Annotated in this window: 57 protein-coding genes and 4 pseudogenes; 31 read left to right on the plus strand and 30 right to left on the minus strand. The window is 69.8% G+C overall.

Annotated features, from left to right (window positions below; genetic code table 11):
* The first annotated feature begins 151 nt into the window (after positions 1-151).
* On the plus strand, positions 152-682 hold the full coding sequence (locus CV755_RS13500) for a DUF488 domain-containing protein (protein ID WP_109280476.1): 531 nt from the start codon (positions 152-154) through the stop codon (positions 680-682).
* A gap of 16 nt (positions 683-698) precedes the next feature.
* Here the strand turns inward: CV755_RS13500 and CV755_RS13505 are convergent, their stop codons facing one another.
* On the minus strand, positions 699-2,456 hold the full coding sequence (locus CV755_RS13505) for a serine/threonine-protein kinase (RefSeq protein ID WP_109280477.1): 1,758 nt from the start codon (positions 2,454-2,456) through the stop codon (positions 699-701).
* Between the two features lie 183 nt (positions 2,457-2,639).
* Entirely contained in the window at positions 2,640-2,882 is a 243-nt protein-coding gene (locus CV755_RS13510) for a hypothetical protein (RefSeq protein ID WP_109280478.1), read from the minus strand.
* 309 nt (positions 2,883-3,191) lie between these two features.
* Between CV755_RS13510 and CV755_RS13515 the strand changes: the two are divergent.
* Positions 3,192-4,222: pseudogene (locus CV755_RS13515) on the plus strand (FAD-dependent oxidoreductase).
* Positions 4,223-4,372: 150 nt separating this feature from the next.
* Complete coding sequence (locus CV755_RS13520; protein WP_109280479.1) at positions 4,373-4,654, plus strand: YciI-like protein; 282 nt, start codon at positions 4,373-4,375, stop codon at positions 4,652-4,654.
* Between the two features lie 148 nt (positions 4,655-4,802).
* Here the strand turns inward: CV755_RS13520 and CV755_RS13525 are convergent, their stop codons facing one another.
* Positions 4,803-5,345 carry a DUF4232 domain-containing protein gene (locus tag CV755_RS13525; protein WP_109280480.1) on the minus strand — a complete coding sequence of 181 codons (543 nt, stop codon included), beginning with the start codon at positions 5,343-5,345 and terminating at the stop codon, positions 4,803-4,805.
* Positions 5,346-5,611: 266 nt separating this feature from the next.
* On the opposite strand from CV755_RS13525, the gene CV755_RS37180 reads away from it, so the two are divergent.
* Complete coding sequence (locus tag CV755_RS37180) at positions 5,612-5,905, plus strand: helix-turn-helix domain-containing protein (protein WP_422070546.1); 294 nt, start codon at positions 5,612-5,614, stop codon at positions 5,903-5,905.
* Between the two features lie 11 nt (positions 5,906-5,916).
* Here the strand turns inward: CV755_RS37180 and CV755_RS13535 are convergent, their stop codons facing one another.
* Positions 5,917-6,426: a hypothetical protein gene (locus tag CV755_RS13535; RefSeq protein WP_109280481.1), complete on the minus strand. Its 510-nt coding sequence runs from the start codon at positions 6,424-6,426 to the stop codon at positions 5,917-5,919.
* 299 nt (positions 6,427-6,725) lie between these two features.
* Here CV755_RS13535 and CV755_RS13540 point away from each other — a divergent pair, with 299 nt between their 5' ends.
* From CV755_RS13540 to CV755_RS13550, 3 genes and pseudogenes are all read left to right on the plus strand, one after another.
* On the plus strand, positions 6,726-7,454 hold the full coding sequence (locus tag CV755_RS13540; protein WP_153068667.1) for a glycosyltransferase family 2 protein: 729 nt from the start codon (positions 6,726-6,728) through the stop codon (positions 7,452-7,454).
* A gap of 34 nt (positions 7,455-7,488) precedes the next feature.
* A pseudogene (locus tag CV755_RS13545) lies at positions 7,489-7,751 on the plus strand (Tn3 family transposase); the annotation flags it as partial.
* 61 nt (positions 7,752-7,812) lie between these two features.
* The gene (locus tag CV755_RS13550; protein ID WP_109280527.1) at positions 7,813-8,400 is read left to right on the plus strand and encodes an SMI1/KNR4 family protein; all 588 of its coding nucleotides are present in this window, start codon (positions 7,813-7,815) and stop codon (positions 8,398-8,400) included.
* Between the two features lie 53 nt (positions 8,401-8,453).
* Here the strand turns inward: CV755_RS13550 and CV755_RS36110 are convergent, their stop codons facing one another.
* The 5 genes from CV755_RS36110 to CV755_RS13570 form a co-directional block, all read right to left on the minus strand.
* On the minus strand, positions 8,454-8,759 hold the full coding sequence (locus tag CV755_RS36110) for a hypothetical protein (protein WP_241561191.1): 306 nt from the start codon (positions 8,757-8,759) through the stop codon (positions 8,454-8,456).
* A gap of 209 nt (positions 8,760-8,968) precedes the next feature.
* Entirely contained in the window at positions 8,969-9,130 is a 162-nt protein-coding gene (locus CV755_RS35580) for a hypothetical protein (protein WP_206608428.1), read from the minus strand.
* A 118-nt stretch (positions 9,131-9,248) separates the two neighbouring features.
* Positions 9,249-9,386, minus strand: coding sequence for a site-specific integrase (locus CV755_RS34665; RefSeq protein ID WP_161968687.1), 138 nt, complete (start codon positions 9,384-9,386; stop codon positions 9,249-9,251).
* A 454-nt stretch (positions 9,387-9,840) separates the two neighbouring features.
* Complete coding sequence (locus CV755_RS13565) at positions 9,841-10,440, minus strand: cysteine hydrolase family protein (protein WP_109280484.1); 600 nt, start codon at positions 10,438-10,440, stop codon at positions 9,841-9,843.
* Positions 10,441-10,530: 90 nt separating this feature from the next.
* Positions 10,531-11,775 (minus strand): MFS transporter, encoded by a 1,245-nt coding sequence (locus CV755_RS13570; protein ID WP_109280485.1) that lies wholly within the window; start codon positions 11,773-11,775, stop codon positions 10,531-10,533.
* Positions 11,776-11,915: 140 nt separating this feature from the next.
* Here CV755_RS13570 and CV755_RS13575 point away from each other — a divergent pair, with 140 nt between their 5' ends.
* Entirely contained in the window at positions 11,916-12,851 is a 936-nt protein-coding gene (locus tag CV755_RS13575) for a LysR family transcriptional regulator (protein WP_109280486.1), read from the plus strand.
* Positions 12,852-13,103: 252 nt separating this feature from the next.
* Positions 13,104-13,508, plus strand: coding sequence for a cytidine deaminase family protein (locus tag CV755_RS13585; RefSeq protein WP_109280487.1), 405 nt, complete (start codon positions 13,104-13,106; stop codon positions 13,506-13,508).
* Positions 13,509-13,517: 9 nt separating this feature from the next.
* On the opposite strand, the gene CV755_RS13590 is transcribed toward CV755_RS13585, so the two are convergent.
* From CV755_RS13590 to CV755_RS13625, 7 genes and pseudogenes are all read right to left on the minus strand, one after another.
* Positions 13,518-14,291, minus strand: a complete 774-nt coding sequence (locus tag CV755_RS13590) for an enoyl-CoA hydratase/isomerase family protein (protein ID WP_109280488.1) — start codon at positions 14,289-14,291, stop codon at positions 13,518-13,520.
* A 13-nt stretch (positions 14,292-14,304) separates the two neighbouring features.
* Positions 14,305-14,748 (minus strand): PaaI family thioesterase, encoded by a 444-nt coding sequence (locus CV755_RS13595; RefSeq protein ID WP_109280489.1) that lies wholly within the window; start codon positions 14,746-14,748, stop codon positions 14,305-14,307.
* Between the two features lie 31 nt (positions 14,749-14,779).
* The gene (locus tag CV755_RS13600) at positions 14,780-16,030 is read right to left on the minus strand and encodes a beta-ketoacyl-[acyl-carrier-protein] synthase family protein (RefSeq protein ID WP_153068668.1); all 1,251 of its coding nucleotides are present in this window, start codon (positions 16,028-16,030) and stop codon (positions 14,780-14,782) included.
* Positions 16,031-16,060: 30 nt separating this feature from the next.
* Entirely contained in the window at positions 16,061-16,333 is a 273-nt protein-coding gene (locus tag CV755_RS13605) for a phosphopantetheine-binding protein (RefSeq protein ID WP_109280491.1), read from the minus strand.
* Between the two features lie 20 nt (positions 16,334-16,353).
* Positions 16,354-18,033: pseudogene (locus CV755_RS36120) on the minus strand (AMP-binding protein).
* The gene (locus CV755_RS13620) at positions 18,030-19,556 is read right to left on the minus strand and encodes a B12-binding domain-containing radical SAM protein (protein ID WP_109280494.1); all 1,527 of its coding nucleotides are present in this window, start codon (positions 19,554-19,556) and stop codon (positions 18,030-18,032) included. The pseudogene CV755_RS36120 and the gene CV755_RS13620 overlap by 4 nt, the downstream one beginning before the upstream one ends.
* Positions 19,553-20,815, minus strand: a complete 1,263-nt coding sequence (locus tag CV755_RS13625; protein WP_241561192.1) for a B12-binding domain-containing radical SAM protein — start codon at positions 20,813-20,815, stop codon at positions 19,553-19,555. Before CV755_RS13625 ends, CV755_RS13620 begins: the two co-directional genes overlap by 4 nt.
* A gap of 490 nt (positions 20,816-21,305) precedes the next feature.
* Here CV755_RS13625 and CV755_RS13630 point away from each other — a divergent pair, with 490 nt between their 5' ends.
* Positions 21,306-21,863, plus strand: coding sequence for an ALF repeat-containing protein (locus tag CV755_RS13630; RefSeq protein ID WP_161968689.1), 558 nt, complete (start codon positions 21,306-21,308; stop codon positions 21,861-21,863).
* Positions 21,864-21,925: 62 nt separating this feature from the next.
* On the opposite strand, the gene CV755_RS13635 is transcribed toward CV755_RS13630, so the two are convergent.
* Positions 21,926-22,585, minus strand: a complete 660-nt coding sequence (locus CV755_RS13635; protein ID WP_241561193.1) for a GNAT family N-acetyltransferase — start codon at positions 22,583-22,585, stop codon at positions 21,926-21,928.
* Between the two features lie 15 nt (positions 22,586-22,600).
* Between CV755_RS13635 and CV755_RS36695 the strand changes: the two genes are divergently transcribed.
* Together CV755_RS36695 and CV755_RS13640 are read left to right on the plus strand one after the other, a co-directional pair.
* Positions 22,601-22,732: a hypothetical protein gene (locus CV755_RS36695; RefSeq protein ID WP_277751810.1), complete on the plus strand. Its 132-nt coding sequence runs from the start codon at positions 22,601-22,603 to the stop codon at positions 22,730-22,732.
* 208 nt (positions 22,733-22,940) lie between these two features.
* Positions 22,941-23,723 carry a DUF899 family protein gene (locus CV755_RS13640; protein ID WP_109280498.1) on the plus strand — a complete coding sequence of 261 codons (783 nt, stop codon included), beginning with the start codon at positions 22,941-22,943 and terminating at the stop codon, positions 23,721-23,723.
* 48 nt (positions 23,724-23,771) lie between these two features.
* Here CV755_RS13640 and CV755_RS13645 read toward each other — a convergent pair whose 3' ends face one another.
* The 3 genes from CV755_RS13645 to CV755_RS13655 all read right to left on the minus strand — a co-directional run bounded on the left by CV755_RS13645 (position 23,772) and on the right by CV755_RS13655 (position 24,958).
* A complete protein-coding gene (locus CV755_RS13645) occupies positions 23,772-23,960 on the minus strand; it encodes a hypothetical protein (protein WP_109280499.1) in 189 nt (62 codons plus the stop codon).
* A gap of 36 nt (positions 23,961-23,996) precedes the next feature.
* The gene (locus tag CV755_RS13650; protein WP_109280500.1) at positions 23,997-24,449 is read right to left on the minus strand and encodes a DUF6098 family protein; all 453 of its coding nucleotides are present in this window, start codon (positions 24,447-24,449) and stop codon (positions 23,997-23,999) included.
* Between the two features lie 92 nt (positions 24,450-24,541).
* Positions 24,542-24,958, minus strand: coding sequence for a CBS domain-containing protein (locus CV755_RS13655; RefSeq protein WP_109280501.1), 417 nt, complete (start codon positions 24,956-24,958; stop codon positions 24,542-24,544).
* Positions 24,959-25,242: 284 nt separating this feature from the next.
* Between CV755_RS13655 and CV755_RS13660 the strand changes: the two genes are divergently transcribed.
* From CV755_RS13660 to CV755_RS13685, 6 genes are all read left to right on the plus strand, one after another.
* Entirely contained in the window at positions 25,243-26,340 is a 1,098-nt protein-coding gene (locus CV755_RS13660) for a carboxylate-amine ligase (protein WP_109280502.1), read from the plus strand.
* A 137-nt stretch (positions 26,341-26,477) separates the two neighbouring features.
* Positions 26,478-27,515: a DNA topoisomerase IB gene (locus CV755_RS13665; protein ID WP_109280503.1), complete on the plus strand. Its 1,038-nt coding sequence runs from the start codon at positions 26,478-26,480 to the stop codon at positions 27,513-27,515.
* 104 nt (positions 27,516-27,619) lie between these two features.
* Entirely contained in the window at positions 27,620-28,015 is a 396-nt protein-coding gene (locus CV755_RS13670) for a phage holin family protein (protein WP_109280504.1), read from the plus strand.
* 127 nt (positions 28,016-28,142) lie between these two features.
* Positions 28,143-30,605: a molybdopterin oxidoreductase family protein gene (locus CV755_RS13675; protein ID WP_109280505.1), complete on the plus strand. Its 2,463-nt coding sequence runs from the start codon at positions 28,143-28,145 to the stop codon at positions 30,603-30,605.
* Complete coding sequence (locus CV755_RS13680; RefSeq protein WP_109280506.1) at positions 30,602-31,093, plus strand: hypothetical protein; 492 nt, start codon at positions 30,602-30,604, stop codon at positions 31,091-31,093. The genes CV755_RS13675 and CV755_RS13680 overlap by 4 nt, the downstream gene beginning before the upstream one ends.
* 48 nt (positions 31,094-31,141) lie before the next feature.
* Positions 31,142-31,567, plus strand: coding sequence for a hypothetical protein (locus CV755_RS13685; protein ID WP_109280507.1), 426 nt, complete (start codon positions 31,142-31,144; stop codon positions 31,565-31,567).
* A 172-nt stretch (positions 31,568-31,739) separates the two neighbouring features.
* Here CV755_RS13685 and CV755_RS13690 read toward each other — a convergent pair whose 3' ends face one another.
* The gene (locus tag CV755_RS13690) at positions 31,740-32,657 is read right to left on the minus strand and encodes a LysR family transcriptional regulator (protein ID WP_109280508.1); all 918 of its coding nucleotides are present in this window, start codon (positions 32,655-32,657) and stop codon (positions 31,740-31,742) included.
* Positions 32,658-32,765: 108 nt separating this feature from the next.
* On the opposite strand from CV755_RS13690, the gene tdh reads away from it, so the two are divergent.
* From tdh to CV755_RS13710, 4 genes are all read left to right on the plus strand, one after another.
* On the plus strand, positions 32,766-33,806 hold the full coding sequence (tdh, locus tag CV755_RS13695; RefSeq protein WP_109280509.1) for an L-threonine 3-dehydrogenase: 1,041 nt from the start codon (positions 32,766-32,768) through the stop codon (positions 33,804-33,806).
* Positions 33,807-33,856: 50 nt separating this feature from the next.
* Positions 33,857-35,047 (plus strand): glycine C-acetyltransferase, encoded by a 1,191-nt coding sequence (locus CV755_RS13700; protein ID WP_109280510.1) that lies wholly within the window; start codon positions 33,857-33,859, stop codon positions 35,045-35,047.
* Positions 35,048-35,216: 169 nt separating this feature from the next.
* Complete coding sequence (locus CV755_RS13705; protein ID WP_241561194.1) at positions 35,217-35,927, plus strand: histidine phosphatase family protein; 711 nt, start codon at positions 35,217-35,219, stop codon at positions 35,925-35,927.
* A 335-nt stretch (positions 35,928-36,262) separates the two neighbouring features.
* Entirely contained in the window at positions 36,263-36,820 is a 558-nt protein-coding gene (locus CV755_RS13710; protein ID WP_109280528.1) for a DinB family protein, read from the plus strand.
* Between the two features lie 102 nt (positions 36,821-36,922).
* Here CV755_RS13710 and CV755_RS13715 read toward each other — a convergent pair whose 3' ends face one another.
* Positions 36,923-37,732 carry a LysR family transcriptional regulator gene (locus tag CV755_RS13715; RefSeq protein ID WP_109280512.1) on the minus strand — a complete coding sequence of 270 codons (810 nt, stop codon included), beginning with the start codon at positions 37,730-37,732 and terminating at the stop codon, positions 36,923-36,925.
* A gap of 68 nt (positions 37,733-37,800) precedes the next feature.
* Between CV755_RS13715 and CV755_RS13720 the strand changes: the two genes are divergently transcribed.
* Positions 37,801-38,697 carry an NAD(P)H-binding protein gene (locus CV755_RS13720; protein ID WP_109280513.1) on the plus strand — a complete coding sequence of 299 codons (897 nt, stop codon included), beginning with the start codon at positions 37,801-37,803 and terminating at the stop codon, positions 38,695-38,697.
* 208 nt (positions 38,698-38,905) lie between these two features.
* The gene (locus tag CV755_RS37185; protein ID WP_422070547.1) at positions 38,906-39,112 is read left to right on the plus strand and encodes a Rossmann-fold NAD(P)-binding domain-containing protein; all 207 of its coding nucleotides are present in this window, start codon (positions 38,906-38,908) and stop codon (positions 39,110-39,112) included.
* Here the strand turns inward: CV755_RS37185 and CV755_RS36935 are convergent.
* On the minus strand, positions 39,081-39,623 hold the full coding sequence (locus CV755_RS36935) for a recombinase family protein (protein WP_338323655.1): 543 nt from the start codon (positions 39,621-39,623) through the stop codon (positions 39,081-39,083). The two genes, CV755_RS37185 and CV755_RS36935, sit on opposite strands and share 32 nt — an antisense overlap.
* A 264-nt stretch (positions 39,624-39,887) precedes the next feature.
* On the opposite strand from CV755_RS36935, the pseudogene CV755_RS13740 reads away from it, so the two are divergent.
* Together CV755_RS13740 and CV755_RS13745 are read left to right on the plus strand one after the other, a co-directional pair.
* A pseudogene (locus CV755_RS13740) lies at positions 39,888-40,268 on the plus strand (TetR/AcrR family transcriptional regulator); the annotation flags it as partial.
* 565 nt (positions 40,269-40,833) lie between these two features.
* The gene (locus tag CV755_RS13745; RefSeq protein WP_109280514.1) at positions 40,834-41,394 is read left to right on the plus strand and encodes a nitroreductase family protein; all 561 of its coding nucleotides are present in this window, start codon (positions 40,834-40,836) and stop codon (positions 41,392-41,394) included.
* Between the two features lie 36 nt (positions 41,395-41,430).
* On the opposite strand, the gene CV755_RS13750 is transcribed toward CV755_RS13745, so the two are convergent.
* Positions 41,431-41,790 (minus strand): DUF1330 domain-containing protein, encoded by a 360-nt coding sequence (locus tag CV755_RS13750; RefSeq protein ID WP_109280515.1) that lies wholly within the window; start codon positions 41,788-41,790, stop codon positions 41,431-41,433.
* Positions 41,791-42,030: 240 nt separating this feature from the next.
* On the opposite strand from CV755_RS13750, the gene CV755_RS13755 reads away from it, so the two are divergent.
* The 5 genes from CV755_RS13755 (at position 42,031) to narI (ending at position 50,751) form a co-directional block, all read left to right on the plus strand.
* Complete coding sequence (locus CV755_RS13755; RefSeq protein ID WP_241561195.1) at positions 42,031-43,875, plus strand: chloride channel protein; 1,845 nt, start codon at positions 42,031-42,033, stop codon at positions 43,873-43,875.
* A gap of 216 nt (positions 43,876-44,091) precedes the next feature.
* On the plus strand, positions 44,092-47,781 hold the full coding sequence (locus tag CV755_RS13760; protein ID WP_109280516.1) for a nitrate reductase subunit alpha: 3,690 nt from the start codon (positions 44,092-44,094) through the stop codon (positions 47,779-47,781).
* Positions 47,782-47,783: 2 nt separating this feature from the next.
* Positions 47,784-49,391 carry a nitrate reductase subunit beta gene (gene narH, locus CV755_RS13765; protein ID WP_161968690.1) on the plus strand — a complete coding sequence of 536 codons (1,608 nt, stop codon included), beginning with the start codon at positions 47,784-47,786 and terminating at the stop codon, positions 49,389-49,391.
* The gene (narJ, locus tag CV755_RS13770) at positions 49,388-49,999 is read left to right on the plus strand and encodes a nitrate reductase molybdenum cofactor assembly chaperone (RefSeq protein ID WP_109280517.1); all 612 of its coding nucleotides are present in this window, start codon (positions 49,388-49,390) and stop codon (positions 49,997-49,999) included. Before narH ends, narJ begins: the two co-directional genes overlap by 4 nt.
* A complete protein-coding gene (gene narI / locus CV755_RS13775; protein ID WP_109280518.1) occupies positions 49,996-50,751 on the plus strand; it encodes a respiratory nitrate reductase subunit gamma in 756 nt (251 codons plus the stop codon). Before narJ ends, narI begins: the two co-directional genes overlap by 4 nt.
* Here narI and CV755_RS13780 read toward each other — a convergent pair.
* From CV755_RS13780 to CV755_RS13805, 6 genes are all read right to left on the minus strand, one after another.
* The gene (locus CV755_RS13780; RefSeq protein WP_109280519.1) at positions 50,687-51,205 is read right to left on the minus strand and encodes a MarR family winged helix-turn-helix transcriptional regulator; all 519 of its coding nucleotides are present in this window, start codon (positions 51,203-51,205) and stop codon (positions 50,687-50,689) included. The two genes, narI and CV755_RS13780, sit on opposite strands and share 65 nt — an antisense overlap.
* 223 nt (positions 51,206-51,428) lie before the next feature.
* The gene (locus CV755_RS13785) at positions 51,429-53,234 is read right to left on the minus strand and encodes a thiamine pyrophosphate-requiring protein (protein ID WP_109280520.1); all 1,806 of its coding nucleotides are present in this window, start codon (positions 53,232-53,234) and stop codon (positions 51,429-51,431) included.
* Positions 53,235-53,810: 576 nt separating this feature from the next.
* Positions 53,811-54,248, minus strand: a complete 438-nt coding sequence (locus tag CV755_RS13790) for a hypothetical protein (RefSeq protein WP_109280521.1) — start codon at positions 54,246-54,248, stop codon at positions 53,811-53,813.
* 12 nt (positions 54,249-54,260) lie between these two features.
* Positions 54,261-54,935 carry a helix-turn-helix transcriptional regulator gene (locus CV755_RS13795; protein WP_109280522.1) on the minus strand — a complete coding sequence of 225 codons (675 nt, stop codon included), beginning with the start codon at positions 54,933-54,935 and terminating at the stop codon, positions 54,261-54,263.
* Between the two features lie 110 nt (positions 54,936-55,045).
* Complete coding sequence (locus CV755_RS13800) at positions 55,046-55,225, minus strand: hypothetical protein (RefSeq protein WP_109280523.1); 180 nt, start codon at positions 55,223-55,225, stop codon at positions 55,046-55,048.
* 21 nt (positions 55,226-55,246) lie between these two features.
* A complete protein-coding gene (locus CV755_RS13805; protein ID WP_109280524.1) occupies positions 55,247-55,648 on the minus strand; it encodes a cupin domain-containing protein in 402 nt (133 codons plus the stop codon).
* Positions 55,649-55,906 lie beyond the last annotated feature (258 nt).

Raw genomic sequence — 55,906 nt, forward strand, 5'->3', positions numbered from 1 at the left:
CTCCTCGGGACCGGCCGCAACCCCGGGCTCATGGCGGTGTCGATCACGGACGCGTCGCCGGGGGTCCCGTGACGCACGTCCGCCGCCCACCGCGACCGGATACCGGCGGCCCATCCCCGCGCACCGGGTACAAGCGGACGAGGCGGCGTCGATGACTCCGGTGACACTGCTGACCTTCGGGCATGGAACCGCCGACCGTGCCCAGTTGACCGCGCTGCTGCGTGCGGCCGGCCTGCGGGCGGTCGTCGATGTGCGAACCGCACCCGGCAGCCGGCACAACCCCGATGTGGGCAGGGAAGCGCTCCGCGAATGGCTGCCGGACGCGGGGATCGACTACCGGTGGGAGAAGCGGCTGGGGGGCTTTCGCAAGGTGGCGCCGGACTCGCCCGACGTCTACTGGGAGAACGAATCCTTCCGGGGATATGCGGGCTATACGCGCCACCCCGACTTCCTGGCCGCCATGGAAGACTTGATGCGACAGGCGTGCACCGTGCGCACGGCCGTGATGTGCGGCGAGAGCGTGTGGTGGCGCTGCCATCGACGGATCATCGCCGACTTCGCCGTGCTGACGCGGCACGCTCGCGTTCTCCACCTGGCGCACGACGGCCGGCTCACCGAACACCGCCCCACGGCGGGCGCCCGCCTGCGGGCGGACGGACTCCTGGTCTACGACCGGCGCTGAGGCCCTGTGCGCCTTGCTACTGACAGCGCGGCGGCAGCCCGCTCTGGCGGGTGAGGTTGTCGGCGGACATCCAGCCCGAAGTGTGCGTGCCGGCCACGCGGGCGTAAACCCAGGTGTGGCCATAGGCGTTGACCACATAGCAGTGGTACCAGAGCTTGGTGCCGGTCCTGGCCAGGGTGACGGCGGAGCAGGCCTGGTACGGCCCCGCCATCAGATGGTCATTGCCGGACATATAGCCGTAGCTGCCCGGCTTCGGATCCTGGTGGTTCCAGCCACCACAACTCGTCGATACCGGGCTGGACTTGGCCGAAGGCTGCTTGGCGGGCGCGGACGCCGGGGGTGTGGCCTTCCCGGACGGCTTGGTGCCGGAGCTCATGGACGGCGAGGCGGCCGCGGGGTGCGTACCGGTGGCCGTTGCCCCGTCGCCCGCCGGGCCGCCGTCCGCCGGGGAAGCGGATACGGCCGCCGCTCGCTGTGTGCCGCCGTCCTTGCCCACCAGGGCATAGGTGACCCCGCCCCCGGCAACCACGGCGATGGCGGCCGCCCCCGCGATCAGAGCGCGGCCGCGCCGCCGACCGCCCACGGCGGCCGGAGCCGGGTCGGCGGAAGGCCAGGCGCCCGCGGCCGCCGCACCGGACTGCGGGAAGGGCGGCGATGAAGGCAGCGGAGCAGGCTGGTCGAACGACGGCGGGGGACCGAACCCCGGCGGCGCCGGTGCGGCAGGCTCCGTCGGCGTGGGGACGCCAACTGACGGCGTGGGTAGGGAAGCCGACGGCGCGGAGGCGGGGGCCGACGGCGGAGAAACGGACATTGACGGCGCAGGAACAGAAGCCGACGGCGCGGGGGCGGAAGCCGACGGTGCAGGACCGGAACCCGACGGTGCAGGACCGGAACCCGACGGCGCAGGGGATGCCGCCCCGCCCGCGGCAACCTGCTCCAGCATGGCGCGCGCCCGCTCCGCCGTAGGCCGGCTCTGCGGGTCCTTGGCCATCAGGGCCTGGAGCACCGGCGTGAGCGGCCCCGCCCGCCGTGGCTCCGGCAGTGGTTCGGTCACGATTGCCGACAAGGTGGACCACACCGAGGTGCGGCGGAACGCCGACGTGCCCTCCACCGCCGCGTACAGCGTCATACCGAGCGACCAGATGTCCGAGGCGGGACCGGGCTCCCTGCCCTGGGCGCGCTCCGGCGGCAAGTAGTCGAGCGAGCCGACGAGTTGCCCGCTGCGGGTCAGCTTGGCCATGGCGTCGTCGCCCGGCGCGTCCATGCTGGCGATGCCGAAGTCGGTGAGCACGACCCGGCCACCGCGTTCCAGCAGCACATTGCCCGGCTTGACGTCCCGGTGCAGTACACCGGCCCGGTGCGCGGCGTCGAGCGCGTCCATCAACTTGGCGCCGATCGCCGCGGCTTGCCGCGGCTTCAGCGTGCCGTGCTCGGTCAGCACGTCATCGAGCGAGGGCCCGTCCACCAGCTCCATGACGATGACCGGCAGGCCCTGCTCCTCGGTCACATCGTGCACGGTGACCACGCCGCTGTGCCGGATACGGGCGGCGGCCTGCGCCTCCCGCCGCATCCGGACCCGCAGATCGGCCAGTTCGGGCGCGGAAGTGTCGGTGAAGGCCCGCAGCACCTTGACGGCGACCTCCCGGTTCAGCAGCTCGTCCACCGCCCGCGCGACCACTCCCATGCCGCCGCGCCCGATGGTCGAGGTCACCCGGTAACGCCCGCCGAGCAGCTTGCCGGTCAGTTCTTCGCCCGTGGCTTCCCCCGTCGTCACCGTATGCTCCGTTCCCTCACTCACTGTCCGCACCGTCGGCCGGTGGCAGCCCCAAGGTTAAAGGGGTGGCCTGGGGGAGTATCAGGCGGTTGCGCACCGGCCGCCGCTGCCGCTGCCGAAGCACCCCAAGCCGCCCATGGGCGCACAACGAGCACTCGCTGAGCCGACGCCGACATCGCGAGCTCATCGCCGGTCTGTACGTACGGAAGCGGCCTGGCCGACCTCGCCCTCCTCGACGGCGACCCGGTCCTGGCGCGGCAGCTGTACACCCAGGCCCTGGAACACCTGCCCCCGCACCAGATCAAAGGTCTCGCCCACCGCATCCGCACCCTGGCCGGCCTTACCCGCACCGCCGAGGCATCCGGCGACCGGGCCGCGGCCCGCGACCGGTACCGGCAGGCCGCCGATGCCGCGGCCGTCTCCCAAGGCCGTGCCCAGGACGGCACTGCCGGACGCGCTGCGTCTGATGGGCCTTCCGGAATCCCTGGTGCGGGCGGTGCTCCAGGGATCAGCGAGCTGAGACCGTTGCGGCCCCCGGCCACGGCGGCCACCGGCCACTACGGCGCATGACGCACGCCAACGACCGTACATCCACGCCCGTTTCACCCGTCATGCCCCTGCGCGGGCGCCCGCGGTACCGCCGCAACGGAGCACCGCAGGCACGGCCTTGCGCTCCTTGCCAAGGTCTGCCCGGCCGTGATACCGCAGGTGCGGGACTCCAGGGGAGGGGGCGCCATGAGGGGAACCGCGGTGGTCGTGGGGGCCGGAGTCGGCGGTCTGACAACGGCGATAGGACTGCGCCGGGCAGGCTGGACCGTCACCGTACTGGAATGCCGCAGCCAACTCGAGGCATATGGCGCGGCCTTCGGCATCCACCCCACCGCCCAGGACGCCCTGGACCGGCTGGGCCTGGGCGAGGCGCTGCGGCGGCGCGCGGTGCCCTACCGGAACGCACGGATCCGTACCCCGCGCGGCTCGGTGCTGGCGAGCATTCCGCTGGAACGGATCGAGCGGAAGGCCGGACGCCCCGAACTCCTCATCGCACGTCCGTATTTGATGGAGGCACTGCTGACGGAGCTAGGCGAGGCTCCGCTCAAACTGGGCCAAGCCGCCGCTGATATGGCCGCCCTGGAGGAGGAGTACGACCTGGTGGTGGGGGCCGACGGCATCAACAGCGCGGTACGCGCCCACTGCTTCGGCGGCCGCAGGCGCCCCCGGCGGATCGGCACCGTCGCCTGGATAGGCATCGCCGGATTCCCAACCGCGATCCATGGCGAGACCTGGGGAGGGGCCGGTTCTTCGGCATCACCCCGGTGGAGCCGGGCCGTACCAACTGGTACGCCACCGTGCCCGAGGCCACCACCGCCGAGCAGTTGCGAGGATACTTCGCCGACTGGCATGACCCCATCCCCAGGATTCTCCAGGAGACCGACCCGGCCGACTGGGTTCGCTATGAGATGCGGCATCTGTACCCCGCGCTGCTCCGCTTCGTCCACGGCCCGAAGATTGCCCTGGTGGGCGACGCCGCCCATGCCATGACGCCCAGCCTGGGCCAGGGTGCCTGCACCGCCATCCTGGACGCGGAGGCGCTGGCCCGGACCCTCGCCCGGCACGGCAGAGCGCGGCAGCCCCAGGCGCTGGCGGCCTACGACCGGGAACGCCGTCGCGCCGCCCAGCGGGTCGCCTTCGCCTCGCGGACCCTGCACCGGCTGATGACCACCGAGCACACCGGTCTGCGGGACGGGCTGATCCGGCTGCTGCCTTAGGGCCGTCCCGCCCCGGGATCGGGCCGGCTGCCTTGTTCGGGTGAGAGGAGTTTCCCCGGCCACCGGGACGGGGATGGCAATGCCGCCCCAGGCGACCGCACCAGACGGCCGGGAATCGCCCGTACCCCGCACAGACACAAGGAGCATGAAATGCCCTACTACGTACTCGAATACACGCTTGTTGACGACTATGAGAAACGGCGCGCACCCCTGCGCGAGGAGCACCTCGCCCTCGCCCTCGCCGCGCATGAACGAGGCGACCTGGTCCTCGCCGGAGCACTGGCCGAGCCCACCGACCGCGCCCTGCTGGTCTGGAAGACCGATGACCCCTCCGCCGTCGAGGACTTCGCGGAGCGCGATCCCTATGTAAGGGAGGGCCTGGTCACCCGGTGGACCGTCCGCCCCTGGACCGTGGTGATCGGCGGAGGGTAAGGCGGGGGAGAGGGCACTCAAGGCGGGTGGGGCCGAGCGCCCCAAGTCCCTTTCCCAGCTGAGCTGGTGACCAGCATGCTCCGGGCACACCTTGCCCCCGGAGGGGACGGAGCCACAGACTCGGCCCCCTCCGGCCGGTTCGCCGGGCTCAGTAGGAGAGCGCCTGATCCACCGAGCTCTGCCAGTAGGTGACCCAGGCCGAGTCGTCGAAGTAGACGTCCGGAACGCCGGGCCGCGCCGGGCCGCCGACGGACCCCTGGCCGGAGGCGCCGGTGAAGTAGACGTCGATGCTGTTGACGGTGTGCCCATGAGTGCCGCTGCCGTCCGGGGACTCGGTCATGATGCCGGCATACGCGGACTGGCCGGGCGCAAGGGTGACCACGCTCTGGGGAACGCTGTCCCGGAGCACGGTGACGGGAGCCTGCTGCCCGGCGTCCCAGCGCAGCGCCGGCGCATGGTAGGCGGCGCAAGTGGTCTTCCCGGTGTTGGTGGCGGTGAGTAGCAGGTGGTTGATGGGGCGGGAGACCGGCGTCACCGTGACCTTGGTGTTGCTCGCGGTGCAGGGGGCTATCCGCTGGGCCGCCTGCGAAGTCGCCGGAGCGGCCTCGGCGGTCTGGGTGCAGGCGAGGGTGAGGGCGGCCGCGGCGGCTGCCGCGGCGGCGAAACGAGCCACGGTGGAGGTGGAGTTCATGGTGAAGCCCTTCTTGGTGTCGGTGAATCGCTGCCCGCGCCGGTGACTGTCCGCGATGCGTAACCGCCCAGGCGGGCGGCGCCCGACGCGTCGGGCAGCCTGAACGGACTCCCCGCTGGTCGCTGCGACCGAGGGCGTCGTCCGTTGATCAACAGGCTGCACGGCGGGGCACGGGGACGGCAACGGTCCTGCGGCCACTGGGAACGATGGGACGCCGGTATGCGTCTCACCTGCGGGAACGTATCCAGCCTGGGACGCGGGACGGGATGCGCCGGACCATCGACGAAGGGATGACCGTGGGGGCGGGAAGCGAGGCGGGCGACTTCGCCGAGCTGTTACGCGAGTTGAAGGAGCGCTCCGGGCGCAGTTACGGTGCGTTGGCCGGGCGGCTGCATATGAGCACATCCACACTGCACCGTTACCGTTACGCGGCTCGAACCGGGCCTGGGTCCGCGACGAATCCCCAGGCGCGGGACGGGAGTGAGCCCGGCCGACTGCCCGCCAACCCGGCCGGCCGGGACAGCGAGGCCCGCTCGCACTCCCACGGTCCGGGCCTCTGACTGCCTTTCAGCTAAGTGGCCTTCGTGTCCTCGAAGTAGGAGTCCAGCGCGGCGTCCAGTTCCGTTGCCCACTGTTTGAGCAGTTTGCGGCTGGGTGCGTCGATATGGGCGTGGTAGCTGCGGTGGCCGGTGGTGTAGACGGTGACGGTGAGGTGACGGGCCAGCCAAGGGGTGCCCGTCTCCACCGCACCGACTTCCGGCCAGCCGAACTCGGCTTTCTCATCGTCCAGTCGGAATGTGACGCCCGTGCTGTCGATGGTGATCGAGCCGCGGCGGTCGGACACCTCGAAGACGGGGCCATCGGCCACCGGAGGCGGTTCCTCCTCAATGGCAGCTGCCTCCGTCTCGTCCGCCTCCGCCGCCACCTCCTCCGCCTCCGTTTCCGGTGCGGCGTCCGCTGGTACCGGCGGCGGACACTCCGCTGCCTCGTCAGGGCGCGGTGGGGTCAGGCCGGGGATGAATGCCGGATCGGTCCCGGCGGCGTGCACGGGCGGGCTGTTCTGACCTATGCGGTGTTCCACGGCAGGCAGTATGGCCGATGGAACTGTGCGAGCGGCAGCCGGGCCAAAGCATGCGCGTATGTGCCGTGCGTCCCGCCCGTATTTCCGCCCGGCCGGTGCTGACTCCGGGAACCTCCCGTGACGCTCGAATGGCCCGGTTTTTCATGCCCGTTGACGGCTGCCCCGTCCAAGCTCCGGCTGCTCCCGGGCCGTTGCTTCATCCGGCCCGGCTCTACGGGGCTGAGCAGCCGGACGTGTGTGTTCTGGGGGCCATGTGATGATCATGGGTGGGTAGTCGAGTTTTGCGGGGGATCCTGCTCATGCGGACGATCAGTGTTATCACCGCCGTGCACAACGGCGGTCATCAGTTTCTCGGCGAGGCCTATGAGTCCCTGCGGGAGCAGAAGCTGCCGGGTGACTGGCAATGGGAATGGTGCCTGCAAGAGGACGGCACCTCCGGCATCCCCGCCGGCAGCCTGCCGGAAGAACCCAGGATCAGGGTGGGAATGGGGCGGCGGGGCGGCATAGCGGTGGCGCGCACGCATGCTCTCACGCGAGCGGGGGGTGAGGTGGTCCGGACGCTGGACGCGGATGATGTCCTGCTGCCCGGTGCGCTGGAGCGGGATATCGAGGCGCTGGGGCGAGTGGCGTGGTGTGTATCGGCCTGTGTGGACCTCCATGAGGACGGCAGTACCGCGCCAGGCCCTTACGATCCCGTGGGCGGCCCGGTGGAGCCCGGCCGGTTCTACCGTGAGGTGACGCAGGACCGTCTGTCGGTTCAGGCGATGACATTCGCCGCTCACCGTCGTCTGGTGGTGGCTCTGGGCGGCTGGCAGGCGTTGTCGGGAGCGGAGACGGTGGCCTTGCTGCTTGCGGCGGAGGCGGTGGCGCCGGGTGAGTTCATAGCCGAGCCGAGCGTGCTTTACCGCAAGCACCCCCGTCAGACGACGGCATCGGGTCCTTACTGGGAGCCCGCCGAGGCGGCCACCCGGATTTCGGCACTCCTGCAGCGGGCAAGGGCTCTGCGGGAGGCGGGCTGGACATGGTGACGGCCGCGTGGCCGGTGCTGCCGGCGCATGACTCCGGTTCTGGCGGGCGGAGATGCCCGGCGTGGAGACCGGCGGCTACGGGCCGCTGGGGGCGCTGGCCCGCAATGAGGTCAACCCGGGCAAGGTGATCACGCACTGGCCGGACATGCTGCGGGTGCCCGGCTCCCTGGTGACCGGGCAAGTCCGCGGGTACGACCTGCTGCGGATGTTCGGCCGTGAGGGGCGTCCGACCCGACGGGGCAGGCGTTCGCCGAGTACGGGCGGATCGCCAAGACGCTGCATCTGCTGCGCGTGGTCGTCCGCTCCCGCGGGGGTGAACCGGAGTCCTTCCGTCCGCCCGGTGGCCCTGGCCGTCGATATGTCGGTGGGTTCTGACAGCATCACGGTCGTGACCGACATTGATGACCTCGTGCAACGCGTTGCCATCCGGGCCGCATCCGACAGCGCGAGCCTTCCCGCGCCTGTCGGCGATGCCCGGATTGCGGAGGCCGAGGCGCAACTGGGCTTCGCGCTGCATCCCCTGCTTGCGCGTCTGTACCGCGAGGTCGCTGACGGCGGCTTCGGCCCTGACTACCGGCTGCTGCCACTGCTTGGCCCGGCATCCAGTGTCGTTGGCGAATATCTGACGCGACGTGAGGCGTCCGTTGGAATGGAGCATCCGGAGTGGCCCGAAGGCGTCGTACCGATCCTGACCTGGGGTTGTGCCATGTACGCAGGCGTTGACTGTCTCAGTGAGGACGGTCAGGTCCTGCTCTTCGAGCCGAACCCGTACAGCGGCGGATCGTGGGATCAGTGCTGGTTCCTCGACTCCGCCAGCCTCGCAGCGTGGCTGGAGACCTGGCTCGCGGGAACAGGCTGGTTCGAGGAGGACGCCTTCGACAGGGACGACCTGATCGAGCCTCAGCCATGGGACCAGGCCGCAAGCCGCCTGTCCTCCCGCGCATAGTGAAACACCAATGCTTCGTCCTGTTGGCGCAGACGCCGTCATCCCGGCCATGCTCACGGCTCCCTTCGGGGAATCGGCATCGGGAGGGCGACCAAGGCACTGGCTGCGCGTCCGGTGACCTGCGCGAGCTTGTCCTCGGCGCCGGCCAGGCTGACACTGAGCCCTTCAACCTCACCGAGCCGGCCTTCGCGTTCGGCCTCGGCGATGCGGGCAATGAGATTGTCGCGGATTTCCTCCAACCGGCCGCGCTGGACCGGGTCCGGCTGGAGTAGCGAGCAACGAACACAAGCGCGTTCATGAATACAAGGGCTTGAAAAGGCACGAGCGCAGGTGCCGATGGAGACCTTGCGCTTCTCCAAGTGCGCGGGGAAGGCGTCCCATTCCTCCTCGGTGGGGGTCCGATAACTCATCGCTGGGCCGGGTGGCTCTGCGGCGGGCGATGAAGGCGCGATGGGCCTCGATGGTCTCGGCCGGGTAGATCGCCTTGTAGCCCATCGTCGTATCAAGTCTCTTAGTCCACAGAGCACTTGAGCGATGTGCGGTGACAGGCCGTTCATGATGGCGTCGGTCACGAAGATCCTGCGGAAGTCGTGCGGGGAGAGGACGATCGGTTCGCCGGCGCATCGGTCAGGCCCGTGGCGGCCAGCGCGTTGATCAGAAGCTTGCGGAGGGCGGTCGGGGTGAAAGCGCGGTGCTCGGTGCCGATATCGCGCTGGAACAGCAGCGGCATTGGCGGGTTCCAGACGCGCTCGTGGACGCCGGCTCGGCGTGCCGCTCTGCCCGCCGGGCGTGGTGGGCCAGCACCTCGGCCACGTCCTGGCGCGGCGCGAGGTAGATCCCGCTCGTGGTCAGATGCGGTGCCCGAGGGCCCACTGCACGTCGGTCAGCGTCGGCGCCGGGTCGCGCACCACGCGGACGGCGGCGCTGTGACGAAGGTCATGAAGGGTCCAGTCCGCGCCAAAGGCGGCGTTCACCCGCTCGAACATGCGGTGGGCGCCGTGGTAGGTGCGTTTGTGTGGCTGCGGTTCTACCAGCAGAGCTGCACGGGCTGGTGCCTCGGGGCCGGACGCGGCCAGTGTGGTGGACGCTGCGGCGTCCGTTTCAGCCGCTGACATCTGCCGAGGCCGGAAACTGCTGCCGTGCTCGGGAGCCCTTCCGCACAACACTGATCAGCTGCCGTCCCGGGGCAACGTCGCACTGCCGGACGCCAATCAACTCCGAGGCCCGGACAGTGCTGGAGATCCAAATGTCTGCACTGGTCACCGGCTCGTAGTGTGCCGGGAGACGTAACGCCGACTGAGGTTGCGGCGGCTACGAGTGGCGGCGGGTGCGGTAGGCGGCGGCGAAGCTCTGGGCCGCTGCTGGGCTGGCACTGAGGTGTGGGCGGCCGCCACACTGGGTGGTGCGGCGGCCGTGGGTGGGATCGGCTCGTGGTTCGAGTCAGTCAGCCCGGAGCAGGGCTTGCAGCTCGGTGGTGTCGATGATGTGGGCCCGTGAGGGGAAGACTCGGTGGAGCAGGACGTTGTGGGCTTCGGTGTCCGGGTCGGCCACGCCGTCGGACAGGACGTAGAGCTGGTAGTCGCGGTCGGCCGCGTCGATGACCGTGGACAGGACGGCGCCGCTGGTGCTGACGCCGGAGACGACCAGAGTGGTGATGCCGCGCTCGCGTAGCTGCTGGTCGAGGTCGGTGGTGGACATCCCGCCGTATCGGATCTTGCGCACGACGATGTCGCCGTCCTGGGGAGCCAGGCGCTCGTGGATGGCGGTGGCAGGGTCCTCATGGTGCATGACGCGGTGTTGGGCCAGTGGGGCGAAGGACTTGTTGGAGGCTGGGATCGCGTTCCAGTCGGCATCGGTGAAGCCGACGCGTACGTAGGCGATGGTGCCGCCGTTTGCGCGAACGTCGGCGATGGCCCCTTCCACACGACCGAGCAGCGCGTTTCGGTCCTCGCCTGCGGGCACAAAGGCCAGGATCGCGGGCTGGCAGTCCATGACGAGAAGAGCGGTGTGAGTGGGGTCAAGCACGGGGGCAGTGTTCACGCGAGTTCTCCTTAAACGGTGGTGTGCCAGGTCGGCGCGGAGACGCACCGGCGGACCGGCTGCGGCCTGCGGGTGGCAAGTTGTGGTGCCTCATGAGTGGCTGCGGGACAGTTCCGGCTTGTGCTGCGGCGTCTGGTCCTGTCGGGGAAGCAGGAGCGGTGTGGTCAGGATGAGCAGTCCCGCGACCGTGAGAGCGGTACGTGGGCTGGTGACGTCGGCGAGCAGCCCGGCGAGTGCGGTGAGGACGGCGATGGAGGCCTGCTGGCCGATCGACCAGGCCGACAGGGAGCGGGCGACGAGATGCTTGGGGGTGTGTTCGAGCCGGTAGGTGGCGAGCACCGGGCTGTACAGGCTCATGTTGATGATGATGGCCAGCTCGACGGCCATCACGGTGACGAGACCGACGACGCCGGGACGGACAAAGGCCAGGCCGATCAGCCAGATGGCGCGCAGGGTGCCGACGGTCCGGAAGACCCAGTGCCGGCCGAAGCGTGCCACGACACGGCGGGCCAGCCGGGAGCCGATGAGTCCGCCGAGGCAGGGGGCGGCGAAGGCAAGGGCGTACTGCCAGGGCGGGAACCCGAGCCGGCGAAGCAGGAGCACGGCCAGCAGCGGCTCGGTGGCCATGATCAGACCGCCGACGAGCATTTGGTTGAGGTAGAGCGCCCGCAGACCGGGGTGCCCCATGAGGTGTCGCCAGCCATCGAGCAGTGCGCCCGCCCGGACCGGGCTCTTGTCGGTCGTTCGCGGTGCTTCGTCCTGGCCGCGGATCGCGGTGATGCCCAACGCGGAGAGCAGGTAGCTGAGTGCGTCGGCCACCACGGTGGTCACCGGCCCGAACAGGCCGATCGCCGCTCCGCCCAGCGGTGGCCCCACCGCGATGGAGCTCCAGTTCGTGGACTCGAACCGCGCGTTGGCGACGAGCAGGTCATCCGGTCGGACGAGGGCCTTGAGGTAGGCGCCGCTGGCCGCGTTGAAGGCGATCTTGGCTGCGGCGACCACGGCCGAGACCACGAGCAGTTGGACGAAACCGAGCCATCCGAAGGCGTAGGCGACGGGAATCGTCGCCATGGCCGCGAACCGGGCCAGGTCCATCGTGATCATGACCGGGCGTTTGCGCCGGGACTCCACCCACGGTGCGAGCGGCACCGCGATCAGCGCACCCACCGCAGGCCCCACCGCCGACAGCGCAGACACCTCAGCCGGTCCGGAATGCAGCACCAGCACGGCGATCAGCGGCAACGCCCCGAACCCCAGACCGGACCCATATGCGCTCACCGCATATGACGCCCACAGCCAGCCGAACTGCCGGCCCAACCGTCTCCTGCCCACCATGCTCAGCGCACTCCCCTTGAGGTCCCACCCGAACAAACCGACGTTGACCGATGAGAGATAAGCGGGTGGGACAACAGCAGGTCAAACAACTGACCCGCCAGCAATCCACAACAGTCAGTTGTTCACTAAGGTGGGTCGGCGTGGATCTCGAAGCAGTACGCACCTTCGTCGCCGTCGCGGAAGCGGGCCAGTTCCAGAAGGCCGCCGCCGACCTTTCGATCACCCAGCAGGCCGTCTCCAAACGCATCGCCACGCTGGAGCGCACCCTCGGCGTGCGGTTGTTCACCCGTGCCGCACGCGGCGCTGAGCTCACCATCGATGGGCAGGCGTTCCTGCCCCACGCACGCGAGCTGCTGCGCGTCGCCGAGCGCGCGGGCGCATCCGTGCGCCCCGGCCGCCGTCCGCTGCGCGTCGATGTGCTCTCCTCGCGCAGCGCGCAGTCGGGCCTGATGCGCGGCTTCCACCGGGCACACCCCGAGATCGACCTGGACGTGATGACGCTGTTCGACATCGAGACGGCCATCACTGCCATCCGCTCCGGTGCGATCGACGCGTCCTTCCGCGCCGTCGCCGCGCCCGGCCGACCCCTTCCCGAGGACATCGCCTCCGTCCGGGTGCTCGACGAGCCGCTCCAACTCCTCACCGGCCCCGCCCACGCACTGGCAGGCGCCCAGTCGGTGACTCTCGCCCAACTCGTCGGACACCGGATCTGGATGCCCGGCATCGCCCCCGGCACCGAGTGGGCCGCCTACTACGACGACCTTGTCGCCGAGTTCGGCCTCACCATCGAGGCCACCGGCCCCAACTTCGGCTCCGATGCTCTCCTCGACACCATCGCCGACACACCGGCCCTGGCCACCTTCATCGGCGAGCCCACCCGCCTCATCTGGCCCGCCGACCACGGCCTGCGCCGCATCCCGGTGACCGACCCGACGCCCGTCTACCCGCACTCGCTCCTCTGGCACCGCGACAACCCCCACCCAGCGCTGGCCACCCTCCGCACCTACCTCGCCGCCACGACGGCCGGCCACGACGCCGCCGGGACCTGGACACCGGGCTGGGTGATTCCGCGCTGAACGCCCGCCCCTGCGGGGCAGCCCTGCCTTGCCCGGCGCAGGCGGTCAACGGCGGGCGTCGCCGGGGCGAGCAGGCTGGTCAGCTCGGAGATCGCCCCGGGGGACGGCTTGAAGTAACGGCGGACGTTCTCCGGCTTCTTGGATTCCGGGCAGGCGATCCGCTATTGACGGTGGGCGCCCACTTGTTGCGACACGCTTGCGCCTCTCGTTGTGCGGGCCGGCGTCGCATGACATCGGACAAAGGCCAAGAGGATGACCACGCAGAACCACCACGTTGACCACGAACTCGTCCAAGCCGCGGCTCATATCGCCCGGACCCGCTGCCGGGGCGACAACCACACCATGGCGGCCGCGGCCCGGGCTCGGGACGGGCGGATTGTCACCGCGGTGAACGCCTACCACTTCACGGGAGGACCCTGCGCGGAACTGGTGCTCATCGGCGCCGCAGCCGCCCAGGGTGTTTATGAGCTGCGTACCATCGTCGCCGTGGGCGACCGGGAACGAGGCGTGGTTCCCCCATGCGGCCGGTGCCGTCAGGTTCTGCTCGACTACTTCCCCGCCCTCAAGGTCATTGTTGGCGCAGCCGGTCACCTCCGGACCGTTCCGATCACCGACTTGCTGCCGGAAACGTATGTCTGGGCCGACCATCAGCTCTAGCTGTGCAGTTCATTTACGGGGCCCCGCAGAGCCGGCAGGCGGGTCCTGAGCCCCGCTCAAGGACGCGAGATAACCCCGCAGAGTCCGCCTGGTGCGCTCCGAGCTCCAGATCCGCAGAACCCGGGGGTCGTCCATGGGGCGGGCGGTGGCGATGCGCCGGGCGGCCGGTTGGTGGAGCTGGTGCTTGGCGAGGGCATAGGTGCCGGCCGGGGTGGCGCATAGCCCTTTCGCCCGGCGCAGGGCCGTGGTGAGCAATCGGTCGGGCTCAATGAGCTGGTGGATCAAGCGGATTGGGAGGGCCTGCTCGGGAGACAAGCGGCCTGCCTCCAGCACCAGTACATCCAGCGCCGGGCCGACCGCATGGCGCATGATTTCCAGGGCCACCGTCGGGAAGGGCACCCCCGCGGCGAGTTCGGTCAGCCCGATGGTGCCGGCCGACATCAGCCGGATATCGCAGGCGGCCGCCAGCACACATCCACCCGCCAGCGCATGGCCGTTCACCGCGGCGACCACCGGTTTGGGATGCTCGAACAAGGTGAGCAGCGCAAGACTCAGCGCCGGCAGGAACCGCTCGGCATAGCGTGGCCCGCCATCGGCTATTCGCTTGAGGTCCACGCCTGCCGAGAAGCACCGGCCGCTGCCGGTCAATACGACGGCACGGGCGTCGGCGACGGCGGCCAGAGTCTCGGGAATGGCGGTGAGCAGTTCCAGATCCAGTGCGTTCACCGGTCCATGGCTCAGCGTGAGGACGGCGATGCCGTCATGGTCCGCTGTCTCGATCACCCGGCGGCCCCCGTCAGTCCTCGTAGCCGTCGAGATCGGTGAGCAGTATCTTCGACACCACATAGGTGCCTTGCCCCGCCGCCACCAATTTGCCGCTCTCCGTGTACACATCGCTGCGTGCGACATAAAGGGTCTTCCCGGCGGTCACCACCTCGCCGGTGGCGTAGATCCCTTCCTTGCGCACCGGCCGGATCAGATTGATGTGGTAGTCCACCGTCAGCACACTGTAGGTCTCCTCCATGGAGTTGGCCGCCATAAATCCGGCGGTGTCCCCGACCTCGAAGAGCATGGCGGCGTGCAGGAAGTCCGAGTTCTGGGTGAGATCGGCGGGGAAGGGAATGGCCACCCGTGCCATGCCCGCCTTCTCGATCGTGATCGTCTTATTGAGGAAGCGGGAGATCTTGCAGTTCATACAGCAGCGGGTGAGCTTCTCGAAGTGCGACGATGCAGAGCCCAAGGCAGTGCTCCTTCCGGACGCGGTGGCATGGCTATGCGCGCGACACGATCAGGCTGGCATTGATCCCGCCGAAACCAAAGGCATTGATCAGGCAACGCCGCACCTCGGCCGCCTGGGCTTCGCGGGCGATATCGATGTCGGTGAAGGACGGATCGGTCTTTTCGAGCTTGGAGGTGGGAGGCACAGTCTGATGGCGCAACGCCATAAGCGCGCAGGCCAGATTCATCGGGCCGTTCGCGGCAAACGCATATCCCGTATGTCCCTTGACCGAGGTGACGATCGGCCGCCGGCGGGCAGTTGCCGTCACGGCCTGCAATGCCTCAAGCTCGGCGGCATCGCCCTGCACCATACCGGAGCCCTGTGCGAAGACGCAGTCGATCGCCTCCGGTTCCAGCCCGGCGTCGGCGAGCGCGCTGGTCATACAACGGGCGGCATAACGCGGCGAGATGGCGGCGAGGTTGTCGCAACCACTGTTGGTGGCATAGCCGGAGAGCTCGCCATGAATCACCGCGCCGCGTGCCTCGGCATGGGCACGGTCCTCCAGTACAAAGACGGCGGCCGCCTCACCCACGATCAGACCGTCCCGCTCGCGGTCGAAAGGGCGGGGGGTGAGCGCCGGGTCCTCGCACCGGCTGAGCACCCTCATCGCTTCAAAACCGGAATAGGTAATGGGAGTGGTCACCGCCTCCGCCCCGCCGGCAACTGCCCAGGCACAGGAGCCCGATTGGATGGCACGCACCGCCTGGCCCAGCGCCTGGCAGCCACTGGCGCAGGCACCCGCGATGGTCGTCTGCTCCCCTTCGATCCCATGGCGCAGCGCGATGGTGCTTGCCGCCATATTGGGGATCAGCGAAGGGATCAGAAACGGGCTGGTCTTCCGGACTCCCCGCTGCTCCTGTCTGAGCACACCGGCCTCGATACTGGGCAGCCCGCCCATGGCCACACCGAGGAATACGGCCCCGCGGAGCGGGTAACCGGGCGGGGTTTGCCGGGGGTTGAGGTCATGGTGCCCGGCGGCGGACAGGCCGCTGCTGCCCAGGGCCTGGTCCGCGGCGAACAGCGCATAGCGCACAAAAGCGCTCATTCGCTTGATCTCGAACTGGAACGGGCCCGGGGCGAAAGTCACCCTGGCATCGTCGATCTGGCCGGCATACCGGCAGTGGAAACGGCCGGGATCGAAGCGAGTCAGGGGAGTGATGCCCGAGCGGCCGGTGAGCAGACCTTCCCAGAGCTCATCGACCGTTGAGCCAAGCGGGCAGACCACCCCCATGCCGGTGACCACTACGCTGCGCCGCGGCACCAATGGCTCGAGTCAGGCCGGCTGCTGCTGTGCGTTCCGCAGGTCCCGTACATAGTGCACCAGGTCCCGCATGCTCTCCAGCCTTCCTACCACGGAGTCGTCGAACTCCAGGTTGAAGCAGTCCTCCAGATAGAGAAGCAGCTCCACCAGCTTGAGCGAGCTCATTCCCTCGATGGAGGTGGCCAGATGAGAGTCGGGAGTGAGATAGGAGACATCGGATTCCACGAACTCGCCGATGTGCCTGACTATTTCGTCGAACAGCTCCTGGTCCTGCTGCTCCGGCATTGGATGCACCTCTCGGTCGGTCACTGCTTTTCGATCAACTTCCGGCATAGATGGCGCTGGATCTTGCCGCTGGTGGTCCGGGGGAGTTCGGCTCGTCTGACCCAGTGGAAGGTGACACCGCCGATGCCGAACACCTCCGCCAGGGCCTCGCTCACCTGACCGGTGATGGCTCGCCGGTCACGGCCGTCGGCGAGCCGTTCATCGAGCAGCAGATGCAGCTGTTCGGTCCCCAGGGTGGGATCGGGGACACCGATGGCGATGACCGCCGGGGTCCGCGGACTCGCCGTGACGGACTCCACAAAGGTCTCCAGCTGGTCGGGAATGTAATTGCGACCCGAGATGATCACGATGTCCTTGCGGCGGCCGGTGATATACAGCTCCCCATCGACCTGGTAGCCGAGGTCACCCGTGCGGAGATAACCATCCGTCCGCTTGAGCCGGTCATCGGCCGCGCCGGTCTCCGGGTGTTCGCCCGGCTCTTCGAGATAGCCATCGATCACGCTGGGGCCGGACACCTCTATCTCGCCAATGGCGCGATCCGGCAAGGGCGCCCCGTCCGCACCGACCACCCGCAGCCGGTGGCCGGGCACCACCCGGCCCACGCACATCATCGCGGTGGTGCGAGGATCAGCGGCCGGGCGGGGCTCGGCATATCCGCTTGCGGTGGCTTCCGCGTCCACCCGGTCCACCGAATACGGCCGGCCGATATCGGAAATGGTGACCGCCAGCGTTGCCTCGGCAAGCCCGTACACCGGCCGGAGCGTCGTCTCGGGCAGGCCGAAGCGGCCGAAGGTCTCCTGGAATTCGCGCATGGTGCGCTCATGCACCGGCTCCGCACCGCAGAGGGCGACCCGCCAGGCCGATAGGTCGAGGCCGTCCGGCGGACGGCGCTTGGCGACTCGCGCGCAGATATGGAAGGCGGAGCTGGGGGCGGGCGACAGGGTGCCCCGGTAGCGGCTGATCCAGTGCAGTCAACTCAACGGGCTGCGCAGGAAGTTGACAGGATCGGAGAGCACCACGGGAATGCGGGCACAGAGCGCATAGGAGATGCCGATAAGACCCATGTCGTGGAACAGGGGGAGCCAGCTCACCAGTGAGTCATCGGGATTCCCCTCGATCGCCTCGGCGATCGCCTGGACATTGGCGACGATATTGCCATGCCGGATCACGGCCAGCTTGGGTGCACCGGTCGAGCCGGAGGTCGCCTGAAGATGGGCGGGGGAGCCGGGCGTCGCTCTTGGCGAGTCCAGGGTGAAGGGTGCCTTGCGCAGTGCATCCGGCGTGATGACGGTGGCCGGCAGTAGAGGTGCGAGGGACTTTGCCAAGTCCGGTCCGGCGACGACCAGTTCGGCCCGGGCGCGTTCGGCAAGTCTTCGCAGGTTCGCCGCATAGTGCTCGGTACGGCCGTCCATCGGCTCGGCGGCGATGACGGGCACGATGCCGCAATAGAGGCAGCCGAGGTAGACCGAGAGAAAATCACGGGAGGTCGGGAGAACAATGATGACGCGGTCGCCCTGGCCGATCCCCTGGGCACGCAGACCGGCCGCCGCCCGGCCCAGCAGGCGGAAGGTCTCCGCATAACTGAGGGTGAACTCCTCCTCGGAGCGTTCGATCACATGGAACGCCGGCCGGTCCGGGGTGCGGCGGACACTGTCCAGCAAGGCGTGAACGACGGTCTCCGGCCGGGGGATTGCCGTCACCGGGCGTACCCCTTCACAAACTGCAGATCGGTGCGCTTGGAGGACTGGGCCAGCCAGGCCCGGAGCTCGCCATGACGGGAGTCGAAGTCGGCCTTCAACAGCTCCTCCTTCAGCGTCCCGGACGCGGTGTAGTAGGGCTTCTCCAGTTCCTCCAGGAAGCGGATGTGCTGCTCCATGCCGGCCCGGCCGCGTTCGACGCTGCGCGAGTACGCCTTGAGGCGGGCCCGCCGTTGCGGCCGCTGCTCGATCTCAAAGGCCCGTTTGAAGAAGATTCCATAGCTGTCCAGGATGCCGCGCTGGAGTTCGCTGGGACGCATATGGCGAGGGAAGATGCCGACAAAGGAATAGTGCTGGTAGGTGGGCACCTCCATGATGATGCGGTGGTCCTCGATGTCCTGGCGGGCCCCGTAGAGCAGGTCCTGGAACGGGTATTCCGCGAGGCAGACGAACACCGGGTGCATGATGCGGGCCTCGGCGCACCAGTGTGCGGTGGCCTCGATCGCCGGGCGGTCCTGGACCTCCAGGCCGAAGATGATCGCGGAGTGAATGGCGATGTCGTTCTCGGCGAAGCGCAGCAGGCGCCGGGTCTGTTCCGAGGGATCGACTTTTTTGTTGAATGCCTGGAGGACGCTGGGATCCTCCGACTCCACCCCCAGGCAGTACTCCTCGAACCCGGACCGTTTGAGGTCGAGGACCAGGTCCATGTCGTCGGCATGGTTGACCCGGCTCATCGCGATGAACTTGTAGTTACGGTCGCGGAAGGTCTCGGCTATCTCACGGCAATAGCTCTTGCGGGTGGTGAAGTTGAGGTCCGTGACATAGAAGCGGTTGCAGCCCGTCTGCCGGTAGATGGCGTCCAGTTCATCGCGTACATCTTCCGCGGTCTTGGTGCGGAACCGCCGGCCGAGCAGCCGGATGGCGTAGCAGAACGAGCAGTCGAAGGGGCAGCCGCGCGACATGGAGACGGTCGCCCAGTGGAGTTGCGGCGCGCGCTCCAGAAACTTGGGGTTGATCGCATTGGCGATGTTCCCATAGCGGGCGATCTTGTTGAGGACCAGTTTGCCGTTGGCGTCCGTATAGGCCAGGTTGTCGACCTCGGCGACGGGTTCACCGGCCTCCAGCGCCTTGATCAGCTGCACCGAGGGGATCTCGCCCTCCGCGATCACGGCGTAGTCGGCATAGCGCAGTGCCTCATAGGGTGCGAAGGCGGCATGCGGACCGCCCATGATCACCACGCAGCCGGGACGCTTCTCGCGCTGGATCAGCTCAAGCGTCTCGATATTCGACCAGAAGTGCGTGGCGAGTGCCGAGATCAGGATGTAGTCATAGCTGCCCAGGGGAAAGTCCTGGGGCTTCTCGCCCCAGAACATCTGGCACATCTCGACCTGTGCGTCCGGGTATTCCTGCTGGATGAAGGAGGCGACGTAATAGATACCGTCGTTGTAGGTGGTCGCCAGCGTGGACGCATCGGGATAGGCCTCATGGAAGCCGAGCTGGACACAGAGAATGCTGAGGCTCTTCACGATCGCCCCGAGGGACTGACCTGAGCGCCGTGCCGCTGCGCAAGCTGCCTGCGTACCTTGTCCTTCATCTCCTGCTTGAGCCTGCCGGCGATACGCGTTGGGTCATTGACTCGCCGCTGGCCCCAGGCGAGCAGGTCACGCGCCTCGCTGCGGTTCATCCTGGGGTGTTTCCACACCAGGTTGTAGAGGTCGTGCTTGCTGAGGTCCGGCTCGTTGATCAGGTGCTCCATCTGGCGATAGAGGCGGGTGCCGTGGAACGGGGTCAGCAGGGTCAGCTGACAGGCGAACAGCCCTTCCTGGTTGAGCTGCTCGATGTCGAACTGCATGTCCTCGATGCTGTCTTCGGCGAAGCCGACCATAAAGGTGCCGAGTGCCCGGCGCCCATTGGCGAGCAGCTCGCGCACCGTCTGCCGGACGTTGTAGACATCATCGCGCTTCTTCACATCGGCGATGTTCTTGTCCCGGTAGGACTCGATGCCGACGATCGCGCCGTCCATACAGCGGTCGGTGAGCTCGGGGATACGGCCCCTGATCAAGTCGGCGCGGGTCAGGCAGATCCAGGGCAGTTCGCGCTCCGCCAGGGCGTCCACCACCTGCTCGGCCAGGTGGTTGGTGAGGAAGAAGCTCTCGTCGTAGATGATGACATGGGCGACCTTCGCCTCCCGGTACGCGTCGAGTGCCGCGTACATGTCCTCCATGAAGATGGCTTCTTCCTTGGGGTTGAAGATCGGCGTCGAGCAGAAGGTGCAGCCGATATTGCAACCGCGTTTGGAATAGAGGTATCCGACCGGAGAGCTCACTCCGCGGAAGCCGCTCTGCCCCATCATCGCCGGGTGCCGCACCCGGGGGAGAGGCCTGCCATAGACGTACTGGTGGAGCGGGAACTCACCGGCTCCTTTGACCAGTCGGGTGAAGTAGCGGTCGATGCCGGGAGTGAGGACGCCGTAGTTTCCGGCCCATATCTCCGGAACACCGGCCTCCCGCGCGGCCTTTGCCATCTCGATCGCGACCGGGGTGGACCAGGTGTAGAAGCTGAGGCCCACCATGTCCCAGCGCTCGGCCTGCAATGCGGCCCGGTATTCCTGCCAGGTCGGATACTCGAGTATCTCGATGTCCGGCACATTGTGCTTGAGGAATCTGAGACCGGTCGGCGGGCAGGTCACCGACAGCCGGTCCTCGATATCCACGGCGCAGGTCCAGGCCATATAGGTGTCGGTGTGGTCGTACCAGTTTCCGCCGACTCCGTTTGGCTCGACCAATGCCTCTTTCGGAGCCGTTGCCAGGAGCACCTTCTTCATCGCAGCCCCCCACGGTTCAACGGAGTCGCGTGCTCGGTGAACAACCACCCCGTGTAGTGACGCGCGTCGGTCGTGCTGGTAAGGAGCTCGAATCTATGAGCGGCACATCTTTAGTGTCAATCCGCTTGCGGAGGCCGGTAGTTGAAGATCCAAGGGGATGGATCATTTCCGTGGATCGGTGCTGGAGTGGCAGCTGAGCAAGGGGAGTTCTGTGGTGTGTGACATGCGGGTCGCGTGTGTTTGGCCGCGCGGCACCCCGCCCGTTCACGCTCCTCGAAGAAGCGGGTGCGGTGCGAGGGTTGATGCCGGGCCGGCCGGAATCCTGACGGGATCCATACGGGGCGGGTCGATCATGCCGTCCTGGGCGCGTTTACGCTGTCCCAGCATTTGTTGATCTTTCTTGTGAAGTGGGTGCACCCTTATGAAGCCGGTCCATGTTTCGGCCGTTGCCGTGGCAGCCGTCCTGGCCCCGGTCGTTCTGCTCTCCTCCCCGGCGATGGCGGACGCGGCCACCGGCCGCGGAACGATCGCTTCCGCCAGCCCCTCGCCGACGGCGAAGGACTACTCGCATATGTCGATGGACGACCTGCGGATCGAGGTCCTCACTCTCATGGGCAAGAGCCCCAAGGGCTCTTCGATGCGCTACTACGGCGACCTCGCCCTCAAGGAGGGCACGGCCGAGGCCCTGGTGACGTTCCTGCAGGTGACCCAGTACGCGGCCCAGGAGGAGGACGACCGTGTCGCGGTCCTGGTCATCCTGGGCAAGCACCCGGGCGTCGCGGTGACCGAAGCGGCCAACAAGGCTCTCAATGGCAGCGCCGCCGATGTGCGTCATTTCCTGGAGACCGGCCAGTACCGGGCCCAGGAGGAGGATGACCGTGTCGCGGTGCTGCGCCTGATGGCCCAGCACCCGAGCGAGAAGTTCCGCACGGCCGCCAGCCACGCCCTTGACGGCGGTCCCGCCGCAGTGCGCCGGTTCCTCGAGGTCGGCCAGTACCGGGTCCGCTGACCTGCCCGCCGATGAGGGGTGGTGCTTCATGGGCACCCCCCTTGGCGGGCCGACGGACGTTGTCATCGCCGGCTCGATGCCCGGGAATTCAAGGGATTTGACGCGGTGAACCCGGTTGCTGCCATGAGGTGCTTGGTCATTCCCAGGCGTTCATACACGGCGATGGCCGGCACGTTGTCCGTGTCCACCATGAGAGCGGCACGGCCGTACCGCCGGACCAGTGCCGCCGCGACAAAGCCGCTGACCGACCGCGCCAACCCCCGTCCACGGGTGGCAGGATGAGTGCAGATCCCGGCCATGAAACCGCAGCCGGCGCCCGACCATGCGTCAGCCGCGACCGCCAGGGGCTGAGGCTCTGCGTCCTTCCCCACAGTGCCGAGCACTCCCGCCCACCGCCGCACACCGGTGCGGCCGGGTTGTGCGTAGGAGTCGGGGAAGAAGTGGTCGAAAAGGGGCGCTGCTTGCTTCGCTTGCAGCTCTGTCAGCCACCGCACTTCAGCGCTGGCTGCCTTGGGCACGGATGTGGTCTCCATCCAGAAGAACCGCTGAACCGGGGCGAGGCCGGGTATCTGCCGTGCCAGCGCCTCGATCAATGGCGCCTGGCCGAACGGGCGATATGCCGGCCCCACCTCATCCAGAACATGCCGCACCAAGGGAACCGCGTCAGCGGGATCGCCCTTGACCGCGATTCGGTTGCGCTGAGAGATGTCCGGGCTCGCCACGGCCAGAGCGCTTCCGTGACGCCAGGCCCGTACTCCCGCGCCCAGACGGCCGTCCGGCTGTCCCTGGGCAGCCCACAGCGGCTGCCCGTCTCCGGCCGCGGCCTGCGCAACCTCAGTGAGCTGCACAAGTTCTTCCATCCGCCCTAACTACAATGTCTTGTTGCGCCAAGGCAAACGGGGGACCGTGAACTCTCCGACCGAGACGAAGAGTTGGGCGCGGCACTCCGGCAAGCAGACTCGGCATCCTGGTCCGAGCGCCTGCCGGAGGACGGCTGTCCGGTGCGACAGAGGCTGCCGGCCGAGCTGTGCTCGGAGCCGGTGTCAGGGCGTGTCCGTACGGCATCACGGAGGACCCGTGGCAGATTCGCCGGACCACCCGGCCACCGCGCTGCCCGGGCGTCCGCCCGTGGTGGACCCGGCCACCTGGCAGACCGCCCGTGATGAGCTGCTGCTCCGGGAGAAGGCTCACACCCGAGAGGGCGACGCCATCGCCGCGGCCCGTCGGCGGCTGCCGATGGTGGAGTTCGACGGAACGGCCGAGGTTGTCGGACCCGACGGCCCGGTCCTGTTCATGGACCTGTTCCAGGGTCGTGACGAGCTCGTGGTCTACAAACACATGTGGTACGACGGGGCACCGCACCAGGGACAGTGCGAGGGCTGTACCACCACGGCCTGGCACCTGAAGGACGCGGTCTATCTCAACGCCCGCGGTGTCTCCTTCGCCATTCTCACCAACGGCCGTTGGGAGGAGGTGGCCTCCTACATCGCGTTCATGGGTTACCGCCAACCCTGGTACTCCGTGCGAGGGTTGGACGCCCCGGTCGGCGGCGACATGGGTTACCTCACCTGCTTTCTGCGCGATGGCGACCGGGTGTTCCTCACCTACTCCACCACGGGCCGTGGCAATGAGCGGGTCAACGGGTCCTTGGGCCTGCTGGACTTGACGCCCTACGGCCGAGGGGAGGGGTGGGAGGACCAGCCCGAGGGCCGGCCCGAGGGGCGCGGCTCATGCTGGTTCTGGCGCTCGGACGCGGACGGAAACGCCACCTGGGGGCCGACCAGCCGCCCCGTGCCGCAGTGGACCCGCCCCGGCGCGACGCCGGTCACGACCCTCGGCCGGCACGGCCACGACCACTGACCCCCGCCTTCGGGGCGCGTCCAACGGAAGCCGGTGCCGCGCACCGCTCTATGAGCCACCGAGGCGGTGATCACGGCGCTGCACGGATTCCTGCGCCTCGGGGTCGGGGGTGAGCGCATCGGCCGCCTCCCCGCCTTCGTCATCGTCCTCATGGTGGCCGACCGGATCCGTCTCGGCCTGCTCGAACTCCCAAAGGACCTCCTCAAGGGCGGTCCGCGGCTTCTTCTCCTCCGGCATGGGTCTGCCTCCTTGTGATCGCGGACAGGCGGGCCCTCATGGTCTGCGCCGCACCGGGCCCCAGGGGCCCGGCTGGCCGTCGATTTCCCGGGTGGCCTCGTCGATGACCTCCTGGGAGATCCAGGCCAAGGGCTCGACGTCGCAGACCAGGGGCTCGTTGTCGGGGCCGCGGGCCGCCTCGTGCCCTCTGAGCAGCCAGGGGCGTACGCCTTCGCCCCGGAGCCGTGGAAGGTGGCTGTAGTCGTAGAGGCGGCGCGCGGCCCACAGCCGCACCGGCCGGTTCTCCCACCAGGACTCGACATCCAGGCAGTTGGCGGAGAGACCGGGCATCGCGGTGCCGGTGAGCTCATCCGTGCTGGAGGACGCGGAGAGGTCCGCGCCGGGGCCCCGGGACCAGCGCACATAGAGATGCCGGGCGCGGGTCATCCACGCTGCCAGCTCATCCAGCGAGCGCAGCGTGGGAAGGTCGTCGGGCGCGTTGCTGCTCATCGTCCTCCGGTCGTCGGCGCCATGGGCTCATGGGCCGGAAGCCGTCCGGTGAGGGATCGTCCGGCGTCCGGCCCGCGCCCGGCCCAGTCGTCTCAGTCGCTGGAGAGGACCTCGAGCAGGTCGCCGACCTTGGGGTCCGGCAGCGCCCGGGCCACATCCGCGAGGGCCACCATGCCCACCAGGTCATGGCCGTCGATCACGGGCAGCCGGCGGACCTTGTGACTGCTCATGGTGCGCAGGATCTCATCGGCGTCATCGTCGGCCCCGATGGTGACGGCTTCGCCCTGGGCCAGCTCGCCGGCCGTACAGCCGGCCGGGTCCTTGCCCTTGCCCAGCACCTTCACCACGATGTCGCGGTCGGTGAGCACGCCCTTGAGCCTGTTGTCGGTGCCGCAGATGGGCAGGGCTCCGACCCCCAGCTCGGTCATCTTCCGCGCGGCGTCCAGCACGCTTTCCTGCGCGCCCACGCACTCGGCGCCTGCCGTCATGATCTCTCGTGCCGTGGTCATGCGATGCTCCTTCCTCGTCGTCCGCAGGGGCTCCCCGCCTGCTCGCTCACGACCGCGAGCGGCGAGCGGGGGATGTTGCAACACGCCTGCCCGGCTGGTCATCGGGCTAACGTCCGTCCTGTGCCGACCACCCGAGTAGCCGGACGGGCCCGGCACCTGCGGAATCCGGGGCGGTGGGGCCCACCGAAGGAGCAATGACCGTCCGGTGCCCGCGCACCCAGCAGGATCGGTTGGCCGTGGAGGTCCTTGCGGCCGGACCATCGCAGGGAAGGGGCCGGGTCCTTTTGATCACCATCGGGGTCGAAGAAGAGTTCCTGCTGGTGGATCCAGCGACCGCCTTGCCCGTACCGCTCGCCGAGGAGGTACGCGAGATCGCCGGACTGGGCGCCATCGCGGCCGAGGGGGAGATCCAGCCCGAACTCCTGCAGGCGCAGGTGGAGATCGCCACTCCGGTGTGTGAGGACCTCGCCGAGGTCGGCGGGCACTTGCTGCGTCTGCGGCATGCGGCGGCCTCGGCCGCGACCAGCGCCGACTGCCGGGCCATCGCCTCCGGGGCCGCCCCGCTCACCGAACTCACCGGCGTACCGGTCACCCCCAGCCCCCGCTACCGCAGGCTGCGGGTACAGGGCCGGCGGCTGGTGGACGAACAGCTGGTCAACGGCATGCACATCCATGTCGCCGTACCGGACCGGGAGGCGGGGGTGGTCGCCCTGAACCGGCTGCGCGACTGGATTCCCCTGCTGGTCGCCATGTCCGGCAACTCCCCCCTGTGGCGGGGACAGGACACCGGCTTCGCCAGCTGGCGCACGGTCGTCTTCGGCCGGTGGCCGGTCAGCGGCCCGCCGCCGCACTTCGCCGACGCCGCCGACTACGACCGGCGGGCCACCGCCCTGCTGAACGCCGGGGCCATCGCCGACCTGGGCCAGATCTACTGGCAGATCCGGCTGTCCGACCGCTACCCCACAGTGGAGATCCGCTGCTTCGACGTCCAGCTGGAAGCGGACGAGGCGGCCATGTTCGCGGGCATCGTCCGGGCCCTGGTGGTCACCGCCCTGCGCGACCGCGGGGACGGCGGCCCGGCCGTCCCCTGCCGTCCGGAAATGCTGTACGCGGCCAACTGGCATGCCGCCCGGCACGGACTGGAGGGCAGGCTCATCGACGCCGAGGGCCGGCAGCGCCCCGCCGGGGACCTGGTCAGCGGCCTGCTCGACCACATCACCCCTGCCCTGGACGAGTACGGCGACACCTCCTACGTCACCGCTGCCATCCACCGTCTGCTGCGCACCGGTGCCCCGGCGGACCGGCAGCGGCAGGCTCTGGCCCGGGGCGGGATGCCCTGCCTGGTCGAGCTCATCGGCCTGGACACAGCGGCCGTGGAGTGAGCCCGGCGCGGCCGGCCGCCGGATTCCATGGCCGGGGCGCCGGGGCCAGGGTTCCCGGGCCATGGCCGTACGGGATGAATCGGCCGCCCCGGACGTTCTCCCACCAGGAGGACCGCTGCGCGGCCGAGGAGGTTGGGTTGCGTCTCTACCACAGCCGGCCCGTCGAACCCGGCTACACCCGGGTCCGTCATGGACGCGGCTTCCGCTGTCTCGACGCCCGGGGCGAGCCGCTGAGGGATGCGGCCGAACTGGACCGGGTCCGGGCGCTGGTCATTCCGCCGGCCTGGCGGAACGTATGGATCTGCACCCGGGTCAATGGGCACCTCCAGGCCGTGGGTACCGATGCCGCCGGACGCCGCCAGTACCTCTACCACCCGCGGTTCCGCGCCGAGCAGGAGCAGGCCAAGCACGATCACGTCCTGGACGTGGCGGAAACCCTGCCCGCCGTGCGGGGGGCCGTCGAGGGGCAGCTCGGGGAGCGCGGGCTGACCAGGCAACGCGTCCTGGCCACCGCGGTGCGCCTGCTCGACCTGGGGTTCTTCCGCATCGGCAGCGACCGCTACACCGAGCGGCACAACAGCCATGGGCTGACCACCCTGCTGTGCGAACACGCCCACCGGCGAAGCGGCGCCGTCGAGTTCACCTATGTCGGCAAGGCCGGCCGGGACATCACCCTGACCACCACCGACCGGGCCGTCTGCCGCAATCTCGGCGCGCTGCTGCGCGGCCGGGACGGCGGGGAGCGGCTCCTGGCCTACCGGGAGCACGGCGCCTGGCACGAGGTGAGCGGTGACGAGGCCAACGCCTACCTCAAGGAGCTGGCGGGCCTGGACATCACCGCCAAGGACTTCCGCACCTGGCATGCCACGGTCCTGGCCGCCGTGGCACTGGCGGTGTCCCGGTCCGCCGCCCGCAGTGAGACCGCCCGGCGCCGCGCCATTGTCCGGGCGGTGCGCGAGGTCGCCGGATACCTGGGCAACACCCCGGCCGTCTGCCGGGCCTCCTGTATCAACCCCCGGGTGATCGAGCTGTACGAGGAGGGCGTCACCGTCGCCGCCGCGCTGCCGCGCCTGGGTGCCGGGGCGGGCCCCGGTGCGCCCGCCACCCAGGGCCCCGCCGAACGCGCGGTGCTGCGGATGCTGCGCACCGGGGAGCCGCCGCCGGACGGCGGCTGACCGGCCGGTACCGTCCGCCCTGTTTTATCCGGCCCGTCCCGGGGACTTGGCAGCGTGTCGGCGGGGAGCACCGCCGAGGGGGCGGCGCAGGACGGAGGCAGACGATGACGGGTGACGCTCAGGGACACGGTCCCGCCTCGCACCGGGCCGCGAACGGCCGGTGGCTCGACGCCGGGGAACGGCTGTGGCGGGATGTGGCCGCCGTGGTACGGCAGGACGTGGGACCGGCGAGGGAGGAGGCGGTCGCCACGGCCCGGGAGACCGCGCTGGCCACGGCGGCGCTGGCGCTGAGCGGAGCCTGCGGGGTGCTGGCCCTGGTCTCGGCGCACCAGGCCGTGCTCCGGGCGATGGAGCGCCACTGGCCGCCGCACCGGGCGGCCTGGGCGCTTGCCGCCGGGTATGCGTCCGGCGCGGCGGTGCTCGCCTGGTGCGGCTGCGGCAAGGCCCAGGAGGCCCGCAGAGCGTCCCGGGAGGCGCTGGGGCGGGTGCTGCCCGACTGAGCGGGCCCTTGCCCTCCGTGCCCGGGCCCTCCGGTGCGTCGAATGGAGCATTCGCGACCCGGCGCTGTCATGGCGGGTCTTCCGCCGGGTACCCGCGAGGGGCGGCCGGGCGGAGAAAGGTGAGGGCATGGAGACGTCGGTGGACCGCATCGCGGAGCCCTGGGGTCCGCGTACGCCCTATGGATCCGGAGCCCGCTGGCCGGCCCGTACCGATATGTATCTGCGCCCGGGGACCGGCCCCGATGAGGTGGAACGGTGGGTGCCCGCCGCCTCGGTGCTGCACTCCAATGGTGACGCCATGGACATCGCCGTGGCGCGGGGGCGGATCGTGGGAGTGCGCGGCCGGGCGGCCGACCGGGTCAACCGGGGCCGGCTGGGGCCCAAGGACTTGTTCGGATGGCAGGCCAATGCCTCGGCGGACCGGCTGACCAGGCCGCTGGTCCGCGACGGCGGAGAACTGGTGGAAACCGACTGGGACACCGCCATGGGCCGGGTGGTCTCCCGGTCCAAGCGGCTGCTGGAGCGGCAGGGGCCGGGGGCGATCGGCTTCTACACCACCGGCCAGCTGTTCCTGGAGGAGTACTACACCCTGGCGGTCATCGCCCGGGCCGGTATCGGCACCAACCACCTTGACGGCAATACCCGGTTGTGCACCGCGACCGCCGCCGAGGCGCTCAAGGAGTCCTTCGGCTGTGACGGACAGCCGGGCAGCTATACGGACTTCGACCACGCCGATGTCATCGCGCTGTTCGGACACAATATGGCGGAGACCCAGCCGGTGCTGTGGATGCGGATCCTGGACCGGCTGGAGGGCACCGATCCGCCCCGGCTGGTCTGTGTGGACCCCAGGCCCACCCCGGTCGCCCGCCGTGCCGACGTCCATCTCGCGCCGCGCTCGGGAACGAATGTCGCCCTGCTCAACGCGCTGCTGCACCGGATCATCCGCAACGGCCGCGTGGACCACGAGTTCATCGAGGCGCACACCGTCGGCTTCGAGGAACTGACGGCCCGGGTGAGGGAGTGCACCCCGGCCTGGGCGGCCCGGATCTGCCAGGTGCCGGCGGCCTCCATCGAGCGGGCGGCCGAGCTCATCGGAGGCGCCGAGCGGCTGGTGTCCACGGTTCTCCAGGGCGTCTACCAGTCGCACCAGGCCACCGCGGCCGCCGTACAGGTCAACAATCTGCATCTGGTACGCGGCATGCTGGGCCGGCCGGGCCGCGGTGTGCTGCAGATGAACGGCCAGCCCACCGCGCAGAACACCCGGGAGTGCGGCGCCAATGGCGATCTGCCGGGCTTCCGGAACTGGCAGAACGAGCAGCATGTCGCCGACCTGGCGAGGGTGTGGAATGTGACGCCGGAGACCATTCCGCACTATGCCCCGCCCACCCATGCGATGCAGATGTTCCGCTATGCCGAGCAGGGTTCGCTGCGGATGCTGTGGATCAGCGGCACCAATCCGGCCGTCTCCCTGCCCGAACTCGCCCGTATCCGGCGGATCCTCAGCCAGGACCGGCTGTTTGTGGTGGTGCAGGACCTGTTCCTGACCGAGACCGCGCAGCTGGCGGATGTGGTGCTGCCCGCCGCCGCCTGGGGTGAGAAGACCGGAACGTTCACCAACGCCGACCGTACGGTGCACTTCTCCGGCAAGGCGGTTGATCCGCCCGGGGAGGCCCGGGCGGATCTGGACATCTTCCTGGATTATGCCGCCCGGATGGGCTTCCGGGACAAGGACGGTGCCCCGCTGGTCGGTTGGCACGACGCGGAGTCGGCCTTCGAGGCGTGGCAGCGGTGCAGCGCGGGACGGCCATGCGACTACACCGGCCTGAGCCACCAAAAACTGCGCGAGGGCGGCGGCATTCAGTGGCCCTGCAATGAGCAGGCCCCGGAGGGCACCGAACGCCTCTACACCGAGGGCTTCACCTGGGCACACCCGGATGTCTGCGAAAGCTATGGCAAGGACCTGGTCACCGGGGCGTCCATGGAACCGGCGGAATACCGGTCCCTCAACCCCGGCGGCAAGGCCGTGATCAAGGCCGCCGAGTATCTGCCGCCGCATGAGGACACCTCGGTGGAGTTCCCGCTCCAGCTGATCACCGGCCGTACCCTCTACCACTTCCACACCCGCACCAAGACCGGCCGCGCCCCGCAGCTGAATGCCGCCGCCCCCGAGGTATGGGTCGAGCTCTCCGCCGGCGAGGCGGCCCAACAGGACCTGGCCGAAGGGGACTTGGTGGAGGTGGCCACACCGCGTGGCGCGGTCCGGGGGCGCCTGCGGATCACCGCCATCCGCGATGGGATGGTCTTCCTGCCGTTCCACTACGGCTATTGGGACACCGCCGAGGGCCACCGTCCCGGCGGCGACTCCGGCCGCGCCGCCAATGAGGCCACCATCACCGACTGGGATCCGGCCTCCAAACAGCCCCTGTTCAAGACCGCTGCCGCGCGGATCGGCCTGGTGGAGCGCGCGGCGGGCACCCCGGCTCCGGCGCCGACCACCACCGCCTCCGCGCCCGCCGGAACCGGCGGCGTCCCGTCCACCACGGGCGGGCCCCAAGCGGTAGCCCTGCACACCACGGAGGGCCGGCCGTGAACGGTGTCAAGCTGACCCTGCGGGCCCTGCACCATGGTGAACGCGCCCTGGAAAGGCGTCTGTTGGCGGTGGCCCAGCGCCACCGTACCGAGCATGAGATCCACCATGTCTCCCGTGATCTAGCCCGCTGGTCCCGGGAGCACGCCGCCCGCCTCGCCGAACAGGGCCGCCACTACGGCCTGGACCTCTCCGGCCCGGCCGGGCACCTGCCCGCCGATGCCCTGGCGGTGCTGCGCGAGAGGGCCGCCGTCGCCATGGGCCGCCGCCGGGAGGCGGGACTGCTGCTCCTGCACGACCTGCGTTCGCTGTATCTGTCCGCCGCGGGCAACTCGGTCCACTGGGAGATGCTCGCCCAGACGGCCCAGGCCACCAAGGACACGGGGCTGCTGGCCCTGGTCTCTTCCTGCCACCCGCAGACGCTCCGGCAGGTCCGCTGGGCCAACACAATGATCAAGAACCTTGCGCCGCAGCTGCTTTCCGGTCTGTGAGCGGCCGCCTTGCTTCAGCTGGTTGCCACGGGCCTTACAGTCAGGCAAATGTCACTGAGCCGCATCCTTCTCCCCTCCGGCCGTTCGATCGAGCTCACCGAGGTGCGTATGGCCTCGACCTACGGCGGGATGCTGGAGGGTTACCCATGCCAGCCCGTCAACGAGATAAAGCTCCGCGGTCTGTTGCGGACGGCCGAAGGGGCCTTTCCCGGTACACCGGTGCACCTTGTTTCGCCGTCCCGTGAGTATCCGGACGAGAGCGCAGGCGCGTTCGGCCCCGTCGAGGTGCTGCCGCCGGTGGCCTGCGTGGGCAAGTTCCGCTCCGCGGCGGTCAGTTGCGAGCATGATCCGGTGCGGTACCGCTCCGTCCTCACCGTGGCCTGGTTCCAGCACGGCCTGGAGGTGCCGTCGGGCGATGGCCTTGGGCTGCGCGATGTTCCGTGGGAGGACTTGGCGCAGGACTACGAGCTCTAGGCGGGTGTCCGAAGACTCATGGACCGTGCCGGTATCGTTCCTCCGGTAAGCGGCCCCATACCTCGGTCAGTCGTCACGTGCGGGCCGTCTGTGGCTGGTCGCGCAGTTCCCCACGCCCCTGACGGGGCCCGGCAGACACCCCCCCAGCGGCACCGGGCTACCGCGCCCGGGGTCAGGCGGTCGCCAGCGTGGCGGCCTGCCGGCGGAGTTCCGTCAAGGTGAGCCGGAGCAGCGGGTGTTCCTCGCTGCCGCGGCGGACCGCGGTGAAGACGCGGCGGGTGGGGCCCGGCCCGCGCAGCGGACGGATGGCGGGGGTGAGCGCGGGACGGATGCCATGGAGCGCCGAGCGGGGTACCAGGGCGACCCCCGCGCCCGCGGTGACCAGGGCGCAGACCGCGGAGAAGTCGTCGGACAGGCACTCCACCTCGGGCTGGAAGCGGGCCTGTTCGCAGGCGCGCAGCACCGCCTCATGGACGGGGTTGCCCGGCCAGGGCGTGATCCAGGGGTCGTCGCGCAGATCGGTGAGGCCGATCTCGGGTTTGTCCGCCAGGCGGTGGCCGGGCGGCAGCACGGCGTCGAAGGGCTCCTCGTAAAGCGGGGCGTGCAGGAATCGCCGCCCGCCCGGTGCCAGGGAGTCGCGGTGTTCGACGGCCACGGCGATGTCCGCCTCGCCATCGGCGAGCAGCCGGGCGCTGGTGTGCCCCTCCGCGTCCTTGACCCGGATCCGCACCTGGGGTGCTTGGCGGGCCAGGGCGGCCAGGGTGGGGGCCACCACCTCGGTGATGGAGGTGGCGAAGGCGGCAATGGTCACCTCGCCCACCAGGCCCGTGGAACACCGCGCCAGATCCGCCTCGGCCCGCTCCAGCTGGGCGGAGATCTCATCGGCGTGCCGGGCCAGGACACTGCCGGCGGCGGTGAGCCGGACCAGCCGGCCGCGCCGCTCCAGCAGGGCGTGCCCGGTCTCCGCCTCCAGGGCGGCCAGCTGCTGGGAGACGGCCGAGGGCGACAGATACAGCGCATGGGCGGCCGCGGTGACGGTGCCATGGGTGGCCAGGGCGCGCAGCACTCGCAGACGGCGGGGGTCGATCACCTGTTCACTATCGCATTCACCCCAGCCCCCTATGAAGCCGAGCTTCACAAGACTCGCAGAAAAATGTTGATGGACTTCATAACCACTCAAGCCCCAGAGTGATCTCTTATGAGGGCATTGGTGAAGACCGCGGCTGGTCCGGGTCTCGAACTGACCGAGGTGCCGACCCCCGAGGCCGGCCCCGGACGCGTACTGATCAAGGTGCTGCGCACCGGCATCTGCGGTACCGATCTGCACATCGACACCTGGGACGACTGGGCGGCCCGGGTGGTCCGCGCCCCCCTGGTCCTGGGCCATGAGTTCGCCGGTGAGGTCGTGGAAACCGGGCCCGGCGTCACCTCGGTGAGCGTCGGCGACATCGTCAGCGGCGAGGGCCATCTGGTCTGCGGCACCTGCCGCAACTGCATGGCCGGCCGCCGCCATCTGTGTATCCGCACCGTCGGCCTCGGCGTCCACACCGATGGCGCCTTCGCCGAGTATGTGGCCCTGCCCGAGTCCAATGTCTGGGTCCACCGGCATGAGATCGACATCGATGTCGCCGCGATCTTCGACCCATTCGGCAACGCCGTGCACACCGCCCTCTCCTTCCCCGTGCTCAACGAGGACGTCCTGATCACCGGGGCCGGCCCCATCGGCATGATGGCCGCGGCCGTCGCCAACCACGCCGGTGCCCGCTCCACCGTGATCACCGACGTCAGCCCCTACCGGCTCGCCCTGGCGGAGAAGATGGGCGCCACCCTCGCCCTGGACGTCAGCACCCGGCGGATCGCCGACGTCATGCCGGAACTCGGCATGACCGAGGGCTTCGACATCGGCATGGAGATGTCCGGCCGCTCCGACGCCCTCCAGGACATGATCGCCACCATGTCGCCCGGCGGCCGGATCGCCGCCCTCGGCCTGCCCACCGGCGAGGTGAGCATCGATATGGCGACGGTCGTCACCCGCATGCTGACGCTCCGCGGCATCTATGGCCGCGAGATGTTCGAGACCTGGTACGCCATGTCCGTCCTGCTGCGCAGCGGCCTGGACATCTCCCCGGTGATAACGCACCGCTTCGGCTTCGAGCAGCACGCCGAGGCATTCGCCACGGCCCGCTCCGGCCAGTGCGGCAAGGTCGTCATCGACTGGACCCGTCCGGCCGTCCCGTAACCGCGCTCACCCCCTGACGTAGCGACGTACGACCACACGAGGAGTCCCCCATGTTCGACGGCATGCGCGAGCATCTGCGCAAGGAGCTGCAGGACATCCGTGACGCCGGGCTGTACAAGTCCGAGCGCGTGATCACCAGCCCGCAGTCCTCGGCCATCAGCGTCGGCGACGGCAAGGTCCTGAACTTCTGCGCCAACAACTACCTGGACCTCGCCGACCACCCCGAGGTCATCGCGGCCGCCAAGCAGGCCCTGGACGACTGGGGCTTCGGCATGGCCTCGGTACGGTTCATCTGCGGCACCCAGACGCCGCACAAGGAGCTGGAGGAGAAGATCTCCCGGTTCCTGGGCATGGAGGACACCATCCTCTACAGCTCCTGCTTCGACGCCAACGGCGGCGTCTTCGAGACCCTGCTGTCCGCCGAGGACGCGGTGATCTCCGATGAGCTCAACCACGCCAGCATCATCGACGGCATCCGGCTGTCCAAGGCCGCCCGCTTCCGCTACCGCAACCGCGACATGGCCGACCTGGAGCGCTGCCTGAAGGAGGCGTCCGGCGCCCGCCACAAGCTGATCGTCACCGACGGCGTCTTCTCCATGGACGGCTATATCGCCCCCCTGGACGAGATCTGCGAGCTCGCCGAGCGCTATGGCGCGCTGGTCATGGTCGATGACTCGCACGCGGTGGGCTTTATCGGCGAGGACGGCCGGGGCACCCCCGAACTCTTCGGGGTGACCGACCGGATCGACATCATCACCGGCACCCTCGGCAAGGCCCTCGGCGGCGCCAGCGGCGGCTATGTCGCCGCCCGCGCCGAGATCGTGGAACTGCTGCGGCAGCGCTCGCGCCCGTACCTGTTCTCCAACTCCCTCGCGCCGTCCATCGTCGGCGCCTCGCTGCGGGTACTCGACCTGCTGGCCGAGTCCGGTGACCGGCGCATCCGGCTGCGCGAGAACACCATGCTGTTCCGCAAGGAGATGACCGAGGCCGGTTTCGAGGTGCTGCCCGGCGAGCACCCGATCACCCCGGTGATGATCGGCGACGCGGCCCTGGCCGCCCGGATGGCCGCGGACCTGCTGGAGAAGGGCGTCTATGTGATCGCCTTCTCCTACCCCGTGGTCCCCAAGGGCAAGGCCCGCATCCGCGTTCAGCTGTCCGCTGCGCACTCCCGCGAGGATGTGCTGCGCACGGTGGCGGCCTTCCGTGAGGTACGCGACGCGATTGGCGCCGCCACGGCCTGACATGGGTGACGAACGGACCGGGTGGGCGGCATGGTTGTGCCGCACACCCCGGTCCGTTCGTGTCCACGGTGCCTGGTCAACTGGCGCATAGCGCGGCCGGGTTGGCGCCGTCGCACCCGAACCGTCAGCGAGCGAGCCCGAGTCGCGAAGGGAACCCATGCCGCTCCCCATGCCCCTGAGCTGCGGCCTGGAGCAGCTGACCGTCATCCGGCACGGGCAGAGCATGGCCAATGTGCTGTTCGCCGAGGCGGAACCGGACGCGGGGGTAAGGGAGTTGGCGGAGAGCGGCGACGCCCGCGTACCGCTGTCGCCGCTGGGCCGCCGACAGGCGCAGGCGACCGGGGAGTGGCTGGCGGCTCTCGGCCCGGACGACCGTCCTCACCTGGTGCTCTGCTCCCCCTACTCCCGGGCGCTGCAGACCTGGGAGGGCATCACCTCGGTGCTGCGCGAGCCCCCGCCCCCCATGCTCGTGGACGAGCGCCTGCGGGACCGCGAGATGGGCACCCTGGAGCTGCTGACACCGTCCGCCGTCCGGGCCCGGGCGCCGCAGGAAGCGGAGCGGCGTGCCCGGGTGGGGGAGTGGTTCTACCGGCCGCCCGGCGGCGAGTCATTGGCCGATGTGACGGTGCGCCTCCGCGACCTCCTCGTCGAGCTCCGGGACGCCGCGGCAGGCCGGCGGGTGCTGATGGTGGCCCATGACGCGGTGGTCGCCGCCGTGCGCCACGCCCTCGCCGGACTGGGCAGCCCGGCCCCGGACCTTCTGCCGGTGCCCAACGCGTCCATCTCGCGGTGGGCCGGCGGTAACGGCCGGCTGTGGCTTGTGGAGTACGGCAGCACTGCTCACCACTCCCCGGTCCAGGGGCTGTCCGATGGCTCTTGACCGCCGTTCTGCGACGACCCGCACTCCAGCGCGCCGGGTGCGCCGTAAGGGGCGCGGGGCGCTGCGTTATGCGGGTCCGCCGCGTGGGCGCGACCAGCCGTCGAGGGCCCGCACTGTGCATTGCCCATGAGTACCCCCCGGTCTGACAAGGAAGCCTTCTTCCGGGTGCGGGCCGTGGATGGCCGATCGCGCCGTTCCCCGCGCCCCTTACGGGCCGCCTCCGGCCGGCCGGTGAAGGCCGATCCGCCCGCCAACTAGGTCAGGCCCTGTCCGCAATGGTCTCTAGCGTTGTACCCGACCGACCGAGAAGACGGAACACAATGGAGGGCGACACCATGACCATGGACAAGCGGACCACCGGGGGCCAGTCCAAGATGCCGGCCGTGACCGGCGAGCGCGCCGATCTGTTGGAGGCGCTGGCCAAGCAGCGGCACTTCCTGCGCTTCACCACCCGCGATCTCACCGATGAGCAGGCCGGCCGGCGGACGACGGCCAGCGAGTTGTGCCTGGGCGGCCTGATCAAGCATGTCACCGCGGGGGAGCGGAGGTGGATGTCCTTTGTGCAGGAAGGGCCGTCGGCCATGGGCGACTTCAGCGCCATGACCGAGGCCGACTTCGCCCGGTGGGCCGACGACTTCCGGATGCTGCCCGGCGAGACGCTGCCCGGTGTGCTGGCCGAGTACGCCGAAGTGGCCCGCCGGACCGATGAGTTGGTCGCCACCCTGCCCGACCTGGACGCCACCCAGCCGCTGCCGAAGGCGCCGTGGTTCGAGCCCGATGGGCGGTGGTCGGTCCGCCGGGTGCTGATGCACATCATCGCCGAGACCGCCCAGCACGCAGGGCATGCCGACATCATCCGGGAGTCCCTGGACGGCGCCAAGAGCATGGGCTGACCGACGACGCTCCTCGCCCGCGCCCGCAACGGGGCGTGGGAGGGGCTGTGTTGTACAGCCCGACCAGCTACGAACGGCCGCCGTATTCGGCTCGCCGACCGCTCAGCCACGCCGCAGTATCGCGGTGGCTGTCTCCAGGAAGCCGCGCAGCACTCTGTCGTGCCGGTCCGTGGCGACGGCCAGGCAGGTCTCGATCCCCGGGGCGTCTGTGACGGGGAGGTGGGCGAGGTCGGGGCGGGAGTAGGAGCGTGCGACGCTCAGCGGGACAAGTGCGATGCCGTGCCCGGAGGCGATCAGCTCGAACTTCTCCTCGATGGACGACGTCCGCCGATTCGGTACATCGAGCATCCGCTCACCGTCGAGGTCGGCCATGCTCAGCTCCTGACGAGCCGCCAGGGGATGCGCCGCGGGCATACAGGCGAACCTGGGATCCTGGCCGATGGGAACGATATGCAAGCCCGACTCATCGAACTGCCGTCGCAAGTAGGCGATTTGGGCGCGGCCGTCCCGGAGCGGCCGGTCCGGCTCCCACCAGCGGGTCGGGATGAGGTCGATCTCGACATCCGCGTGGCGCGAGGTGAACTCCCGGATCGCATCCGCCACATACAGACCTGGGGAGAAGGCGATGGCGAGCCGTTGGACGCCCTGATCGGCATCGTGGACGCGCCGGACCGCCGCGGCGATCGACGGAAGGATCTGCTGCGCCTCCTCATAGAGCTGTTGACCGGCGGCGGTCAGCTCCACGCTACGGGTGGTCCGTATGAGAAGTTTGCACCCCAACTCCTGCTCAAACGACTTGATTTGACGGCTGAGAACCGGCTGGGCGATGAAGAGCCGTTCCGCCGCCCGGCCGAAGTGCCGATGCTCGGCCACCGTGGCGAAGTAGCGGAGCTTGCGCAGATCCAGATCCATACCGTGAAGGTATCAATTGCCGGGAAGGGTATTGGACGCCACGGATGCCCCGCCCCGAGACTCGACGCATGATCGTCATCACCACTCCCACCGGCCAGATCGGCGGCCGGCTGCTGAAGATACTTCTCGACGAGACCCGCATAGGCGGCGAAGAGCTACGGGTCATCGTGCGTGACCCCGGCAAACTTCCCGACGCGGCCCGCGCCCGCATCGACGTCATCACCGGCTCGCACGGCGACGCCGAGGTCATCGACCGGGCCTTCGCCGGCGCGGACGCCGTCTTCTGGGTGGTTCCCTCAAATCCGCGGGGGCTGAGCCTGGACGCCATGTACTCCGGGTTCACCCGCGCTGCCGCGAAGGCGTTTACCACTCATGGAGTCGGACATGTCGTCGGTGTCTCGGCGCTCGGCCGGGGCACTCCCGTCGCCGGCCACGCCGGGCATGTGACGGCGTCGCTGGCCATGGACGACCTCATCGCGAGCACGGGCGTGGCCTACCGGGCGCTCGCCAACCCGACGTTTATCGACAACCTGCTGTGGCAGACGGCCTCGATCCGCGACCAGGGGATGTTCACCGGCACCGTGGCCGCCGACCGCAAGACACCAATGGCCGCCACCCGGGACATCGCCGCGGCCGCCGCCGGCCTGCTGCTCGACCGCTCGTGGACGGGAACCGACGAGGTCCCGGTGCTGGGCCCGGAAGACCTCTCGCCGAACGACCTGGCGCACATCATGTCCGAGGTGCTGGGCCGCCCGATCCGCTACCAACGACAGACGCTCGACGAACTCCGCACCGTACTCGCCGGGCAGGGCATGGGGGACACACTTGTGCAGGGCTACCTCGACATGATGGAAGCCAAGGACAACGGCCTCGACGACGGGGTGCGGCGCACTCCGCGGGCCGCGAGCCCGACGACCTTCCGCGAGTGGTGTGAGCGGGTCCTCAAGCCGGCGGTCCAGGCATGAGCGCCCGCACCGCCCTCATCGTCGGAGCCTCCCGGGCCCTTGGGCTGGCCCTGGCCACCGAGTACGCGCACCGGGGTTGGGACGTCATCGGGACCGTCCGGGGCGATCGGCGCACCGGTCATGTCCTCGCGCCAGGGCAGCCTCGAAATGAACGTCAGGGGCGGTCAGGACGTCTACCCGGGCCAGTAAGGCCGCCCTCAACCAGCTGATGCGCAGCTACGCCGCCCGGTACGCCGTCGCCGCGCATACGCTGCTGCTGATGTGCCCGGGCCATGTCCGCACCGAACTCGGCGGCCCCGAGGCGCCGTTGACCATCGACCAGTCCATCCCGGGCGTGGCGGACACCATTGACCGCCACAGCGGTCAGCCGGGCCTGAAGTACCTCAACCACCAGGGTCAGACCGTGCCGTGGTAGCTCCCACGGGGGTCGGGAACCAGGTGTTCCCGGATGCCGGCACACCACCGGTGTCCGTGGGCCTCGGCAGCATGCCCAGGCGTATCTCCACGGACGTCGCCCGGGCGGCCGTCGAGGCGGTATGTGCACAGGGTCGCCGGGTCTTCCGTCGGGCGCTGCGGGCCGCCGTGGCTCCACCATGGCGCCGCCGGTACCACCACGACCGCCACCGGGCCGGCTCGTCCCAGGTGGCGGTGGCCCGGGCGGCGTCCCGGCCCTTGCGCTTGCCGGTGGGAATGATCAGGCCAGGCTGGATCCGCTCGACCGACTCGCCGTTCGCCCGGCGCCGGAGCACGGTGTGGACGGTGAGGTGGTCGGCGAGCGCGAGCGCGGCCTCGAACTGGGGGCGGACCCGGACACGGGTGCTGATCTTCTCGGAGAACACCTTGTCGCGCGGGATGCCGTGCTTGGCCAGGGCGTCGAGCTGGAGAATCGGGGCAGGGGCCGGTTCGACCGTCAGGTCGGCGCTCACTGGGACAAGATCGTTGCCTGACCTTTCCCGGCGGTCGCTGACAGATGAGGGGTGGCCCGGCCCTGTGGCCGGGCCACCCCTCGGGGCTTGCGGCTGTCAGGCGGGCTGCGCGGCGGGCGCTGGGGCGGGGGTCTGATGGGCCTTGCTGGTCTCGCGGAGGGCCAGCAGGCGGCTCCATCGCCGCCGCGCAGGACGTTGATCATGTCGCCGAACGGGGCGACGGCCTCCATGAGCAGAACCCAGCCCAGGGCGCGGCGGTGGCCCGTCACGATCGACCCCGAACTGCCCGACCTGCCCGTCGAACCGCGCGAGGCGATCGGCCGTACGCTGGTGAGCCACTTCCTCACCCTGTGGGAGGAGAACGGGGAGCTCACCGCACTGATGCGGGTCGGAGTCACCGATCCGGCCGCCGCCGATCGCATGCAGAGTGTGCTGCGCGAGCAGTTGATCCCCTTGGCCCGCCAGGTGGGCCCCGATCCGGAGCAGGCGCCGACGCGGGCGGCGCTGTGCGCCTCGACCGTGCTGGGGCTCGCGCTGACGCGCTACGTGCTGCGGTTCCCGGCGAGCGTGGCGCTCGACCGCGACGAGATCGTGGACTGGCTCGGATCCACGGTCCAGCGGTATCTCACCGCACCCACGCCCTGAAGAACGCGTCGTGGGCACCCACCGCGCCCTTGGTCACGGCGGGTGCCCTCAAAGGGAAGCTGAAAAGGATCAGCCCTCCTTCTGCGGCTTGCGGGACTTGTCGCCGGGCATCATGACGCCGGCGGGCACGCAGCCGGAGGCCCACACGGCGCAGCCGCAGATCGCCGGGCCCGTATCCCAGAAGGGCACCCGTCCCGGGAAGTGCGATGGCCATTGACCATGACCCGATAGGTGCCCTGACGCCGCGTCATTCGCCGATGCCCTCGTCGTCCTCGTCGAGGCGGACGGTTGACGGGCCACAGCGCCTTGACCCGGCCTTTGAGGTGTTCGTCGACCGGCTCGTTCAACCACCGTGCGGTGATCGGCCACCGGCCACCCGGCCCGCCCACCCCGGGCAGTAGCGGAGCGATACGTTCCCATTGGGCGCCGGTCAGTTCATGCCACCGCGCCAGGCAAGAGCCATCAGACACTGCCCAGTCCGCGGGCCCCGCCGCCGAAGCCGTTGTGGTGACCGGAACGCTCGCCCGGCGGAATACTCCGCCGCGCCCGCTGGTTGGCTCGCCATGTGTCTGATGATCGTCAATGGCCCGGCCATATCCATCCCTTGCTGGCCGCCCGGTTCAGCCCCTACAAGTTCGACCCCTCCGGTCGGGTCGATGACCGCACCCTCGGTCTCCTGCTGGAAGCGGCCCGTTGGGCGCCTTCCGCCGGGAACTCCCAGCCATGGGGCTTTCTGGCCGCCAGGCCGGGCGAGCCGGACCATGAGCGGGTGCTGCGCCATCTCGCACCCAGCTCCGCCCGCTGGGCGGCGGATGCCGGACTGCTTGTGGTGGCAGTGACGCGGCGCACGGTTGACGACTCGGAGGTCATGTACTCCGAGTTCGCCGACTACGACCTGGGGCAGGCCGTCGCTCATCTGACCATCCAGGCCCAGGCCCTGGGCCTGTCCGCCCATCAGTTCCGGGCCTTCAACCTGGAAGCGCTCACCGAGGAGCTCCGGCCGAATCCCGGCTGGGCGATTGTTTCCATGATCGCGGTCGGTAAGGCGGCGGATGAGCCGCCGGTGGTGCGGCAGCGACGCAGTGTGGCCGAACTCCGCGCCGACCCCTGGGCGGCACGGGCCTGAGCCCACCCGGCGGAGCTGCGTATCGAGCGGCCGTGGTCAGGTGGTCGCCGTCGTGTCCTGCTGTGCCGCCCGGCGCAGGGCCGCCGCGGTCGCGGACGGGTCGTAGTCCGGTGCGACGCCCTCGACAAGGACGATCTCGGCTTCCGTGTGGTCGGCGCGCAGATGCAGGATGTCCTGGTAGGCGGGGGAGTGGTACCAGGCCCGCGCCTTGGCCAGGTCGGGGAACTCCAGGATCACGGCCGCCGCCCAGCGGCCCTCCATCTCGTACTGTTCGCCGCCGTGCACCAGGAACCTGCCGCCGAAGGGGTCGAGGGTGGCCTGGATCCGGTCGATGTACTCGATCACCTGGGGGTGGTTGCTGGTGCGGTGGAAGTGGGCGATGGCATAGGCGGTCATATGACTGTCCAGTTCTGTGCGGGTGTTCAGCTGCGCTTACGGTGATCAGCATGCCGCCGGAAGACGGGGCGGTCGATTACCCGCCGGGTAATGATCTGGTCGAGGAACCCGGGGGCGGGCGCGCTGTCAACCGGGCCCGCCGGTCCGGGCGTTCACCCACGGGGACCCCCCGATACTCATGCGTTTCCCCTTCCCGGGTTTGCCGGTCGCCGTAGTGTTGCTGAGCGCAATACTTCGGCCATGGTGGCGACCGGACCATATGACAAGAAGTCCGAGACCTTGAGGCTGGGCGACTTCACCGTGGGCCCCCGGATGCTGAGGATCACGGCCTGGGCCTTGCCGGTCGGCGTGGCGGGAGCGGTGGCCGCGCTGCTGCTCCTACGGCTGATCGGGCTGATCACCAATCTGGTCTTCCGGCAGTCCTTCAGCTGTGCGCTGATCGACCCAGGACGGCAACACGCTCCCTGGTGGCTGGTGTTGAGCGCCCCCGCGCTGGGCGGTCTGGTCATCGGGGTGATGGCCAGGTTCGGCTCGCAGAAGATACGCGGGCATGGCATGCCCGAGGCGATCGAGGCGATCCTGACGCGCGGCAGCGTGATCGCCCCCAGGGTGGCCCTGCTCAAGCCGGTCTCCGCGGCGATCAGTATTGGCACCGGGGGCCCGTTCGGCGCCGAGGGGCCCATCATCATGACCGGGGGCGCCATTGGCTCACTGCTGGCCCAGGTGCGTCATCTGACGGCCAGTGAGCGCAAGACGCTGCTGGTCGCCGGTGCCGCTGCTGGGATGGCCGCCACCTTCAACTCGCCGATGGCGGCGGTCCTGCTCTCCGTGGAACTGCTGCTTTTCGAATGGCGGCCGCGCAGCTTTGTGCCGGTGGTGGCCTCCGTCGCGGTGTCCACGGTGGTAAGGGACCTGCTGCTGGGCAACGCGCCGCTGTTCCCCGCCACCGGCTCCGTACCGCATCTGACGCCGCTGGTCCAACTCCTCGCGGTGGTCAGCGGGTTGACCGGCGGTGTGCTGGCCGTGGCGGTGACCTGGCTGGTCTACCGGGCCGAGGACGCCTTCGCCAGGCTGCCCGTGCACTGGATGTGGTGGCCGGCCCTGGGGGGCCTGGTCATCGGGATCGGCGGTCTGGTGGAACCCCGGGCGCTGGGGGTGGGGTACGACGTGATCGGCGAGCTGCTGGCCGGGCGGGCCACGCTCTCGCTCATCCTGTCCATCCTGGTGGTCAAGACGCTGATCTGGTCCCTGTCGCTGGGCTCGGGCACCTCCGGCGGAGTGCTCGCCCCGGTCTTTATGATCGGCGGGGCGCTCGGCGCCTGGGAGGGCATGGCCTTCCCGCCGGTCACTCCCGGCTTCTGGGCCATGCTGGGGCTGGCGGCCGTGGTCGGCGGGGTGCTGCGCTCGCCGCTGACGGGGGTGGTGTTCACCCTGGAGCTCACCCATGCCTGGGACACCGCACCGGCCCTGCTGATCTGCGCCACCTCGGCCTATGCGCTGTCGGTGCTGGTGCTCAGGCGCTCCGTCCTCACCGAGAAGATCGCCCGCCGGGGGCTGCACCTCACCCGCGAGTACGTCACCGATCCGCTGGAGTCGTACTTCGTCCACCAGGTGATGGACCCGCGGCCCTGCACTCTCACCGAGGACGACATCCTCGGCGAGGCCCTCACCGAGAACCTCAGGGCCCGGCTGCGCACCGCTCGGCGGCCACAGCGGCTGATACCCGTGCTGAGGGCGGACGGGACCCTGCTCGGCCTGGTCACCGCCCGCAGCCTGCTGCCCGGTTCCGCCGGGCCCCGCACCGCTTCCGGCGCGGCCCGTCCCTGCCGGCTGGTGCTCCACCCCGAGATGACGCTCCGCCAGGCCGCGTCCCTGTTCGCGGAGCACACGCTGACCAGTGCCCCCGTCCTGGACCGGGCCGGCGGCCGGCTGGTCGGCGTCCTCGACCTGCCGGACCTGCTGCACGCCCGGCGCCGCCGGCTGGCCGAGGAACGCCACCGGGAACGCATCATCCTGCGGCGGCCCCGGGGCAGCGCTCCGGTCATGGGGCCGGTCGCCCCTGCGGAGCCCTCCAAGAGCCAGTGAGCTCCCGCTCGTTCCCATGGCATACGAACACCCATATGCATGGCCATCGCAACTATTGCCAGCGCAAGAAAAACTTCCTATAGACCTCCCCAACTCCGCCAAACCGTAGGCAACAAGGCGGGGTTGGAGCGGGATCGTGGAAGCGGAAGGGAACGCACCGCGGGCGGTACCCCCCCATCCAGTCAAGCTGCGGCATACGCGGAAGGAGTGAGCCGCGTGGCTCTTCGCCGGGCACATCACAGAGCGGAGCAGGCGGCCGCGGCGGCCGGGGAACAGCTGCTTCGCCTGGGGCGCTCGCTGCGCCCCGCCGAGACCACCCCCGACCTGCGGGCGGTGTTCCGGCCGGACCAGAGCGTCAACGACGCGCCGTACCGGGAGCGTTGGGCCCACGACAAGGTGGTGCGCTCCACTCATGGGGTGAACTGCACCGGGTCCTGTTCCTGGAAGGTGTATGTCAAGGACGGCCTGATCACCTGGGAGACCCAGCAGACGGACTACCCCTCCGTCGGCCCGGACCGGCCGGAGTACGAGCCCAGAGGCTGCCCGCGCGGCGCCTCCTTCTCCTGGTACACCTACTCGCCCACCCGGGTGCGCCATCCCTACGCCCGGGGCGTGCTGCTGGAGATGTACCGCGAGGCCCGCAAGCAGCTGGGCGACCCGGTGGCCGCCTGGGCCGAGATCGTCAACGACCCACAACGCCGCCGCCGTTACCAGGCCGCCCGCGGCAAGGGCGGCCTGGTGCGCCTGGACTGGGACGAGGCCCTGGAGATCGCGGCGGCCGCCCATGTGCACACCATCGCCGCCCATGGCCCCGACCGGGTGGCCGGCTTCTCGCCCATCCCCGCCATGTCGATGGCCTCCCACGCGGTGGGCGCCCGCTTTATGTCCCTGATCGGCGCGCCCATGCTGTCGTTCTACGACTGGTACGCCGACCTGCCCATCGCCTCCCCGCAGGTGTTCGGCGACCAGACCGATGTACCGGAGTCCGGCGACTGGTGGGACGCCGCCTATCTGCTGCTCTGGGGCTCCAATGTGCCGGTCACCCGGACCCCGGACGCGCACTGGATGGCCGAGGCCCGCTACCGGGGCCAGAAGGTGGTGGTGGTCTCCCCGGACTACGCGGACGCCACCAAGTTCGCCGATGAGTGGCTGCACCCGCACCCGGGCACGGACGGCGCCCTGGCCATGGCGATGGGGCATGTCATCCTGACCGAGTTCTTTGTGGAGAAGCAGGCCCCCTACTTCACCGACTATGTCACCCGCTTCACCGATCTGCCCTTCCTGGTCGCCCTGGACGCCCGCCCCGATGGCACCCACACCCCGGGGAAGTTCCTCACCGCGGCGGATCTGGGGCCCGGCTCCCCCTGGAAACCGGTGGTCTTCGACGCCGCCACCGGCCGCCCGGCCGTGCCCAACGGCACCCTCGGCGAACGCTGGGAGGACGGCGGCGAAGGCCGCTGGAACCTCGATCTGGGCCCGCTGGAACCGGAGTTGAGCTTCCACCGGCCGGACGGGCCCGTCATCGAGGTGCTGCTGCCGCGGTTCGACGAGCCGGGCGGCACGGTGCGGCGCGGAGTCCCGGTGCGGTGGCTCGCCGGCCGCCCGGTCACCACCGTCTTCGACCTGCTGCTCGCCGGATACGGGGTGCGCCGGGCCGGACTGCCCGGCAGCTGGCCGGCCGGCTACCAGGACCCCACCGAACCCTGCACCCCCGCCTGGCAGGAGACCATCACCTCCGTCCCGGCCGCCCAAGTGACCCGGATCGCCCGGGAGTTCGCCCGTACCGCGGCCGCCTCCCGGGGCCGGGTGATGATCGTGATGGGCGCCGGCACCAACCACTGGTTCCACTCCGACACCATCTACCGGGCCTTTCTCTCCCTGCTGCTGCTCACCGGCTGCCAGGGTGTCAACGGCGGCGGCTGGGCGCACTATGTGGGGCAGGAGAAGGTACGTCCCTACACCGGCTGGCAGCAGCTGTCCACGGCCGCCGACTGGAACCGCCCCTCCCGGCAGATGGCCGGCACCCCCTACTGGTATCTGCACACCGGCCAGTGGCGCTATGAACGATACGGCGCCGACGCGCTGTCCGCGCCGACCGCGCCCGGACTGTTCACCGGACGGCACACCGCCGACCTGGTCGCCCAGTCCGCCCGGCTCGGCTGGCTGCCCTCCTACCCCACCTTCACCGCCAACCCCCTGGACCTGGGGGCGGCGGCCAGGAAACAGGGGCTGCCCGCCGGTGAGTGGGCCGCCCGTGAACTGGAGGCCGGACGGCTGGAGTTCGCCTGTGAGGACCCCGACGCCCCCGCCAACTGGCCCAGGGTGCTGACGGTATGGCGGGCCAATCTGATCGGCTCCTCCGCCAAGGGCAATGAGTTCTTCCTGCGTCATCTGCTGGGCGCCGAGGACAACGCCAGTGCCGCCGAGGCCCCGCCGCCCGACCGTCCCCGCGAGGTGCGCTGGCGCGAGGAGGCGCCGCACGGCAAGCTCGACCTGCTGCTGGCGCTGGACTTCCGGATGACCTCCACCACCCTCTTCGCCGACCTGGTGCTGCCCGCCGCCACCTGGTACGAGAAGCACGATCTGTCCAGCACCGATATGCACCCCTATGTCCATGCCTTCTCCCCGGCCATCAGCCCGCCCTGGCAGGCCCGTACCGACTTCGAGATCTTCCACGGCCTGGCGGCCAAGCTCGGTGAACTGGCCCAGGGACGGCTGGACACCGTCCATGACCTGGTGGCCACCGCCCTCCAGCACGACACCCCGGGGGAGACCGCGCAGCCCGGCGGGCACGCTCCCGACTGGCGCACCGGGGCCGTCAGGCCCGTACCGGGCCACAACCTGCCCCACCTCACCCTGGTGGAGCGCGACTACACCGCCATCGCCGGCAAACTCGCCGCCCTCGGCCCGCTGTGCGAACAGGAGGGCATGCCGGTCAAGGGCGTCACCGTGTACCCGGAACCGGAGAGCCGCTGGCTGGCCGCCCGCTGTGGCACCGCCCCGGACGGCGTGGCCGCCGGGCGCCCGCTGCTGGACACCGACGTCAAATTCTGCGAGGCCATCCTGGCCCTGTCCGGCACCACCAACGGCCGCCTGGCCGCCGAGGGCTTCCACCGGCTGGCCGCCCGCTGCGGAACCGGCAGCGGACTGCGCGAACTGGCCGAGACGGTGGCCGAACGCCGGGTGGTCTTCTCCGACACCCAGGAACGGCCGGTACAGGTGGGCTCCAGCTTCGAATGGTCCGGCAAGGAGGCCCCCGACCGCCGCTACGCCCCGTTCACCATCAACACCGAACACCGCAAACCCTGGCATACCCTCACCGGCCGCCAGCACTTCTACCTCGACCACGACTGGATGGCCGAACTCGGCGAACAACTGCCCGTCTACCGGCCGCCCTTGGACCTGGCCGCACTCGGCGACAGCGGACCGGGCCAGGCCGGGAACGGGCGGTCGGTGACGGTCCGGTATCTCACCCCGCACTCCAAGTGGTCCATCCACTCCGAGTACCAGGAGAACCTGCTGATGCAGACCCTGGCCCGGGGCGGTCCCGTCATCTGGATGAGCGTGGCCGACGCCGAGGCCATCGGCGTCGCCGACAACGACTGGATCGAGGCGGTCAACGCCAATGGGGTGGTGGTGGCCCGGGCCGTGGTCTCGCACCGGATGCCGGCCGGCACCGTGTTTATGTACCACGTCCAGGAACGCCTGGTGAACGTCCCCAAGTCCACCGCCACCGGCCGCCGCGGCGGTGTGCACAACGCGCTCACCAAGCTGCTGATCAAACCCACCCATCTCATCGGCGGATACGCCCAGTTGAGCTTTGCGCCCAACTACTACGGACCCACCGGCAATCAGCGCGACGCCGTCACCACCATCCGCCGGCGCCCGCAGAACGTGGAGTACTGACAATGCGCGTCATGGCTCAGATCGCGATGGTGATGAACCTCGACAAGTGCATCGGCTGCCACACCTGTTCCGTCACTTGCAAACAGACCTGGACCAACCGCACAGGCACCGAGTACGCCTGGTTCAACAATGTCGAGACCCGGCCCGGCCAGGGCTACCCGCGCGGCCATGAGGACCAGGAGAAGTGGAAGGGCGGCTGGCGGCTGAAGCACGGGCGCCTGGTGCCCCGTACCGGAGGACGCGCCCGCCGGCTGGCCCGGCTGTTCGCCAACCCCGAACTGCCCACCCTGGACGACTACTACCAGCCCTGGACCTACGACTACGACAACCTCATCAGCGCCCCGCTGGGCGAGGACCTGCCCACCGCCCGCCCCCGCTCCCTGACCGACGGCCGCCCCACGGCCGTCACCTGGGGACCCAACTGGGACGACGACCTGGGCGGCGGACCGGAGCAGCTGGCCGCCGACCCGGTGCTGCGGAAGCTCAACGACCAGGTGCGGCTGGCCTATGAGCAGGCATTTATGTTCTATCTGCCGCGCATCTGCGAGCACTGCCTCAATCCGTCCTGTGTGGCCGTCTGCCCCTCCGGCGCCCTCTACAAGCGCATCGAGGACGGCATTGTGCTGGTGGACCAGGACCGCTGCCGCGGCTGGCGGATGTGTGTCTCCGGCTGCCCATACAAAAAGGTCTACTTCAACCACCACACCGGCAAGGCCGAGAAGTGCACCTTCTGCTATCCGCGGATCGAGGCCGGCGAGCCCACCGTCTGCTCGGAGACCTGCGTCGGCCGGCTGCGCTACCTGGGGGTGATGCTCTATGACGCCGACCGGGTCGGCGCGGCCGCCGCCGTCAGGGACGAACAGGACCTCTACCCGGCCCAGCTGGACTGCTTCCTGGACCCGCACGACCCCCAAGTCGCCCGCGCCGCCGAGGAGTCCGGCATCCCGCACGACTGGCTCACCGCCGCCCGCCGCTCCCCGGTGTACGCACTGATCTCCACCTACCGGCTGGCCCTCCCGCTGCACCCGGAATACCGCACCCTGCCCATGGTCTGGTACGTCCCCCCGCTGTCCCCGGTGGTGGACGCGCTCAGCGAAACCGGGCACGACGGTGAGGACCCGGCCGGCCTGTTCGCCGCCATCGACGCCCTGCGTATCCCGCTCGCCTACCTCGCCGAGCTGTTCACCGCCGGTGACCCCGCGCCCGTGGAGGCCGCGCTGTGCCGGCTGGCAGCGATGCGCGCCCATATGCGGCGCGTCAACCTCAATGAACCCCAGGACCCGGCGATCGCCGCGAGCGTCGGCCTGGACGAGCGGAGCATCACCGCGATGTACCGGCTGCTGGCCCTGGCCAAATACGACGAGCGCTATGTCATCCCCACCACCTATGGCGGCGGCACACCCGCTCCCCGGGACGGCGGGGGATGCAGCCTGGACGGCGAGGGCGGACCCGGCATGCTCCAAGCGCTGGGCGCCGGGCCCGAGGCCGCCCCCGCACCGTCCGGGACCCCCGCCGGAGCGGTTCCGGCCGACCGCGTCAACCTGCTCAACTGGAACGGCCGAGGGAAGCCCGCCGGTCTCTTCCCCCGGCGCCAGGGGACACGGCCTTGACCGCCGCCACCACCGCCATCCACCAGGCCGCCTCCCTGCTGCTGGCCTATCCGGACACCGACTGGCCGGAACGGCTGCAACTGATCCAGGACGCGCTGCGGTCCGTACCCGGCGAGAGCGGCCAACTGCTCACCGCCTTCTGCCGGGAGGCCGCCGCCGTGCCCGCCCTGGAACTCCAGGCGCGCTATGTCACCACCTTCGACCGCAGCCGCCGGCGGAGCCTGCATCTGACCTACTACACCGATGGCGACACCCGCCGCCGGGGGGCCTCCCTGGTGCGCCTGCGCTCGCTGATGCGTGCCCATGGCTGGCAGCCCGCCGAGGGCGAACTGCCGGACTTCCTGCCCGCGTTGCTGGAGTTCGCCGCCCGCTGCCCCGAGGCAGGGCGGCAGTCGCTGACCGGGCACCACGCCGCCCTGGTGCTGCTCCATGAGGCACTGGAGAAGCACCACAGCCCCTACGCCGCCGTGGTACGGGCCGTGCTGCTGACCCTGCCCGCCCCCTCACCCGCCGACCGGCGGCACGCCCGGCAGCTCGCCCGCACCGGACCGCCCGCCGAGACCGTCGGCCTCGCCCCCTACTCCGCCCGGGAAGGCGGCCCCCGATGAACCTTGTGCACACCGCGCTATGGGGCGTCCTGCCCTATCCGGTGCTCACCCTGGCCGTGGCCGGATCCCTGTGGCGCTACCGCTATGACCGGTTCGGCTTCACCACCCGCTCCACCCAGCTCCATGAGGCCCGGCTGCTCTCCGTGGCCGGCCCCCTCTTCCACTACGGGCTGTTCCTGGTCGCCCTCGGTCATATCGCCGGACTGCTGGTACCGGAGTGGCTGACCGAGCGGCTGCGGATCTCCGAGCGGCTCTACCACCTCAACGCCCTGCTGGTCGGCGGCGCCGCCGGGCTGGCCACCGCGGCCGGGCTGGGCCTGCTGATCTGGCGGCGGCTGCGGGTGCCGGCCGTCCGGCGCACCACCAGCCGCAGCGACCGCCTGCTCCATCCGCTGCTGGCCCTGGTGCTGTTGGCCGGACTGACCGCCACCGCCGGCGGCATCAACGCCCACCCCTATGACTACCGGCGGGGGGTGTCCCTGTGGTTCCGCAGCCTGTTCACCCTGGACCCGGACGTCAGCGCCATGGCGCACGCGCCCCTGGTGTACCGGGTGCACGCCCTGCTGGCCATGGCTCTGTTCGCCCTCTGGCCGTTCAGCCGGCTGGTGCACGCCTTCACGGCACCGCTGGGCTATGTGGTGCGGCCCTATGTGCTCTACCGCTCACGCGCCCCTCGGCCGGCCGCCGTCAGCCGAAGGGCAGCCGGTCACCGGCCTCACCGGTGGGGGGCCAGCGCGCGCTCCGGTCGGTGAGGCCCAGGGCGTCCGCCGCGGCGGCCAGCGCCCGCAGGCCGGGCAGCAGCCCGGCCCGTTCCCCGGGCGCCAGGGCCGACACCAGCGCCGTCACCCCGGCCCGCCGCCGTGCCAGCACCTCGGCCACCAGGGCCGAGCCGCGCTCGGTGAGCCGGACCGTCACCTCCCGCCGGTTGGCCGGATTGACCTCGCGCCCGGCCAGCCCGGCGGCCTCCAGCCGGTCCACCATGCGCATCGCGGTGGACGGGTTGACGTCCAGCATCCCGGCCAGCGCGACCAGCTTGACCGGGCCGCTGTCCGCCAGCACGACCAGGGTGCGCAACTGCGGAAGAGTCAGATTCTCGTCGATACCCGCCAGCGCCCGGGCGGACAGGCCCACCAGCAGCCGGGAGACGGCCATGACGGCCAGGGTGATCTCCTCGGCTTCCGCCCCCAGCGGTTGTTCGTCTGCCATGGTCAACCGTTATAGGCCCCCGGCCGGTTATGGCGGAGACAAATGCGCTCACCCGGCGGCTTCTTGTCCCCGGTGGCCGGTTGTCAGGGTGTCCGTTGTCCACCTCAAGTCCCGCGCTTCCGGGAGCCGTTGCCCAGGTGTCATGCCCCCGGTGGCAGACCCGGTGGACGGTCACCATATCGTCCAGGGCGCGGGGGATGACCACGGCCGGGCGCCGGCCCGGTCAGCGTGCGTGGTTGCGGCCGGGCAGCCGTACGGCGAAATCCAGCAGCTTCTGCCGGACGCCGCGGGCGACCACTCCCATCCGCTCGGGGTCGTGGACCATGGCCTTGGCGGCCTTCTTGCCCTGCTCCAGCATGATGTGCGGCGGGATCGGGGCGATCTCCTGATCGACCTTGAACTCCAGCACCACCGGCCGGTCACTGGCCAGCGCCTCGTCCCAGGCCGCGCCGACCTTCTTCGGCTGGTCGCAGAAGACGCCCTTCAGGCCGAGGAGTTCGGCGTACTTGGCATAGGGAACATCCGGAATGTACTGGGAGCCGGGGAACTTGGGGTCCCCGGCCATCGCACGCTGCTCCCAGGTCACCTGGTTGAGGTCCTGATTGTTGAAGACACAGAAGACAAAGGGCGCCGGGCCCGCCAGCCGGTCCCAGTACCGCTTGACGGTGATCATCTCGTTCATGCCGTTCATCTGGAACGCCCCGTCCCCGATGAACGCGATCACCGGCCGGTCGGGGAAGGCGAACCGGGCCGCGATGGCATACGGGGTGCCGGGCCCCATGGTGGCCAGCGTCCCGGACAGCGAGGCCAGCATGCCCTCGCGCAGCCGCAGATGCCGTGCCCACCAGTTGGTGCCGGAGCCGGAGTCGGCGGTCAGCACACAGCGGTCCGGAAGGCGCGGGGAAAGCTCCTGGGCCACCGCCTGCGGATTGATCTTTCCGCCGAAGTGCTGGCCGGCCCGCTTGTCCAGCAGGGCGTTCCACTCCTTGACGTCCTTTTCGATGCCCTGCCGCCAGCGGCGGTCCTCCTTGCGGTGCAGCAGCGGAATCTGCGCCTTCAGCGTCTCCTTGGCGTCGCCCACCAGATGGGCGTCCATGGGATAGCGAATGCCGATCATCCGGCCGTCGATGTCGATCTCCACACCCAGGGCCTGGCCCTCGTCCGGCAGCCACTCCGCATAGGGGAAGCTGGTGCCCACCATCAGCAGGGTGTCGCAGCCGCGCATCATATTGTCGCTCGCCTTGCTGCCCAGCAGGCCGATGGGTCCGGTGACGAACGGCAGATCGTCCGGCAGCACCTGGCGCCCCAGCAGCGCCTTGGCCACCCCGGCGCCCAGCAGCTCGGCGGTCTCCACGATCTCCGCCTCCGCCCTGGCCGCGCCCTGTCCGACCAGCATGGCCACCTTGCTGCCCCGGTTGAGGATGTCGGCCGCCTTGCGTAGCTCCCCCTCGTCGGGCAGGACCCGGGGGCGGCTCCAGCCGACGCTGGAGAACACCGCGCCGTGCGCCTTGGGGGGAGAGGGCTGGGCCGGGGCCTCCTGGACATCCTCCGGGATGATGACGGTGGCCACCGACCTGGTGGTCAGCGCCGTTTTGAAGGCCCGGTCGATGACATGCCGGGCCTGGGCCGGATGCACCACCATCTGGCAGTACTCGGAGACATCGGCGAACAGCTGCTCAAGGGCGATCTCCTGCTGGTAGTGGGAGCCCAGGCACATCCGCTTCTGCTGGCCGACGACGGCCACCACCGGCTGGTGGTCCAGCTTGGCGTCATAGAGCCCATTGAGCAGATGCACGGCACCGGGCCCGGAGGTCGCCACACAGCACCCGGCCTCCCCGGTGAACTTGGCATGCCCGCAGGCCATAAAGGCGGCCATCTCCTCGTGCCGGGTCTGGATGAACTCCGGATTGCCCTGTGCCCGGTCAAAGGCCCCCACCAGGCCATTGATGCCATCACCCGGATAGCCATAGACGCGCCGCACTCCCCATTGGGCCAGGCGCTCCAGCACAAAGTCGGCCACCAGAGCCATCGACATCTCCTTCGCCTCGGGCCCCTCGGGCCGCGTTCTCGCGTCCTGGGTGACCCCCGCCCCGGGTGCGTAAACCTCCCCGCTCCTCGCCCGCCCCTTGCGCCACGGGACGGCCGGGAACATTCCTCCCCGGACGGAGCAGCGCCCGGCCTTTCCCGGCTGCCGGTCGGCGGCCGCACCACGGCAGATCGCCCGGGGCCCGGGCCTACCGCCAGAGTTTCCCCCGGCCTCAACCGCCCGCCGGACGGGGGAGCCGGTCCGCGATCCCTACCTTGGGGCCCGTTCCGGTACCACAGCGTTCCAACTCCTGAGAAATCCAAGGAGAACTCATGCGCATCCGCACCACCCTCGCGGCCGCGACCGCCATCGCGGCACTGGGCGGTACGACGCCGGCATCCTGTGCAAGAAGGGCAGCCTCTACAAGCAGAACGACTACAGCCACGGCCCCTGGCTGGGTGACCGGCGCGGGATCAGCATGTACTGCCCCGGAGGCGGCTTTGCGCGGGTCAAGCAGTGGGGCTGGTACGCCTGACGGGGAGCTCGGTACCGCTCCGGTGCCGTGAGCGGCTCGGCCCACTACCGGGCGAGCAGGGTGAGCAGGATGACGCCGAGCGCCGCCAGGGCCAGGACCTTGGCGGTTTCCAGAACCACATAGTGCATATGCCCCCGTGAGCGGGGCAGGTCCTCCCCGGCCAGCACCCGGTCGGAGCGCCGGTTGAGGCGCGGGCGGACGATCCCCAGCTGCACGGCGAGCAGCGCCGCCGGCACGGCGGTGAGCGCGACCACCGGTGCGGTGGGGGCACTGACCGCCACACTGGCGATGATCACGGCGGCGAGCACGGCCTCGGCCAGGTTGAGCGCCCGGAAGACCAGACGGCCGATGCCCAGACCGATGGGGATGGTCACGCCGGGGGCCCGGAACTTCAAAGGGGCCTCAAGGAAGGAGATGGCGAGGACCATCCCCAGCCAGAGAAAACTCAGCGCACCCGCGATCGCGGCGCCGGTGGTGTTCATCGCGGTGGCCCTTCAGCCGGTGTCCGTACGGGCCAAATGGGCCAGGCAGGCGCCGGGTTCGGCGAAGGGGACCAGCCCGGTGGCCGACACCGGGGCTCCCAGCTCGGCCAACGCGCCCTGGAGCAGGCCCAGATGGAGGGGGCAGGCGATCTGCCCGTATTCCTCGGCCAGTTCGAGGAAGGGGCAGTGCCGCAGCCGGATCGCCTCCGGCGCCCCCGCGGCCGGCCTGGGCTCCGGGTCGAAGCCGAGGTCATCGAGGAGACCGGTCAGCCGGGCGGTGGCCTCCTCGGCCGTCAGCCGCCGGAAGGGCGGCGGGGGAACGGCCAGATAGCGGCCCCAGGCGCGGCCCGCCTCCCGGGCGGCCTCGCCCGGGTCGGGCGCGGTGGCGGCCAGTTGGCTCAGCAGCATCCGGGCCAGCAGGCGGTAGTTGCGCACGCCGCCGCGGTCCATGCCGGGCTGCGGCCGGTAGACCGTGCGGGGCCGGCCGGGACCGCTGGGCAGCTCGACAGTGCGCTCCACCGTGCCCTTGGCCACCAGGGCGTCGAGATGGAAACGGGCGGTGTTGGCGTGGATACCGAGACGCTCGGCGACATCGGCGACACCCAGGGGCCGCCCGGCCCGGCGGAGGATGCCGAAGACCTCCCGCCGGCGCGGAGGGTCCGCCGCGCGGTTGTCGGTGGCTGCCATTCCCGTTCCTCTCAGGAGTTTCTCCAAATATAGATGTGGAAACTTCTGGGCCGGGCGGAGGGCGGGTGACTCAGCGGGACCCGAGACGGCGGCCCACTTCGCCGATGTAGTCATCGCCCCCCCCAGCGGGCGACGACATCGTCGAGGTCGATCACCGGCGGAATGTCGATGACGGGCTGATGCCCGGCGAGGAAGGCCGCGGTCTCCTCGACGGCCCGCCGCTCCTCGCTCTCCGGCACACCAAGCTCCTTGAGCACGGCCTCACCGGCGCGGAAGCGGCTGTGGCTCATAGGGCTGGTTTCCCGGGTGGGTCAGCCACCGGCCGGAGGGGCGTCCGTGCGGCGCCGGATCTGCATCCCCGGGCGGCGCCGGTGCACGGTCAGATACGCCAGGCCCTGGTGGCCGGCGGCGATGTCGCGGGACGAACCATGGGGGAGCCACAGCACCGCGCCCTCCGAGAGCTGCTGGGGGCCGTCCGATGTACCCATGACGCCCTCACCGGAGACAACATGGACCAGCACATCGAGGTCCGGCTCCATATGGGTGCCGATTTTTTCACCCGGCGCCAGCCGCACCAGATTGGCGTCCAGTTGACGCCCCGGCTCGGTCAGCTTCCACACCACTCCGCTGGGGCCGGGCGCCTGGCCGGTCAGCGCCGCGGTGTGGCACTCCAGCCGCACCACCGGCTGCCCGTCCGCCGCTGCGTCACCCATCGCCGGCCACCTGCCCGGCGCGGCCCGGATCCCTCCCGGCCGCCTCGGCGGGGACTTCTGTTGAGGGTGACATAGGCGATCCCTTCCCGGGCCGGAGCAGATCCTCGCCGGATTATTACATGGTGCATTGGTGAAAATTCTGGGGCCGGCGGTGGCAATTCCGGGGCCGGCGTGCGGAGCCTCCCGTTCGGGTGAGGTGGCCACCGATCCCCGGACATGGCCCGCGGCCGGGGCTACGGTTTGGCGGAACACCGCTGC

The sequence above is a fragment of the Streptomyces orinoci genome, from assembly GCF_003121295.1.
GTDB lineage: Bacteria > Actinomycetota > Actinomycetes > Streptomycetales > Streptomycetaceae > Streptomyces > Streptomyces orinoci.

Excerpts from the sequence above, each read along its gene's own strand:
- CV755_RS13685 (WP_109280507.1), top strand. The coding sequence starts at position 31,142 with ATGTCACTGAGCCGCATCCTTCTCCCCTCCGGCCGTTCGATCGAGCTC.
- CV755_RS13500 (WP_109280476.1), top strand. The coding sequence starts at position 152 with ATGACTCCGGTGACACTGCTGACCTTCGGGCATGGAACCGCCGACCGT.
- CV755_RS13670 (WP_109280504.1), top strand. The coding sequence starts at position 27,620 with ATGACGGGTGACGCTCAGGGACACGGTCCCGCCTCGCACCGGGCCGCG.
- CV755_RS13790 (WP_109280521.1), bottom strand. The coding sequence starts at position 54,248 with ATGAACACCACCGGCGCCGCGATCGCGGGTGCGCTGAGTTTTCTCTGG.
- tdh (WP_109280509.1), top strand. The coding sequence starts at position 32,766 with ATGAGGGCATTGGTGAAGACCGCGGCTGGTCCGGGTCTCGAACTGACC.
- CV755_RS13720 (WP_109280513.1), top strand. The coding sequence starts at position 37,801 with ATGATCGTCATCACCACTCCCACCGGCCAGATCGGCGGCCGGCTGCTG.
- CV755_RS13520 (WP_109280479.1), top strand. The coding sequence starts at position 4,373 with ATGCCCTACTACGTACTCGAATACACGCTTGTTGACGACTATGAGAAA.
- CV755_RS13750 (WP_109280515.1), bottom strand. The coding sequence starts at position 41,790 with ATGACCGCCTATGCCATCGCCCACTTCCACCGCACCAGCAACCACCCC.
- narI (WP_109280518.1), top strand. The coding sequence starts at position 49,996 with ATGAACCTTGTGCACACCGCGCTATGGGGCGTCCTGCCCTATCCGGTG.
- CV755_RS13540 (WP_153068667.1), top strand. The coding sequence starts at position 6,726 with ATGCGGACGATCAGTGTTATCACCGCCGTGCACAACGGCGGTCATCAG.
- CV755_RS13705 (WP_241561194.1), top strand. The coding sequence starts at position 35,217 with ATGCCCCTGAGCTGCGGCCTGGAGCAGCTGACCGTCATCCGGCACGGG.
- CV755_RS13780 (WP_109280519.1), bottom strand. The coding sequence starts at position 51,205 with ATGGCAGACGAACAACCGCTGGGGGCGGAAGCCGAGGAGATCACCCTG.
- CV755_RS13700 (WP_109280510.1), top strand. The coding sequence starts at position 33,857 with ATGTTCGACGGCATGCGCGAGCATCTGCGCAAGGAGCTGCAGGACATC.
- CV755_RS13585 (WP_109280487.1), top strand. The coding sequence starts at position 13,104 with ATGACCACGCAGAACCACCACGTTGACCACGAACTCGTCCAAGCCGCG.
- CV755_RS37180 (WP_422070546.1), top strand. The coding sequence starts at position 5,612 with ATGCGCCGGACCATCGACGAAGGGATGACCGTGGGGGCGGGAAGCGAG.
- CV755_RS13525 (WP_109280480.1), bottom strand. The coding sequence starts at position 5,345 with ATGAACTCCACCTCCACCGTGGCTCGTTTCGCCGCCGCGGCAGCCGCC.
- CV755_RS13715 (WP_109280512.1), bottom strand. The coding sequence starts at position 37,732 with ATGGATCTGGATCTGCGCAAGCTCCGCTACTTCGCCACGGTGGCCGAG.
- CV755_RS34665 (WP_161968687.1), bottom strand. The coding sequence starts at position 9,386 with ATGTTCGAGCGGGTGAACGCCGCCTTTGGCGCGGACTGGACCCTTCAT.
- CV755_RS37185 (WP_422070547.1), top strand. The coding sequence starts at position 38,906 with ATGCGCAGCTACGCCGCCCGGTACGCCGTCGCCGCGCATACGCTGCTG.
- CV755_RS13805 (WP_109280524.1), bottom strand. The coding sequence starts at position 55,648 with ATGGGTGACGCAGCGGCGGACGGGCAGCCGGTGGTGCGGCTGGAGTGC.
- CV755_RS13795 (WP_109280522.1), bottom strand. The coding sequence starts at position 54,935 with ATGGCAGCCACCGACAACCGCGCGGCGGACCCTCCGCGCCGGCGGGAG.
- CV755_RS13800 (WP_109280523.1), bottom strand. The coding sequence starts at position 55,225 with ATGAGCCACAGCCGCTTCCGCGCCGGTGAGGCCGTGCTCAAGGAGCTT.
- CV755_RS13710 (WP_109280528.1), top strand. The coding sequence starts at position 36,263 with ATGACCATGGACAAGCGGACCACCGGGGGCCAGTCCAAGATGCCGGCC.
- CV755_RS13675 (WP_109280505.1), top strand. The coding sequence starts at position 28,143 with ATGGAGACGTCGGTGGACCGCATCGCGGAGCCCTGGGGTCCGCGTACG.
- CV755_RS35580 (WP_206608428.1), bottom strand. The coding sequence starts at position 9,130 with ATGCCGCTGCTGTTCCAGCGCGATATCGGCACCGAGCACCGCGCTTTC.
- CV755_RS13570 (WP_109280485.1), bottom strand. The coding sequence starts at position 11,775 with ATGGTGGGCAGGAGACGGTTGGGCCGGCAGTTCGGCTGGCTGTGGGCG.
- CV755_RS13605 (WP_109280491.1), bottom strand. The coding sequence starts at position 16,333 with ATGCCGGAGCAGCAGGACCAGGAGCTGTTCGACGAAATAGTCAGGCAC.
- CV755_RS13785 (WP_109280520.1), bottom strand. The coding sequence starts at position 53,234 with ATGGCTCTGGTGGCCGACTTTGTGCTGGAGCGCCTGGCCCAATGGGGA.
- CV755_RS13655 (WP_109280501.1), bottom strand. The coding sequence starts at position 24,958 with ATGACCACGGCACGAGAGATCATGACGGCAGGCGCCGAGTGCGTGGGC.
- narH (WP_161968690.1), top strand. The coding sequence starts at position 47,784 with ATGCGCGTCATGGCTCAGATCGCGATGGTGATGAACCTCGACAAGTGC.
- CV755_RS13550 (WP_109280527.1), top strand. The coding sequence starts at position 7,813 with ATGTCGGTGGGTTCTGACAGCATCACGGTCGTGACCGACATTGATGAC.
- CV755_RS13645 (WP_109280499.1), bottom strand. The coding sequence starts at position 23,960 with ATGCCGGAGGAGAAGAAGCCGCGGACCGCCCTTGAGGAGGTCCTTTGG.
- CV755_RS13650 (WP_109280500.1), bottom strand. The coding sequence starts at position 24,449 with ATGAGCAGCAACGCGCCCGACGACCTTCCCACGCTGCGCTCGCTGGAT.
- CV755_RS13755 (WP_241561195.1), top strand. The coding sequence starts at position 42,031 with ATGGTGGCGACCGGACCATATGACAAGAAGTCCGAGACCTTGAGGCTG.